Raw genomic sequence first — 53,689 nt, 5'->3', positions numbered from 1 at the left:
CGGCTCAACCATGAAAGCGCGCTGGGCTGCGACGCGGGTCCGCTCAGCCATCAGCGGCAGGTTCTTTGCGTGGTTGCGGCAAAGGATAATGCGCTGACCGTAGTTGGGGATCGTCGTCGCTTCGGTGCGGCATACGATCCCCTGTCTTGCCGATTGGATGTCTTGCCGATTGGATGTCTTGCCAATCGGATTGTATTGCCGACGCGGATCAACGCTTGTCCTGGTACAGCCGGTTGGTCGCCCGGTCGCTCTCCCGTTGTTCGGCGGGTCCACGCCGACGGCGTGCGATAACGGCATAGGCCATCAGCACGATCAGCAGCAATGGGCCGCCGGCAACGACGACCAACCACATGATATCTCCAAACATGGCGGCATCTCCTTTCCCAGACAACCGGCGAGGAGGAGAACCGTTCCGTGCAGCAGGCCACCTCGGTCGCCCCTGGTCATTAACTTACGAATTGCGTTCGTAGGTTCCGATGAGTTCAGCCTGCTCAAGCGAATGTTTCTGCGCCTCCCGCCAGATGCGCTCGATGCCCACGCTCGCTGGAATGGCAAGGCTCGGCGTGTCGAGCGCGGCCAGCCGGAAATGGTAATGGTGAACGCCATGTCCGACCGGCGGTTCAGGGCCGTCGTAATAGGCGTTGCCAAAATCATTCGTTGCTTGCCTGAGGGCGCCCGGACCCGGCTTGCCGCTTTCGGCCTCGGGAAGTTCCCTCGTGTCCGGGGAGATGTTGAACACCGCCCAATGACCAAACGTTCCGCTCGGCGCGTCAGGATCCTGAACGACGAGAACGAGGCTCTTTGCTTCGTCCGGCACTCCAGACCATTTCAGCGGCGGCGATACGTTTTTGCCGTCTCGTGTGTATCTTTCGGGAATTTGTCCGCCTTCGGCAAAGGCGGCACTGCTAAGGGCAAGTGGCATGGTTCACTCCTTCCGGCGAAGTTGATCGCAGCGACGCGCAGGGCAGCTATTTGTTGGTCCGCATTTTTTGTCTTGGATCGATCCCGCCAGCGGCGGTCGTGTCGTTTTCGACGTCACCTTCGACCGTGTTCTCGCCTTCAAGCTCGAACTCTTCGCCTTCCTTGATCGTTCCCTTGGAAGTCCCGATACCAGGATTGTTCGCCAAGTCGGCATCGCTCGGTTTCTTCCATTTCGGATGTTTGGTTCCGGTCATGAGAAAACTCCTTCGACGGGGATTGCAGTTTTGAAATCGCAGACCGGATAGTTCGTTCCGGTTCCACGCCTCAGCTTCTTCATTGGTTCGCCGCGCGCCGGCTAAAGCCCGAAGGGGTAGGTGTCGGGAACGCCGGTTCTTGCATGCTCCGGGCCAAGCGGCGTCACTGCCGCGGTTTTGTCGAACCATAGGAACGCGTCGAACTGCCGGGGCAGGGAAGCGTCCGCATAGTGGCTGCCCAGCTCGGTTTCCGGCCGGTAGATCACCCCGATGAATCGCTCCAGCCTGCGTTCCAGCAGCCGCTCACGCAGCGTTGTGTCGCGCCCGAGGTCGAGCAGGAACCGCGACACAAGGGAATCGTGGCAAAGCCGTTCGTAGCTGTCGGCGTGCGACGCGCGAATTTGCTTCACCTCCATTTTGCCGTCCCAGTCGCTGGCGGCCGCTACAGTGCCGGAATGCGTGCCCATACCGATCAGCGCTGCCTCATCCCCGAAACGCTGCCGGCAGAGCTGGCCGATGTTCAGCTCGTCCCTGACGACGCCCATCTCGGTAAAGCGGGCATCGCCGATATGGGAATTGTGCGCCCACACCACGGCCTTGGCGTCGGGGCCGCCGGCATGCAGCAAATGTTCCAACGTTTCGAACATGTGCGTGTCGCGCAGGTTCCAGGACTCCGCGCCGCCATAGTACATGATCCGGTAATAGTGTTCGGCGGACGCGATCAGCCGGGCATTCTGACTGGCGTCGAGAAAGTCGGTGCCGTCCCTTTTTGCATATTCGAGCTGTTTGGCGAGCAAGTCCCGGCATTGTTCCAGCACCGCTTTTTCGCATTTTTGATAGCCGGCGGTGAGCACCGCGCGGCCGTAGGTGGACGGATCGTGTTGCCAGGGCGTCAGGCAGCCATAGCGTTCGCGCGCGATCTTGGCTGCCTGGGGATCGACCCGGTCGAGATAGCCGAGGACCGCGCCGATGGAACCGCTCATATTGTAGATGTCGAGGCCGTAGAACCCTGCTTGCGCCGAAGGCTCTAGCTTCTCGTTGTGACGGCGCATCCAGTCGGTGAAGGCCGCGACATCGGTGTTGCGCCACATCCAGGTCGGAAATCGCTGGAATGGCGCGCCAGTTCCGGTTCGCGGCCGACGATGGCGAACATAGCGGTCGATCGCCGCCGCGTCGGGCCAGTCCGCCTCGACCGCGACGATGGTGAAGCCGTGGCGTTCAGTGAGCCTGCGGGTGATCGCCGCGCGCGCCCTGTAGAATTCGGACGTGCCATGGCTTGCCTCGCCAAGCAGAACAATGCGCCGGTCGGCGAACCGATCGAACAATGCGCCGAAGGCCGGATCGTCGAAATCGGGCAGGGGTTCGGCCGCGGCCGCGATCATATCAGGCAGGCTGATCGGATGGGGATGTCGAAGCGGACGACCAACGTCGGTGGCCGTGCCGTTTTCCGACCAACCCTGCTCGCCGATCAGAGGGACGAAGCGCACGCCGCCGAAATCCTCCTCGCTATAGGTTGCGGCGCCTGTCCGGGTGACTTTGAGCAGACGTTGCAAATCCGGGTCGTCGCCGACCGGAATGACGAGCCTGCCGCCGACATCGAGTTGCTCCTGAAGGGCGAGCGGTGCGCCGGGACCACTGGCTGTCACCACGATGGCGTCGAACGGCGCCGCCTGCGGCCAGCCCTTGGTGCCATCGCCTGTCCGAACCTCGATGTTTTGGTAGCCGAGTTTTTCAAACCGCCGCTTCGCCGTTTCGGCCAAACCGGGATGACGCTCTATCGTGTAGACCTGTTCGACGATCCGGCTCATCACCGCGGCCGCGTATCCCGAGCCGGTGCCAATTTCGAGCACATGGTCACCCGGTTTGACATCCGCCATCTCGATCATGAACGCGACAATGTAGGGTTGCGATATGGTCTGGCCATCGGCGATCGGCAGCGGCGTGTCTTCGTAAGCAAATTCCTCGAAGCCGGGTTCGACGAAGGCCTCGCGTGGAACTTCGCGCATTGCCTGCAGAATCTCACGGTCATGAATGCCACGCCGGCCGACATGGATATTGACCATTCGATCACGGGCACGAGGAAGATCGAGCATCTTTTAGCTCCCTTTGGTGCAACGCTTCGAGGCTATCCTTCGCGGTACCTGCCTTGAGCCTGGCCTTCGCGATTCCAGTTTCTAACCGCCGGAGGACTTCAAGGTTCCCGCCTATTTGCGGACAGGGCCGCAAACCCGGCCGAGATGGCGTCCGGTCTCTCGGCCGCGTGGGTCGTGACGCCGACCCGAACGCGACAGTCGGGGGTTGCTCAAGCGCAAAGATGCCCCAGTTATCACCAGCGAACCGAAGCTGGAGATGTCGATGAACGACAAGGCTGCCGCGACGCCGCAGGCCATCGGCCACGAACGGATCGACCTCATGGACCGCTACTGGCGCGCCGCGAATTACATCTCGGTCGGCCAGATCTATCTGCTCGACAATCCGCTGTTGCGCGAACCGTTGAAGGCCGAACACGTCAAGCCGCGGCTGCTTGGCCATTGGGGCACGACGCCGGGGCTGAACTTTCTCTACGTGCATCTGAACCGCGTCATACGCGAACGCGACCTCGATGCTCTGTTTATCTGCGGGCCGGGCCATGGCGGCCCCGCAATGGTCGCCAACACCTGGCTCGAGGGCACCTATAGCGAGATCTATCCCGATATCGGGCAGGGCGAAGACGGCCTCAGGAAACTGTTCCGGCAGTTTTCCTTCCCCGGCGGCGTGCCAAGCCATGCCGCGTCCGAGACGCCAGGCTCCATCCATGAGGGTGGTGAATTGGGATATGCATTGGTTCACGCCTTTGGTGCGGCCTTCGACAACCCGGATCTGGTGGTTGCCTGCGTCGTTGGTGACGGTGAAGCCGAGACCGGTCCGCTCGCGGCGGCATGGCATTCCAACAAGTTCCTGAACCCAGCCTCGGACGGCGCCGTCCTGCCGATCCTGCATCTCAACGGCTACAAGATCGCCAATCCAACGATCCTCGGCCGCATGGACGATCAGGAGTTGCGAAATCTTTTCGCCGGCTATGGCTACGAACCGTTCTTCGTCGAAGGCCACGAGCCGCTTGCCATGCACCAGTCGATGGCCGCGACACTCGACACGGTGCTCGATCGCATCCGGTCCATTCAGGAACAGGCCCGGGCTCCGGGATGGGATGGTCAACGCCCGCAATGGCCGATGATCGTGCTGCGCAGCCCCAAGGGATGGACAGGTCCCAGGGAGGTCGATGGCGAGAAGGTCGAGGGTTTCTGGCGCTCGCATCAAGTGCCGGTGTCGAACGCACGCGGAAATGAGGGCCACCGCAAGATCCTCGAAAACTGGATGCGAAGCTACGAACCGGGAGAGCTGTTCGATGAAAGCGGGCACCTGTTGCCGGAGCTCGCGGCACTTGCGCCAACAGGGACAAAGCGCATGGGCGCAAGCCCGTACGCGAATGGCGGACTGTTGAAGCGCGATCTTGTGCTTCCCGACTGGAAAAGCCTGGCCCTGGAAGTGCCTCGTCCGGGAGGCGTCATCGCTGAAGCGACGCGGATTTGCGGAAGCTATCTTCGCGAGGTGTTCCGCCTCAATGCCGAGGCGCGGAATTTTCGCCTGATGGGGCCGGACGAGACGTCATCCAACCGCCTCGACAAGGTGTTCGAAGTTACCGATCGGCTCTGGATGCAGCGCATCGAACCCTACGACGTCCATCTTTCCCGTGACGGACGTGTCATGGAGGTGCTCAGCGAGCATCTCTGCCAGGGCTGGCTTGAAGGCTACCTGCTCACCGGCCGCCACGGCCTGTTCTCCTGCTATGAAGCCTTCATCCACATTGTCGATTCGATGGTCAACCAGCATGCCAAATGGCTGAAGACCTCCGGCGAGCTTGCCTGGCGCAAGCCGATCGCCTCGCTCAATTACCTTTTGACCTCGCATGTCTGGCGGCAGGATCACAATGGTTTCAGCCATCAGGATCCGGGCTTTGCCGATCTGGTCGCCAACAAGAAGGCCGATACGGTAAGGCTCTATTTTCCGCCGGATGCCAACACCCTGCTGTGGATCACCGATCATTGCCTGAGAACCTATAACCGCATCAATGTCATTACCGCCGGCAAGCAGCCGGCACCGCAATGGCTGTCCATTGAAGAAGCCGAAGCGCATTGCAAGGCGGGGGCGGGCATCTGGGAATGGGCCGGTACGGTTGCTCAGGGCGAGGCGCCCGATGTGGTCATGGCCTGCGCCGGCGACGTGCCGACCCTGGAAACGTTGGCCGCGACCGACATCCTGCGCTCTGCGATCCCCGACCTGAAGATCCGCGTCGTCAACGTCGTCGACCTGATGACGCTGCAGTCGAACACGGAGCATCCGCACGGGCTCGCCGATGGAGACTTCGATACGTTGTTCACGAAGACACGGCCTGTCATCTTTGCCTATCATGGCTATCCCTATCTCATTCATCGCCTGACCTACCGTCGCGCCAACCATGACAACATGCATGTGCATGGCTTCCGAGAGGAGGGCACCACGACGACGCCGTTCGACATGGTGGTGCTCAACGAACTCGATCGCTACCACCTCGCGCTTGCCGCCATCGAACGCGTGCCGGGACTGGCCGAAAGGGCCGAAGAGCTTGCCGGCGAACTCCACGGCCGGTTGGTGAAGCACAGGGCTTATGTCCGCGAGCGCGGCGAGGATATGCCCGAAATCCAGAAATGGAGCTGGCCCGACAAAGGCGCGGCAAAGGCGCGCCAATGATGCGCCAATCGATCCTGGCATTGAATGCCGGTTCGTCCAGCATCAAGTTCGCGCTTTACGATCTTGTCTCGTCGCAGGCTCTGCAGCTCGTTTCGCGCGGCACGTTGGACCTGGGTGACATCCCCACCCTCCGCGCAAAAGCGGCCGACGGAACGGTGCAGTGCGATCGGCAGCTCGCCACCGACAGGCCGCGTGACGCAGCCATAGGCGAGATGCTGAATTGGGTGCAGGGCGAAATCGGCGAAAGGAACCTGCTCTGCGCCGGCCATCGCATCGTGCATGGCGGAAGCGAATTCATCGAACCTGTCCGTCTGACCCCGGACATCATCGACGCCATCGACAGGTTGACGCCGCTCGTTCCGCTGCATCAGCCTCGCAGTCTTGCGCCGGTCCGTGCAATAGCCGCCTTGCAACCGGACCTGCCACAGGTCGGATGTTTCGACACCGCTTTCCACCAGACGATCGATCCGCTGGTGCGGCGCTTCGCCCTTCCGCGCCAATATGAAGGGCAAGGCTTGCGCCGCTACGGGTTTCACGGTCTCTCCTATGAATACATCGCCGGGCGGCTCAGCGGGATATCGCCAACTCTTGCGGCGAAACGCACCATCGTCGCCCATCTCGGCAATGGTGCCAGCCTTTGTGCTTTGCAGCAGGGCAAGAGCATCGATACGACGATGGGGTTTTCGGCCCTGGATGGCCTCGTCATGGGCACGCGGTGCGGCGCCATCGATCCCGGCGTGCTGTTGTACTTCCTGCTGGAAAGAGGCATCGCGGCTGAGGAGCTGCAGACGATGCTCTACGAGAAGTCGGGACTGCTCGGCGTATCCGGTATTTCGGGCGACATGAGGACGCTGGAAGCGAGCAACGATCCTCGCGCCCAAGAGGCGATGGCGCTTTTTGCCTTCCGCGCGGCGAAGGAAGCAGCAGCGCTTGCAAACACGATGGGTGGTCTTGAATGCCTCGTGTTCACCGCCGGCATCGGCGAACGGTCCGCGTCCATCCGCAAGGCCATATGCGAAAAATTGACCTGGCTTGGCGTGGTGCTTGAAGAACGCGCCAACGACATCCACGCCGAAATCATCAGTCGTCCCGAGAGCAAGGTGGAGGTGCGCGTGATTGCGACCAATGAGGAAAGTGTCGTTGCACGTCACAGCCGCAAGGTGATGCAAGCCTGAAGGCTCGCCATTGGCATCGGAAACTCGGCGTCGGTTCGGCTCGGCAAAAGCGCGGGCAAGGGCATTCCCTGTACGAAAATTACCAAGCAAGCGGTCGGGGGAACCAACTGCCCATGGAAATATTGTGCGAGCAATCTCGGCTAACCCCGAGACCGTCGGCACGATGATCACGCCGACAGCCATACTTCAGGCATTGGCTGAGGAATCCATGTTTACGGACGATGTTGCGGTGAGGCGCCTGAAAATCCTGGTCCAGCAATATGTCGAGACACGCAAGAAACGCCACCATGTGATCTCTACCGCCAAGGCCGGAACCGCAATTCGGGAGGTGATGCCAAGTTGCCCGCTTTCGGGAGAGGCCTTCGATGATCTGATTGCGGCCTGCGCCATCGAGCATGGCCTGGCTGTGCTCTTCGACAATCCAGGTACATCAGGCACTGAAATCTGAGGCTGGCGCTTCCGATTCTATCATCGCAATGAGGAGTTCAGTCGGCATGTCCAGGTACTTTTTCGACCTTCGAGATGAGAGCGGAAGCTTGCAGGAGGATCCCGAGGGCCAGGAATTTTCTGATCTCCCGAGCGCCGAGGAAAACGCGATGGCGTCGGCGAAGGAAATCCTCGCCGAAGAGCTGCTGCATGGCAAGCCGCTGCGTACCGGATTGGCCTTCGAGATTTTTGACGAGAACCGCAACCTGGTGCTGCACTTCCCCTTTGCGCTCGCGGCCGAAAAGGCCGGCGAACCCCCTTAATCCCGAATTGCCTGGCGGCCGATCCCCTGCATGGGTCATGCAAGCCGGGCCTCAATGCGGATCCTATCCTTCCGCCTTGAAGTTTCTGGCTTCTTTTTCGACCTTGGGGCTGTCCTTGCCATGCTTTTGCATAAGCTCCTTGGCCTGCTTGGGTGAGACGTCGGTGGTCTCTGCCAAGCGCAGCGCCTTCTTGTCCTTGCTTTCGGTCTTCTGCTTCTTGGCCGTCATGGCTCTTGAACTCCTTTGTAGGCTGTTCCGATCGATCTTTGCCGGTCCCGAGCATATCCAGATGAATTGTCATTGCCTGGTTTGCTTCGACGAGACGTCAACGAGACGGTGCGGGTCAGGTTCCGTGCATCGTCTGCTCATGTCCGAACTTGTCACGCCACGCGGCGGTACCGATGGCGATCTCGGATGAATTCATTGAAGAAGCGGCCTTTTGAGGAAGCTTTGGTGAAAGCGGCATAAGTTACCGGAGCAACATCCTCATAGTCGTAACGTTTGCCGCTCGGAACAAAGCAGACCGAGAGGATCCTGGTGGCGGGGTCGTATTGTGCGTTTCGGATCACGGTCGATGGCATGGTGGCACCCGACGGGTCTGCCCGAATAACCCGTTAGCGATCGTCAGGTTCCGCCGATGCCCTCGCGCCTTGCACGGCGACTACCGGTCGCGCGGGTTGCCCAACTTCGGGTCGCGCTTCCTCGAATATCGGTCGATGCGTGGCAGGCTGTCATCAAACTCGATGTACGGTAGCCTCAGATCCCAATAGGCATGGGCTTGCGGCCGAAAACCTTCAGGTTTGTCAAGAAAACCGACCGCCACGTAGGACTCGTCCGGCAGACCTTCGTCGCTATAGCCTATCGAGCTTCCACAGTCCGGGCAGAACGTGCGGGTGACGCCTGGCGTTTTGGAAAAGGCCTTCGGTGCCCCTCTAAGAAGCTGAAATTGCTCTGGCCGGTAACCGACCCAAATTGTCATCGGACTTCCGATGGCCCGGCGGCAATCGTCGTCGTGATCGTAGCATATCCAGAAAGGCTCTCCGTCCATGGCTGCGGCGATTCCTCCGCAGAAGCAGGCTCCGGTCTCGCGCCGCATCGTCTGTCAATCCTGTCGCGCCCAAGGACGTTCAGAGAGCGGCCGAACGGCCGCTCCCGTTCAAGGTGAAGTCCTCAAAATCATGCATCGTGATGCTCGGGCATGTTCTTGAGCTGATCCTTGGTCCAGTTCGTCACCGCGTGAACGTCGCCGTCTTCATCGCGCATGAATTCCAATTGGCTCGCGGGAACGGCCACCGGCTTGGCACCTATGCCGAGAAAGCCGCCGACATCGATGACGACCTGACTGGCGGCTCCAGACCCGTGGACATGCGAAACGCTGCCGACCTTGTTGTCATCCGCGTCGTAAATGGTGGCGTCTTCGAGAATGTCTGGCGTCAGTTCGGTGCTTGTGAGGCGTACGTGGTTGGTGTGATCCATCGTTCGAACTCCTGTTGGGTGGAATATTTGAACCTCTCAGCCGGGCAATCGTTCCGAAGAATTTCGGGGCGACGGACGGACGACGCAAGGACGCAAGAATCCTCAAATCAGCCTCGGCCCGAATTGACTCGCAAAGCTCTGTACGGAAGCGTACAAAGGGCAATCGTCAGCAGCACAGTTTGGGCGTTGACGCTTGGGAGTGACCATCGCTCTTGTCCATCACGAGGCATGGCGTTGCATGGCGAAGGAGCCCGAGCACCCCGGTCTGCCAGTAGTCGCGATAACCGCGCTTGCGCGGGATACAGGCGCCGCTGAACAACAGATACATGATATCATATCGCTCCTCGGGTTCGATCGCGCCTCTATCCTGCGGGAGGCTCGTTTGCTGGCGAAAGATGGTCAGCCAACAAGGCCTTCGAGTCTTCAGCAGTAACTGTCGGTTTCATACCAACACGCCGGCTCGTCTAGTGCTGCGCGAGACGAAGTCTATGGTTCGTTACCGTCCGCTCGTTCGACGGGCGCGGCCGGCTAAGAGATTCCAGTGCTCTTGCCCAAGGGAAAAGAGTCTCGTGGATTACCAGATACTGCAAGCCAAGAGCGAATTGCTTCGCCGCATGAGCGCGGACGATTTCGCGCGGCTGAGGCCACATCTGGCGAGCGTTTTCCTGGAGTTGCGCGCGCCGATGGAGACCGCGGGGCAGAAGATCGAGGCCGTCTATTTTCTGGAAAGCGGACTGGCCTCGGTGGTGGCGAGAACTTCGGCGGCGACCGAAGCGGAAGTCGGAATCATCGGGTTCGAGGGAATGACCGGCTCGGCCCTGGTCATGGGGGACGACCAGGCCAACTTTGACTGTTACGTCCAGTCGACATGCGAGGCCCTCCGGATGGAGGCTGCCCCCTTCGTCGAAGCCCTGGAGGACAGTCCTACATTGCGACCGTTCCTGTTGCGCTATGTCCAATATTTCCACGTTCAGACAAGCTACACCGCATCGATCAACGCACGGCAGAGCCTGGAAGTCCGACTGGCGAGATGGCTTCTGATGTGCAGCGACCGTACTGTCGGCGACCGGCTCATGATAACCCATGAATTTCTGTCCATCATGCTTGGTGTCAGGCGTCCGGGGGTTACCGTCGGCCTCCAGATGATCGAGAGTTACGGTTATATCCGGGCGCGCCGCGGAGAGATCACGATCCGCGATCGAGATGGTCTCATAAAGTTGGCGCGAGACTCTTACGGCCCACCCGAAACCCAGTACCGCCGGCTTATCGGAGATTTGGGCTCGAAGCATCCCGCGAGGCAGGAGCGGCCACTCGCTTGAGGGCCGGGGCCAACAGAGGCTTCTCCGCCACTGAACCGCCAAGAAGACATTTCGAGTGGCCGACGCGATGATGCCGGTGAGACACCGTTGCCCAAACCCGCGCCGGCCACCGCGGCATTTTTTGGGGATGCCGCGTTGCCAATCTAGTTGCTGACAAGCAACTGGCAACGGAAGCTGATGGTTCGGTAAGAATCGTACGTACATGGACGCAGCGTCCCTCGATCGCATTCAAGGCATGCCCGCGGAATCCTGGATTGAATACAGTCACCCCGATAGACTCCGGATTGACAGGCTTTGTCCGGTCAGTGCGGTGATATCCGCAGGGCGGAGTGCAGATTTGCTGGCTCGGTTCCGATATTGCCAGGCGGACTGGCCTTCACCATCTAGCTGGGATGGCGACACCCAAATCGAAAGCACTCGGCTCCGACTCATCCGGGCTCCAGCACGATCTCTTTGGTGCCGCCGACGACCTGCCGGAAGGTTTCCTCTACCAGCCTGATCTTATCACCGCGCAAGAAGAAACCGAACTCGCCCGGCATCTCGAAGGCCTGCCTTTCGAGGCGTTCGATTTCCATGGCCATCTGGCAAACCGGCGCGTCGTGGGTTTTGGCCTGCGCTACGACTACGATAGGCGCCAGGTGGTCGAGGCCCCGCCGATCCCTGACTTCCTGTTGGCCCTGCGCGACCAGATCGCGGCGTTGGCAGGCAAGCCCGCCGAGGCCTTCGCGCAAGTGTTGATCAATGAATACCGGCCCGGCGCCGGCATCGGCTGGCATCGAGACAAACCTCATTTCGAAGACGTTGCGGGTGTTTCGTTGCTGGCGCCTTGCAGCTTCCGGCTCCGGCGGAAGAATGGCGCCAAGTGGGATCGCCGGACCATCGTCGTCGAACCAAGGTCGGCGTATCTCATGACTGGACGATCGCGCACGGAATGGGAGCACAGCATTCCGCCAGTTGACCTGCATCGATACTCGATCACCTTGCGGACATTGCGCTAACTCCGCAGGAGCATAAGAACCTTCTTTTCCGCCGACGGCGGCGTGCCACGCGATCCACCGATCTCCGGAAGATCGAAAGCCAGCGTAAAGTATCGCCCGCCGAGTTCATCGATCACACCATCATAGATTTTCCGGGAATGGGGCCAGCGTGCAGAAGGATCAAGGCCGGTCGGCCCGGATCGCCGGCCGTGGATACCGCCAGCTGCATATCGCCTGCTTCGAGGGACGAGCATCGTTGATCCATTCTCAGGAATTCAGGAGAAAACGACGAGCGATCGACTAAGTTGCCCCACTGGTTGCAGTTCTCCAGCGGTGGTCAGTGCTCAAGAGCCAGCCGCTGTGTGCCGGCTGGACCGTCGCCACGTGGGAGGAGGGGCAATCTCGCCACCGGCCTGTTGGTCAGCCTGGCGGAACAAGCATTCAACCCTGGCGTTAAATGCCGGGCGGTCCCGCAACGGGCGAATGGGCTGTCGCGAGGAAGTCGGGGCGATCGCAATTAGGACAATGCAGGGAGATCCAGATGCCGCTCACGGCCTTCGCACTTAATTGCTCGCTCAAAGCTTCGAACGACAGAGAAAAATCCTCCACCGATCGGTTGCTCGCCGATGTCCTGGCGGCGCTGATGCAATACGAGGTGAAGGGCGAGATCGTGCGTGCGCTCAGTCACGATATCAAACCCGGCGTGCTCTCCGACATGGGCGAGGGCGACGATTGGCCGAAACTCAGAAAGAAAATACTGGCGGCCGACATTTTCGTACTCGGGCTCCCGATCTGGCTTGGCCAGCCCTCGAGTGTGGCCAAGCGCGTCCTGGAGCGGATGGATGCGTTTCTCGAGGAGACCGATGACAAAGGGCGCATGCCGGCAGCAGGAAAGGTGGCCTTGGTGGCCATCGTCGGCAATGAGGACGGTGCGCATCACTGCCACGCGGAATGCTTTCAGGCACTGAACGATGTTGGCTTCACCATCCCGGCCAATGGCGGGGTCTACTGGGTCGGCGAGGCCATGCAGGAGGTTAACTATGTCGATCTGCCGGCGACTCCGGAAAAAGTCTCGGGTGCGATCGAAATGGCAGCATCAAACGCCGCCCATCTCGCTGGATTGCTGAAAGACCGGGGCTACTTGGGCATCTCGGGGTGACCTTTGTTCGCCTGACATCCTTCAACCTGGCAGCGTCGATGCGGTCTCAGTCGGGAACAGGAAGGCTTGTAGCGAGTTCATAATCACATCAGCCGGCGACCGCCGCTCCGTCTAAGGCGCGAAGCCGCAAACAGGAGAGCAAGTCATGGGTCTCGGCACAATTCTTATCATCATTCTGATTATTGCATTGCTTGGCGGTTTTAGTGGGCTTGGCGGCGGGCCATTCTACGGCACCGGCTATTACGGCGGGGGCGGCCTCGGTCTTCTGCTGCTTATAGTCATTATCCTGGTCGTGCTCGGGCGTCTCTAGCCCTCGCGATGCGGTGGCAGGGTGTATCACCTGCCGCTTGCAGTCCCTTTTGCGGGTTGCTTTGAATCCATAGCAGCCCAGCATTGGCGGTCCGCCCTCTGGAGGGCGGACCACTGCTCGGACATATCAGGTCAAAATCAGGACGATCTTGAACGTATCCGGATCAACGATCACGATCCGGCCGTCCGCAAGCACGAAATACTCGTAGCTTTCGTAAGCGGGAACGATCTTGACGATACGAGCCGGCAAACGATGCAGCCTGACCTTTTGCCGCGGAACTTCGACGCCGACGGTGATGTCAAAATCGACGTTGGACACAGGCTCGACCTTCGTCTCCCGGATGATCTGGGTGACTTCGGTTTTCTGCTCCACCGTCACGTTGTTGATGGAACCGGTCGACGTCGTATCCTGCGTCGAGGCCTTGCCCTGGGCCTGCTCGTCGGTTTGCGTCTTGGCCTTGTCCTGAGCCTGCTGGTCGGTGGTGGTGCCGGCCTTGCCTTGAGCCTGCTCGTCGGTTTGCATCTTGGCCTTGTCCTGAGCCTGCTGGTCGGTGGTGGTGCCGGCCTTGCCCTGAGCCTGCTCGTCGGTCTTCAGCTTGGTCTTGTCCTGGGCCTGCTGATTGGTTGTGCCGGCCTTGCCCTGAGCCTGCTCGTCGGTCTTCAGCTTGGTCTTGTCCTGAGCCTGCTCGCCCATCTTGGAACCATTCTGGCAGCCAGCTTGCCCGGAAGCGCAATTGGCGTCTGCGCCAGACTGGCTTTCGGGCTGTTGTGTCTGAGCCATCGCCGTTCCACAGCCGAGCCCGATCGCCAGCATGCTGGTAATGAGAACATGTTTCATGGGGAAATCTCCCTGGGTAAGGTTCGTCCCTTCAGTGCGTAGAACCAGCACCCAAAAAAAATGTTCCGAGATAGTTGAGTGGGCTAAAAAACGACCTCGCTTGAGATCATACGATCGCGGGCGAAAGCCGCCGCTAAAACGACCTTTTCAACTCTGCCGATTGCCCTAGCTCTCTCCTGAGAGGAGACCGGATATGGCAATTTATAGTCTGAGAGTGGTCAGCTTCATTTTCGTTGTATTGGCTTTCGTTCCGGCCGCCGCGCATTTCTTCACGATGTTCAACAAAATGAAGCTCGACGGGCCGAACTATCTGGCTGCGCAACGCGCCTATGATGGATGGAGCCTGTTCGCCATCGTAGTGCTGGGAGCATTGCTCTCTACGGCCGCCCTGGCGATCCTGCTCTACCGAGCGAGTGCATCTTTCGGCTTGGTTTTTGTCGCCTTTCTCAGCATCGGCGCCACACAATTGGACGCTGACCTATCCAATCAATCAGGCGACCCGGAACTGGACTGTCCTGCCTGAAAACTGGGAGCTGCTGCGGCGCCAATGGGAGTATTCGCATGCCATCGCCGCCGGCCTCAACGCCTTGGCGTTGCTTGTGCTTTTCCTATCGGCGCTTCGCGCTGCGGTGCGTTGAACGACCACGTCTTCACCAGCACGGCCGCCGAGCGGGCAGGAACCACCAATAAAGCGAAAACATTGACCCGCCAGATGTTTCCAGCGTGGCCCGAAAATGAAGCGGTACTATTTCGATCTTCAAAACGGTGACGGCGCGATACCCGATGATAACGGGCAGCTGTTCGAATCCCGGGAACAAGCCAGAGCGGAAGCAATTCGTATTTTGCAGGATATTGCCCAAGACGAAATGCCCGACTGCGATTTCGTCAAGGTAACCGTCAAAGTACGCGATGAGATCGGTGCGCAGATGTTTGAGGCATCGCTTGTCCTGACCTCCGGATGGAGCGTGTGATGCCGCGGTGCTAGCGGCTATACCGCACCGGGATTTGCACGACATTCTCCGATCCAGGCAGATCGAAGGCCATGGCCAGCTGACGTACGGAGGCCATCTCCACGATCAGTTCCTCGATCGAAAGATCCGGCAGGCCGGTCTTCACCCTCTGCCTCACCCTGGCCGCAAGTTCATGGACCCGCACCGGGACGAAAAGCGGGCTGTCGTCCAGCAGCTTGCTGATTTCGATGACCACATCGGCGTCGATGTCTTTCGGCAATTCCCGCATGGGCGTCACCTCCAATCGAAGCAACAGCCCGCCATATCGGTGCGGCGGGCGATCAGGCATTGAGCGCCGGCAGTGGGATCGGAGAGGGACGTGCTCGGCGCTGGCCGATAGCCAGATTCATAAAGCTGCGGGCATCGGTGTGTCACGAAAAAATATCAGTACGAAAATTACCAAGCGGTTTCGTCCCACGCAATCCACAAGCGCCTTCCCCGAAATCGCGGCTCCGGCAGCGGCTGTTCCCGACAGAGGAGGAACAAAAAATATGGCCCGGAATTGAGACTGACGAATTGGAGGATCTGGCCATGGACAGCAGGGAAGAAAAGATCAAACGGCGAGCCCATGAAATCTGGGAACAAGAGGGCAGGCCGGCTGGCCGCGAGCAGGAGCACTGGGACCAGGCCGTGCAGGAGATCGAGGCTGAGGGTTCGGAGACTGAACGTGGCCCGGTTTTGCCTGATCCGACAGTTGCAGCCGATTCCAATAGCTTGAAGCGTTGATCGTCAGATGCCGTGGCGTCTTGAGAGGACGATCAGGCAACCAAATTGGTGGAACCTGGTTTGCCGGACAGCAACCAGAGGAGGTTTCGATGAAGAGGTTCTTTTCACTCCTGGTCCTGGCCGCTGGCCTTACGCTCGGCGCCTGCGACAACAATATCGAGCCGATGAAAGCCAACACCGGCCCCATCAACAAGAACCCACAAGTTGACCAGGCCGCCAGGCCAGAGTCCGCGACTGGTGATGATAAGCCAGCTATTGCGCCTCAGAGCCAATGAACTCCGTCTCACATTGCGACACACCTCTGCTGCGCGTCGCCTATCTCGATGGTGGACCGCAGGACGGCGCCCCGGTTATCCTGCTGCATGGCTGGCCCGACGACGCGACGACATACGCTCGGATTTCGCCGGTCCTTCATGAAGCTGGCTTCCGGACGTTTTCGCCTTGGTTGCGGGGCTTCGGGCCGACATCGTTCCTGTCAAAAGAAATCATGCGCTCGGGCGAGATTGCCGCGATGGCGCAGGATGTGCTGGATTTTGCCGATGCGCTGGGCCTCAGCCGCTTTGCGGTCGTCGGACACGATTGGGGTGCCCGGATATCCTATCTGCTCGCGTCGGTTTTCCCGGACCGCATCAAGTGCTGTGCTGCGCTGTCGCTCGGCTGGCAACCAGGCAAACCAGCAACGCCGGCGCCCGGACAAGCGAAAGCATTTTGGTATCAATGGTTCATGGCGACGGCACGGGGCGCCGAGTTCGTACGAAACAACGGCAAGGAATTCGCCAGATACCAGTGGGACAGCTGGGGTCCATCAGGCTGGTTCGACGACGCTATTTTCGATGGTGTCGCGAGTTCGTTCGAAAATCCTGACTGGGCGGATGTGACGTTGCATTCCTATCGGGTCAGATGGGAAGAGGCCGAGCCCGATCCACGCTATGCCGAACTTGCCCGCCGGCAAGCAGCGGTCAAGATCATCACGGTGCCGATCCTGACGCTCCATGGTGGCGACGACCGCGTTGTGTTTGCCCAGTCCTCAGAGGGGCTCGAAGAGCATTTCACCGCGTTCTATAGGCGGGTGGTGCTGGATGGCATCGGACACTTCCCGACGCGTGAGGCTTCTGATCAGGTTGCGCGATTGTTGGCTGCGTTTCTCGACAGCCATGGCAAACGCTGAAGTGGAGTCATCATCCAACCTCATAGTAGAGGCCGGAACCTGACGCATCGCCGCGCATTTCGTCTCCATGCATGACGAACCGAAATGCGGTCTCGCAATCATCGGCAGCCAGGGAGAATTTGAATGCAAGCTTCAGACGCAATCTCAGCACACCATGCTGGCCAGCTGGCCATAGAACCGTTTGCCGGCACGGTGACGGTACGATTTTCCGACGCCATAGTCGCTGCTACGGAACGGGCGAAAGTGCTTCAGGAAGAAGGACATGAGCCCGTGTTCTACATCCCTTTCGAAGACATCTATTTCGACCTTTTCGAAAAGACGAACACCACCAGCCGCTCCCCTTCGAAAGGCACCGCGAGCTACTGGCGCGTCCATGCGGTTGGCAGCTCGGCTGACGATTTCATGTGGGCATACGAGACGCCTGAAACCGCGGCGCGGCCCATTGCACGTCATGGTGCATTCGATCCGGAAAAGGCGCGCATCGATGCTGAGCCCGCGGAGGACAGACGGCACACGCCCCACGTCCCGGAGTAGATTGCCCGTTCGCAGCGGGGCGAGTTGATTCAAGCTGGTGCTGACGGCGCGGAAACTCGTCATCAAGGATGCGTAGTGCCTCCTCATATTTGACAGTCGATGCCCCGACCTGTCGGGCTTGCCAGATATTGTCCGCCAGATCCGCGCGCTTCACCGGCAGCGCCAATGGATTCGATGCCGCTCGTCGCACGAACGCGAAGTAGTCCTCGCCATCCCTGCGCGACATGGCGTCGACGGCCGAAGCGATCGTCGGGCCAAAACCGGCCTCGTCCAACCTGGTCCGGTTCCAGCCTTCGCCCTTTTCCACGACGTCATGGAGATAGGCGACGACCTTCTGGTCCCTGGTTTCGACCGCGTCGACGACCCGGCGGCAGTGCTCGATATACGGTCGCCCGGTCTTGTCGCGCTGTGCTGCGTGGACCTCTTCGGCAATCTTGGCCGCCCGGTAAAACATGCTCATCTGGCTTGCCCTTCAGACATGGTTTCACCATCGCTCCTCGGTATCGTGGTGCGGCAGGTCTATTCCACAGCAAACCCAGCCAAGTCGCTGCCTCGATCCATAGTTATAGCGCGGCTCCAGGCGAGCCGGATCGTCGAACGTTCCGACATGCAACGCGATCTCTCCGGGCGATGCGTCATAGGCAAGGCTGAGCGGCGATCCGCAGGTGGAGCAGAAGCCCCTCCGGGCAATCGGTGAAGATCTGCGATAGGTCGGCGTGGCATTGGTCCAGGTCACGCTTTGGGAAGGCACCCAGGCTAGAACCGCGAACGCACTGCCGGTCGTTCGCCGGCACATATCACAATGGCAATAATGCACTCTCGGTTCGCTTCCAACGCGGAAGCGGATCGTGCCGCAGAGACATCCTCCGCTCAGTTCCATTTTGGCGCCCCGGCTGACTTGCAGCTCCAACGTCCATCGCGCGGTCTCATGCGAGCACCTCCATTCATCTCAGCGGAAACGCGAGCCATTTGCGTCGGTTCCTGTAGCTATCTCAGGAACCAGTGCTTGCGCGCGGCGTTGCGTGTCTTTGCCGACAATGGGAGGAAACAGGGAAATGCATCGTCGGTCGGAGAAGCGCTGATGTCGATGCCGGGGCTGGCATACGGACCTCTCGGCGATCGATGCATGCATGTCTGCGTGGATATGCAGCGGCTGTTTGCCGAGCCGTCTCAATGGGCAACGCCCTGGATCACCCGGGTTCTCCCGCAGATCGAGAGGCTGGTCGAAAGACGCGCGCCACAGACGGTCTTTACACGTTTCCTGCCAGCCGAAAAGCCGGGGCAGGGCGTCGGCACATGGAAGCGCTATTATGAGCGCTGGGCTTCCCTGACGATCGAGACGATCGGGCCCGAAATGACCGAACTGTTGCCGTCTTTAGCCGGCTACTGCCCGCCAGCGGCGATCATCGACAAGCACATCTATTCGCCCTGGTTCGAAGGGCGCCTCAGAGCCCTTCTGGTGGAGCGCGGCATCGATACGCTGGTCATTACCGGTGGCGAAACAGATGTTTGCGTTCTCGCCACCGTGCTCGGGGCCATCGATTTCGGCTATCGCGTGGTTCTCGTCACGGACGCGCTGTGCAGTTCTTCCGACGCAACCCATGATGCACTGCTGACGGTTTATCACCAACGTTTCGCGCAGCAGGTCGAGACGGTTGAGATGGAAACGGTTCTCTCGAACTGGACTTGACGTCCGCTAACCCGGCCCGAGTGGAAGTGTCCATGCTTCCTTGCGCGGTTGGGCTGCCTATCTGTTAAGAGAATGACGGACACCAGAACAGGTAGCAGACGTGACGCAACGATCGGGAAGTGCTGATCTTCCACTCCATGGCGGGCGCGTGCCAAAATGGCTCGGCGACCGCATGACGCGTCTTGGCGCCGTGATGTGCGAGGCGATTATTCATCACTATGGTCGAGACGAGCTGCTGCGGCGGCTGGCGCATCCATTCTGGTTCCAGTCCTTTGGTGCTGTCATGGGCATGGATTGGCACTCGTCGGGGATCACGACCAGCGTCGTGGGCGCTTTGAAGCGTGGCCTTACGCCGCTTTCCGGCGAGCTCGGCATTCATGTCTGCGGTGGTCGCGGCGTGCATTCGCGCAAAACCCCGCATGAGCTGGAGGCCATCGGCCAACGCGTCGGCTTCGACGGAGCGGGCCTGGCCACCGTCAGCCGGCTTGTCGCCAAGGTCGACAGCGCCGCTGTCCAGGACGGTTTCGATCTCTATCTGCATGGTTTCATCGTCACCGATGACGGTCGCTGGGTCGTGGTGCAGCAAGGCATGAACGGTGACAGCAAGGTGGCGCGCCGCTACCATTGGCTCTCCGAGGGCCTCAAGAGTTTTGTCGAGCAGCCGCATGCCGCCATCGAGGGCGTCCATCAAGGTGAGATCGTCAACCTGACCGACAGGCGCGCCGACGCGTCGCGCCAAGGGCAACTGAACCTTTTGCAAGACCTCGGACCCGATCGCATCCTGGGCGAGCTTGCAGCATTGGAGCGTTGCGCGGAGCCGACGCGCCGGCAAGAACCGGAGCAGCCGCTGCTGCCGCATTTGGTCATGCCGGCCCACCATGATGTTCGCGAAAGCGATGTCGTCATGCATCGTCTTCACGGCAATATCGCAGCCGCCGCGGACCGCGGTCCCACCGATTTCGCCGAGCTCCTTCTGGTCCCCGGCGTCGGCGCGCGTACGGTGCGCGCGCTGGCCCTCGTTGCCGAGGTGGTGCATGGCGCGCCTTGCCGGTTTTCCGATCCCGGCCGCTTCTCGCTGGCGCATGGCGGCAAGGACAGGCATCCATTTCCGGTACCGCTGAAGGTCTATGACGAGACGATCGGGGTTCTGAAGTCGGCCGTGCAGAAGGCAAAGCTCGGTCGCGATGAAGAAATCGGTGCCTTGAGGCGGCTCGACGATCAGTCGCGGCAAGTCGAACGATACGTGACCGGCCCCAGCCTGAAGGAAATTGTCGCGGGAGAATTCGACCAGTCGCATCAGCTCGGCGGGCGCAGCGTGTTTGGCTGGGAAGCGCCGCCGGACACAGCATCAGCTGAGCGGAACGAGAAAGCGTGAGCACGGGTGGAGGGGCTGGAGATCAATCGTCAAGATCGATGAGTGCGACACCGAGCTCCGGACGCTTGCTGCGACGCAGATGACCGGGTGCTTCCACCAGGGTGATTTCGAGCGTTGGCCGAACGATGCCGTCGAGCAGATGTCCACCCCGAGTGGTGCCGTCACTCAATCCAAGCACCGCATGGACGTGCAGGCTGGGCTTGTCGTCGTCACCCAGTGCGACATCGCCGATCGCGCTCAGAACCTCGCACTGTTCGTCGACAGGGATCTTGCGGTAGGTCTTAGAGGCCGGATCAAACCAGCCCACCGTGGCTTTTTCGAAAGCCCCTATGGCGGTCAAGGAGGCGCTGCCGATCTTCTGCTCGACCGCGAAGGCGGTCAGTGCCGCGAACGCTTCTTCGCCTGGGTCGAGCACCACGACGAATGTCCGTTGTCCGCCGATCTCATTGACGAGCTGCGATTTCATCCCTGTGCTCCCGCCGCATTCAGTGCCGGCCTCATATCAATGTGCGCGGTGTTCCGCATTGCGCTTGCGGGTCGCCGCAGCTTTCCTTGCCGATTCCGATCGGCTTGCGGCAGACCGTGATGCCGATGCCTTGCCGCCGCTTTTGCCGCCTTTGTGCGCCGCTGGATGGCCCGTGTGTTTGCCGCGGCCGGAACCGCCTTCCTTCTTGCCGCCGCCATCGTCCTTGTTGACGGTAGCCCATGCGCGCCGCTCTGCCTCCTTGTCGGAAACCCCGCGCTTCTCATAGCCTTCGGCAATGTGGTCGGCTTTGCGCTCCTGCTTGTCAGTGTATTTCGATTTCTCGCCTCGTGGCATGGCCTGTTCCTCCTGTTGAATAAGGGCTGAACGTCGACTCGACGCGCTGGTTCCAACAGAAGTCGCGTAGCCAATGGCGCATCGCGATGCATGGCCAAACACCGCCGCGCCGCGCAAGCTAGCGCCTTTCGGGCCGGGGAGAGTGTAGCAGCAAGGCGAGGGGGATTGGTTCAGCCGATTGCCAACCTCACGACGAGGGCCAGGATCACGACGCCGGCCAAGCCGGCTATGAAGACGACCCGACGCGTGCGCGTTCGCAGGATGATATCGCCTTGTCTCGCCTGCTCCGCAGAGAATACGGGTCCATTGTCACCGTCCTTGCCATGCCGACCATCGCTCATGATCGCCTCCTTCCCGCTGTTGGCACACAACCATCGCTTGACCGGGGAGGTTCCGATTGCGTCGATCCCGCCGACAGAAAAAAGGATCACAGGCTCGTGAGGAGGGAACTTTGCCCTCCGCGAGTGGTTTGGGCCGCTTGAGACCCAGCCAGCCCGGAGCCAGCCATGTCCGATGCCAAGATTTCCAGTGGCCTGAGCAGACGCATGTTCATGACGGCCTCTGTTTCGGCGGCGGCGGTGATGCCGCTTGTAAATTCCCCGACGAGAGCTGCCCAGCCCGCGTCCGCAAAACCGGCCGAACCGCGCGATTTGTCGGCGGTTTCGATGCGTATCAACAAGCAGACCTACAACCTCGCGCTCGACAATCGAACCAGCCTGCTTGACGCGCTGCGCGACCATGTCGGCCTGACCGGCACCAAGAAAGGTTGCGATCACGGTCAGTGTGGTGCCTGCACGGTGCTGATCGACGGAAAGCGGGTACTGTCCTGCTTGAGCTTTGCCGTCATGAACCAGGGCCGAGAGATCACAACGGTGGAAGGCCTGGCTTCGGCGGAAGGGGAATTGCATCCGGTCCAGCAGGCCTTCGTCGACCACGATGCCTTTCAATGTGGCTATTGCACACCGGGTCAGATCATGTCCGCCATCGGTTGCATCAACGAAGGCCATGCTGGGTCGGAAGACGATATTCGCGAATATATGAGCGGCAATCTATGTCGCTGCGCGGCCTATCCCAACATCGTTGCCGCGATCGTCCAGGCACGCGACGAGACCAGGAGGGCTTAGGATGCGCCCATTCGTATATGAAAGACCAACCAGCGTCTCCGCGGCAATCGCCATGGCATCCCGTCCCGATACCGTGCATGTTCCGCCAACCGGTGCCGACACGCAGTTCATCGCCGGCGGCACCAATCTGGCCGACTACATGAAGCTCGGTGTTGCGCGGCCGGAGCGACTGCTCGACCTCAACACTCTTGCCGAGCCGGCCTTGCGGCAGATCAGGATAGACGATGATAAGATCCGGTTTGGTGCGCTGGTCCGTATGGGTGAAGCAGCCGACAACAATGATGTCAGGCGCCGTTGCCCGGTCCTCGCCGACAGCCTGAAATTCGCTGCCAGCGGTCAGCTTCGCAACATGGCGAGCCTGGGCGGCAATGTGCTGCAACGTACGCGCTGCGAGTATTTTCGAGAGATATCTTGGCCGTGCAACAAGCGCGAACCGGGCTCCGGCTGCGCTGCGATGGAAGGGTCCAATCGCCAGCATGCCGTGCTGGGTACGAGCGATGCCTGCATTGCCACGTATCATGGTGATTTCGCGCAGGCGCTGGTTGCGCTGGACGCCACCGTCGATGTCGAAGGTTCGCGGGGAAGGCGCACGCTCATTTTTGCCAAGCTGCATAGACGGCCGGGCGAGACGCCCGACATCGAGACGGATCTGGCCGCCGACGAGCTTATTACCGCCATCGAAGTGCCGCTCGCACGGTGGAGCAGCCGGTCGCGCTATCTGAAGATACGCGATCGCGAATCCTACGCGTTTGCGCTGGCGTCCGCGGCTGTCGCGCTCGACATGGATGGCGAGACGGTAAGGAGTGCGCGCATTGCGCTCGGCGGAGTGGCGACGGTGCCGTGGCGTGCGCGCGAAGCAGAGGACGCGCTACAGGGCAAAGTGCTTGACGAAGCCACGGCGCAGGAGGCCGCCGCGGCTGCTTTCGCCGATGCCAGACCGCGCGAGCATAACGCATTCAAGATACCGCTCGGCAAGCGCACGCTGGTGCGGGCGCTGCTCGAAACCCGGGATATGAAGGGCTGAGCCATGAACCAAGCTGCACCCGCTCCAAGGGAAAACCAGGGCGATCCCGTTGTTCGCATTGACGCCCGGCTAAAAGTTACCGGACAGGCCGGCTATCCCGCCGACATCGTCACCGCCAACGTCGCCCACGGTGCCCTTGCCACCAGCAGCATTGCGCGGGGCAAGGTTTCCGAACTTCACACGAAAGACGCCAGGGCCGTACCCGGTGTGCTGGACATCGTCACCTATGGCGACCTGGACAAGACCGACATGCCGAAATTCGGCAACACCGGCGCAAGTTCGATTGGGCCTTTGCACGACAAGACGGTTTTTCACGATGGTCAGATCATCGCTCTGGTGGTCGCAGAAACCTTCGAGGCGGCGGAGGAGGCAGCGATGTTGATCCGCGCCGACTACGAGGACGAACGGCCCAGCGCCAGCTTTGATTCCAAGGGCGTGAAGATGGAACCGGCTGCCGGCAAAAGCCCGATGTTCAAGGAGGATGCGAAGGCCGGTGACTTCGACGCCGCTTGGGCGGATGCGACGGTGAAGATCGACGAAAAATATTCGACGCCGACCCAACATCATAATCCGATCGAGCTGTTTTCGACCACGGCCGTGTGGCAGGGCGACCAGTTGACGATACACGAGCCCAGCCAGAATGTTACGGGCTGGAAGGTGGAACTGGCACGCCAACTGAAGCTCGACCCGGCCAATGTGCGGATCGTCAGTCCCTATATTGGCGGCGCCTTCGGCTCCAAGGGGCCGATGACGGCACGCACTGCGATCGTTGCCGTCGCGGCGCGGCGCATCGGCCGGCCGGTTCGCTGCGTCGTCAATCGCATGCAAGCCTTCGGTACGCAGACCTATCGAGCCGAAACGCGGCATCGGATCCGCATGGGCGCCGGCAAGGACGGCCGCATCACGGCGTTCGGACATGAGGCCTGGGAGGTGACGTCACGCCCTGACCCTTATGTCGTCGGCGGCACGTCCGCCACCGCGCGCATGTACAATTACGGCTCCGTTCTGACGCATGTTTCGCTGGTTCATGCCGACCGCAACACGCCTGGCTACATGCGATCGCCGCCGGAGACGCCCTATGTCTACGCGCTGGAAAACGCCATGGACGAAATGGCCGTGGCCCTCGGCATGGATCCTGTCGAGTTTCGTCGCATCAATGAACCGGAGAAGGAGCCGATCGGAGGCAAGCCATTTTCCAGCCGCTCACTCATCAAGTGCTATGACCAGGCATCGGAGGCCTTTGGCTGGTCGAAACGCGATCCCACGGTCGGCTCGATGCGCGACGGCGATTGGCTGGTCGGGATGGGCTGTGCGACGGCAATCTATCCGACAGCCGCCGCGCCTTGTGCGGCCCGGGTTCGTCTCACCGCTGATGGCGAGGTTCGGGTCCAGTGCGGCTCGCATGAAATCGGCACCGGCGTTCGCACCATCGCCGGCCAGATGGCGGCCGAAAGGCTGGGGGTTGGCATGGACAAGATCAGCGTCGAGATGGGCGACAGTGCCTTGCCGCCGGCTCCCGTGTCGGGCGGATCGATCTCGACCGCCAGCGTCTGCTCGGCGATCATGAAAGCCTGCGATGCGATACGCGAAAAGCTATTTGCCGCCGCTGCGGGCAAGGGGGCTCCGCTGGCAGGTTCGGCCAATGCGAAGCTGGATTTGAAGGACGAAGAGGTCGTCACCGAGACCGGCAAGTCCGCCAAGCTGGCCGATGTCTTCAAGGCCATGCAGGTCGGCGCCATCGAAGAATATGCCGAGTTTGCGCCGAAGGGTTCTTCGCCTGAAGCCCTCAGCAAACTCTATGCCGGACAATCGGAGTTTCATGGTGGAGAGAACGACGAAGATTCGGTCAAATATGCCTTTGGCGCCGAGTTCGTCGAAGTGCGCATCAACAGCTATACACGCGAAATCCGGGTGCCGCGCATTGTCGGAGCCTTCGCTGCCGGGCGCATCATGAACACGCGCACCGCGCGCAGCCAGCTGATGGGTGGCATGATCTGGGGCATCGGCCAAGCGTTGCACGAGGCCACGGAAATCGATCAGCGACACGCGCGCTACGTCAATCGCGACCTGCAGGACTATCTCGTGCCGGTCAACGCCGACATCAAACAGGTCGACGTTATCCTGGTCCCCGAAATCGACCACCAGGTCAATCCTGCCGGCGTCAAGGGCTTGGGCGAACTCGGCAATGTCGGAACGGCTGCTGCCGTGGCGAGTGCCGTCTATCATGCCACCGGCAAGCGCATTCGCGATCTGCCGATCAGAATAGATGATTTGATAGGCTGACGATCGAGAGCTCTGAGAGGAGGGGCTTCACAAGCCGACATCGTCATCGAAATTGTCGCGGTGGCGGCGTTGTCCGACTGAAAAAGTTTTCGCATGCAGCGATAGCTTAATCGCCTTGGCTCTCGAGTGTCACTCCGGGGATGTGGCCGGAGCCGTGTAACGGCGGCGTACAGCGTCAAGCACCCGCTTTCGGCTATCCTGCGCCGACAGGGTCTTGTCCTCTTCAGCCTCGGCGGTTTCGCGCGCCAGGTCCTTGTCCCTGATCTGATGTCGGAACCATTTGGAATAGTCGCCGGTGCGCAAATGAAACTCCCAGGTCTTGTCGTCTATCCCTTCGGCGATCTGAGCGAAGATCATCAGATTGTGAGCCCTGAGGTTCATCGCATTGTCAGGGCCATGGAAATAGAAGCTGCCGGCTTCGTCGAGCTGGCCTTCGGCATATTTCCGGCTGTGCCGCTTGAGTGACTGACGTGGTTCGACCACCTTGACCGTCTTGACTTTCTTGCCCGACTGCGGCCGCCAGAACAGCACGCGCGCGCCTTTGGGCGTTGGAATGTCCTTTGGCGGCTCAATGCCAGTTTCCTTGCAGAAGACCTTCACCACGTCCTTCGCCTTGGGGCCAAGCGCAATGATGGCTGTCACAAGGCGCAAGGCGTCTGTCGAGATCGCCTCGGGGTGAACGGTGATCAGGATTGTGCCCGGCAATTCCAATGACAGGACCGCCCGCGTATCGTCGCGCCGCTTGGGCAGAAGATGGTGCGCTTCATCGATGACGAGCCAGTGCGGTCTCGCGGTGCGCCGGCGGAAACTGCTCAGGCCAGGCAGCAGGTCGGCAAAGAAATCCGGCCTCTCGTCGACGCGCAGGGCCAATCCATTGACGACAATGTTGCTGTCGGCCTTGGCGATCAGATCCAGCACCTGCGCCTTTGTCGGCGCGCTTGAGCCGTCTCCCAGGCGAACGGCGCCTTCGAGGCCGTCATAGTCGCCTTCGGGATCGAAGACGCAGAACTGAAAACCACTTTCGACGAAGCGTTCCGTCAGCGCGGTGGCCAAGGTGGATTTGCCAATGCCGGAACTCCCGGCAATGAGGATCGTGTCGCTCGGCGACAGGTAGACATCATCGCCGCCAGACGATCCAAGAACGATGCCGTCATGGCGCTTCGGCACTATCGCGTGATCACGCTTTATCAGCTTTGCGATTAATTGCTCCACGCCCTTGCCGCGGGCGCCACGCATGACCAGGTCGGCTGTATCCTTGACCGCCGGAATTGCATTGTCGACGGCGGCGCTGCAGCCACAGGCCTGCAGGAACGCGTGGTCGTTCTCGGCATCGCCGACGCCGACGACGTTGTGCGGCGAAAGTCGAAGGTCCTGAAGGGCCGCAGCGAGCCCGGTGGCTTTGTTGATGCCGCTCGGCAGGATCATCACCGCGCCCTTGTTGAAGATGATTTCCAATTCGAGACCCATCTTCTTGATGATATCGAGCACGGTCGCCTGATGGGGTTCCCAAGTCGCGACGATCGATCGCCCGACCGAAAGCGGCTTGACGCCCTGCCGCTTCAATCTGGCGACGAATTTGGGCTCGGGCGATGGGGCGATCACCCGTTCTTCCTCGCTGGCCGGCGTGTAGATCATCGCGCCATTCTCAGCGACGACCTTGTCGAAGAGGCTAAGCTCGGGAAAGACGCGCTTGAGATCGGGCAGTTCACGCCCGGTGACGAGAACCAGCTTGCGGCCGCTTTTCTTGAACCGCTCAAGCGCGGCGAGCGTCTTCCTGGCGACGATCCCATCATGAGCCAGCGTGCCGTCATAGTCTGCCGCCAATGCCATGAAATACATTCCGCCGACCCTTCTCGTTCCGGTTGCCCTGCGGCTAGAACGTGTGATCGAGACAAAGGCTCCCCACCGACCGGATCGCAGGTCTGGAGAAGGGGCGGTTCGCCCTCGGAAATCAGGAACTCCTTCGGCGCCGGTACGTTGACCAGACAAGCCGGGAACCGTCCCGGTCTTTGCTGGCGGCGTGCAAACCCCGTCGCCGAAATCCACACCAAGTGCAATGAAAGGTAAGGCCATGGGCTTCTTTTCGAAGGACATCAAGACACTCGACGATCTCTTCGTGCACACGCTGCGCGACATCTATTACGCCGAAAAGCAGATCGAGAAGGCGCTGCCGAAGATGATCGACAAGGCAACCGACCCGCAATTGAAAGCCGGATTTGAAAAACACCTCGATCAGACGAGAGGCCATATCGAGCGCGTCGAAGAGGTGTTTGAGTTGCATGGCGTCAAGGCCAAGGAGGTCAACTGTCCGGCAATCGACGGCATTCTCGAGGAGGCCGACGATGTGAGCGGTGACGTCGATGACAAGGAGGTTCTCGACGCGGCGCTGATTGCTTCGGCGCAGGCCGTCGAACACTATGAGATGACCCGCTACGGCACGCTCATCGCCTGGGCCAAGCAACTCGGCCGCACCGACTGCGCCAATGTGCTGACCAAGAACCTGAGGGAAGAACAGGCGACCGATCGCAAGCTCACCGAAATGGCGGAAAGCAAGATCAACCTGCAGGCAGCCGAATAAGGCTGCAATCCGGCCGGCTGATAACTCGGCCGGCCGGATTGCCGGCAGGTTCCACTCCGTCAGCGAGACGGGTCGACGCCCAGGGCCGCTGATTGCTGGCGCAGCGCCTCATCGTCATCCTGCGGCACATGCCGAGCAGATTCTGTTGTTTCCGTGTAGATGCGGTACGCTACGCAAGCGAGCGCCACCATGAAAAGCAGACGGCCCATCCATCCTACTCCTTGGTTACGGATTTCGTTTCGGCCATCCTCAGTACCCTCCGACGACCGGCAAGATCTCGCCGGTGATGTAGCTCGAGCAGTGCGGCGAAGCGAGGAACACATAGGCCGGCGCGAGTTCTTCCGGTTGCGCGGGTCGTTTCATTGGCGTGTCCGCGCCGAATTTCGAGACGTCGTCGGCTTCCTTGTCCGACGGATTGAGCGGCGTCCACACCGGCCCCGGTGCGACCGCATTCACCCTTATGCCCTTGCCGATGAGATTTCCCGACAAGGCCCGCGTGAAGGCATGGATGCCGCCCTTGGTCATCGAATAGTCGACCAGCTGTTTTGAACCGTCGATACCGGTTACCGAACCGGTGTTGATGATCGCCGAACCTGGCTTCATGTGCGGCACCGCTTCCTGCGCCATATGAAAATAGCCGTAAAGATTGGTCTTCAGCGTCGTGTCGAAATGTTCTTCGGTCAGCTCGCCGAAATCGCTGGAATGGATTTGGAACGCGGCGTTGTTGACCAGCACGTCGATGCGGCCGAATTTTTCAACGGTCTCCATGACCGCCTTGTGGCAGTGGCTGCGTTCGCTGACATCGGCCTTGACCAGGATGCAGCGTCGTCCCTCCTTTTCCACCGCTGATTTGGTCTCTTCAGCATCCTTGTCCTCGGCCAGATAGACGATCGCGACGTCGGCGCCCTCGCGGGCGAACAACACCGCCACCGAGCGGCCGATGCCGGAATCGCCGCCCGTGATGAGTGCTACCTTTTGGTCGAGTTTTTTCGATCCGAGATAGTACGGCGCATCATACAAAGGCTCCGGCTCTAGTGCCCATTCGTGCCCCGGTTTGGGCTGATGTTGCTCGGGGAAGGGGGGCTCGGGATATTCACGGGCGCCAGCCTGCATGGCGCCTTGCTGCTTCCCATCGCCTTTCGATTTGTCCTTGGCATCGACGCCACGTTGGATATGGCGCTGCTTGGCCGCTTCACCGGCTATTTCCGACTTCATCTGCATGATCGTCTCCTTGGCTTGGAGAGGAAACAACGCATGTCAGGCAAAAAGGTTTGCGCAAAAGATCGAGAGATTCCGGCCAGCGTTTGGCAATGCGTAACAACGACATCGCCAGTTGCACCAATTCAGCTGCAATGCAGCCGCGCCAGCCACCGCCGCCGATGGGGTCGAGCACCCGGGCTTGCCCGTTGCCTGTGCCGCCTTGGCAGCGAGCCAAATGTGATGATGTGGATTGGGAGCTATTGCGTCAAACTGGCGTGCGCAAAGCAGCGCCATCCGGTCTGCTCCGGGCGTAGCCGCCGGAATCTATCTTGCCGAGAGGCCATCGAGCAGGAAGTCCAGGCCTTTTCGGAAAGTGCCGTCCCAATCGTTGTCCAACAGCAGACGAGAGCGTTCGATTGTCGGATAGTGTTCGCTGAGACGTGTAAGACGCTGCTGCGCGGCTGCTCTGTCTTCTTCCGAGAGGTCGAAGCTTGCCCGGGTGAGGGTGGCGCCCATCACATAGTTCCAGAGCGACCATATCGCGGCGTTGAGATCCGCGTCCGCAACACCGGCTCTGGACAAGGTCTTGCTCAGCATTTCCAGGCGACTGAGAATGTTCGGGCCGAGCGCCCGGCGCGGCAACAGCGATGCCGACCAAGGATGGCGCAACATTCTGGCGCGCCAGTTTTCGAGCATATGAACGACGTCTCCGCGCCAGTCCGGAGACTCACCTGTTTCAGGCGATCCGCGATATTCGAGCACCGAATCGAGTGCCAGATCAAAGACATCCTCCTTGTTGTCGACGTGCCAGTACAGGCTCATCACACCCGAGCCAAGGCGATCCGCCAGCCGACGCATTGTCAATCCGTCTATGCCCTGGGCGTCCAGCAGTTCCACCGCGATCGCCACGATACGCTCTCGAGACAGCGGCGGCTCGCTGCTCGCTTCCTGCATGGGTGGAAGCTTTGTCCGTTGCGATCGTTTGCTGGCACTGCGGGGTTTGGCTGCCATCTGTCTTCCTTGCTGGCCGAACGTCGATTTTGGCAGGCGCCGTCAGGAATGTCGACGCTGATCGCTTGACTAGTACGACGTACCATACGATGACTCGTACATCGCACGATTCATCGTATGAGCGATCTGGTTAAAGTTCATGCCGGCCGCGAGTGCGTTATTCGCAGTCAGCAGAGCCAGGAGAAATCATGTCACGCGCAATCAAGCATCTGCTTACCGGAGGGCTAATCATCATGACCATGGCAGTTTCCGCTGCGGCTACAGCGACTGGGAACGACCTCAAGCTGACCATCGTCAATCCACAGACGCTCTACGACCCGTCGCCGAATGGCTACAGCACCGCCGTGATCGCACCGCGCGGAGCTCGGATTGCCTACATCTCCGGGCAGGGCGGCCAAGACAGCACAGGAGCCTTGTCACCCGATTTCGCTGTCCAGGTTAAGCAGGCCTACGCAAATTTGCATGCGGCGCTCGAGGGCATCGGCGCCAGGCCGGATCAGGTGGCGAAGCTCACGGTCTTCGTGGTCGACCACGACATGTCCAAGCTCGATGTGTTGACCAGGAACGTCAAGGACATGTTCGGCGAGGCGCTGCCGGCGCAGACACTGGTTCCCGTTCCCAAGCTTGCAATCGACCCCATGCTTTTCGAGGTGGAAGCCGTGGTCATGCTGGAGTAGGGGCGAGATCGCCCCACAAACTGAAACGGGTCGAGCGCGCCGCCGACAGCCGCACATCCGGAGCCATTATACGGAAGTAGAGCCGGCCAACGGTCGGTTGAGCTTCGCGTCAGCTCAGGTCTGTCCTTCGGTTTCGCTCGAAGCAAAGCCGCCAATTTCGCGACGCATTACAGTAGGTAGTGGCTCAGCGCGTTTTCCCTTCCGGCTACCGCGGCGGTATTTGCTCTGATACTCGCGTCGCTGTTTCGCGATTTCGTAGAGTACGATACCCGAACTGGTTCCGAGGTTTAGGCTCTCGATCATCCCGAACATTGGAATTGCTACGCACATCTCGCTGCGCTCGACCGCGAGGGTGCTGATGCCCCGTTTCTCATTGCCGAACCAGACAGCGAGTTTGGTGTGCTGGGTATAATCGCCCTCGTGCAGGAAAACGCTGGTCTTTCCCTTTATATGCGGCGACGTGACGACGGACACAAAGCCATGTTTTTCCAGATGGCTGAGGCAGGCGTCAGTGCTGTCGAATCGTTTCACAAACGTCCATTTGACGGCTGATACAGACGTTTCCGAAAGCGATTTCCGTTGGCGCATTTGCTGCCAGTCATCAGGAAGTGCTTTGCGTGGATCGACGATATAGACTCTTTCAACGCCGAGGGCATTTGCGTTTCGAATTACCGTTCCGATGTTCCTGATATCATTCGGATCTTCGACAACGGCTACCAAGTTCTTGCAGCGAAACGATTTGACCGCAGCCGCACGCTTGCGAACCGATACTCTGGGTTTCTGAGCCTCAAGGGTTTCCATGAGAGAGGTTCTTACCAGAGGCGCATCTGAATCCAAGGCCCGTGGCGACTCTATCGCCGCCACATCAGGAAGTCGCATAAGATAGAGACCGGAACGAAAAAACGAAAGTCCAACCAACGGCGAAGAATTACGCCGTAACGCAGGGCTGAACTGATTTGGGTATCCCTGTCAATAGACACGTTTTTAAACCCTGTTCATAAATAATACTTGAAGTGGCGCGCCAGCGCCCCTACGTTACTAATAACGGGGGCCGAGAATGGCACTTCGTAAGAGCAGGGGGGTTATCATAGTGCAAGCACTTGGCATAAAGCCAGAAACCGAAATTCTGTATCACACAAAGACCGCCGCACAGCGGCAAACAGCATGGCGCAAGCGCCAGCAGAATAAAGGTCTAGTGCAAGCTACAGGATGGGTGCATGAGCACCAGTTGCCGGCGCTGCTACAGCTTATCGAAATGCTGAAGCACGCGCCGGGCTTGGAAGTTGGATCGCCCCGGAATAGCATGTCCGGGCGACTGCATAAATTGAGGTAAGAGCCATGCGTGTCTTACAGATAATCGGATGGTTCATCCTTGGAGCAGCGATTATCATAATCGCCAACAATCTAGTTTAGCACCAAGGGACAAACCGTTTTGATGAACCGCCGCCACCTAGTGGGCGGCGGTTTTTGTTTGGCTCAGGCCTTTTTTTGCACCTTATGAGATCGTCGCGCGATTTTTTATGATCGACGGGTTTACCCGGCGACGGATTAGGGTGCTTTTTTGATGGGGCCAGAGCCGAGATATTGAGCCGCGAGCGGCGAGGTTTGTCACCTTCGGTTGGAGCTAAGAAGCCAGCGGCAAGCCGCTTGTCGTGCTCAGCACGACCCACGGCCATACGCCTTGCCAGATCGTCACGGGCGAACCGGACGGGCAGGGCAGCCTTGGGCTTGGGAGGGGAAGAGGTGAGGGGACCTACCCTTGCAAATGCGGCGGGTAGAGATTGAACCCCGCGCCGTAATTGGGGTCCCAATACTTTGCCCGTATTCGGTCGCGATACTCTTCCTGTTTTTTTTCGTCCTTTAGAAGCCATTCGACTTTTCCTTCCATAGTGCGGAGAACCCTATCGCCGTACTCATCCATGAGGTCGGACGGAGGGGGCGGGCGACCATCGCCCTTAAAGCCAACGATCTGGCTTTCTTCGACCAAGCCCGCCTTGCGATCGACAAGACGACGCGCATAGAGCGGCGAGCAGGAATAGGCTTGCGCCCATTGGTCATTAAAGGACTGACAGAACAGGTCAGCAGCAGCAGAGCCCGGACGCAGCATGAACTGCTTAGGGCTCCCGTCAGGAGCCTTTAGGTCCGGGAAGCTGTAGAACAGGTCTTGCGGGGCAATGCCCTGGCCGACATGCAGGCGAGCCCGCTCATGGAGCCATGAGGCCCCGAGCAGGGGCTTTTTCGACATGCGACAGAGCGCCTGCCGTTCTGGGCCGCCGAGGTCCTTATTGAGGTACTTGCAGACGTACCGGACAGCGGCGGCAGTGTCTTCGGCGGACAGGCCGAGTGGTTCCCACGTCGAGAAGCCATGCTTCCAATGTTCCTGATTAAAGCGCACCGGTACGGCGCGCGTAGAAGGCTTATGAGCCGGAACGCCATCCTTCCAGAAGACGAGTAGATGCCAGTGGGCACGGCCCTTAGCGGAGCCGTATTCGCCCACAGCGAAATAACGGGCAGGATAGCCCGCCGCGCGAAGGCGCTTAAAATATTTCTGGACATCAGAGTAAGTGAGCAGCGCCGACCGAAGGTGATCGGACTTGCCGTTCTCGTCGCGACCATAGGTCAGCGAGATAAAGAACGGAGCGCTTGCAAACTTACTTTCCGCAATGCAACGGCCTGTCCAGTCATCGACGGAGCGGCCAAAGCATTGCGAGCAATTGCGACAGCCAACAACCGTTCCGTCCGAAAGTGTCTGAGGAGCTTTGCACATAGAGCATTCCGAAGTTGTTGGCTGTCACTAATTGCACATGGGGACAAGAATTGTGTTGTGCGGTGACGGACCTGTTTTTTAGCTACTTCGAGCAAAAACAGGTCCGCACCATCGACTTACGGAGCGTCTTTCAACGTCCGCCAGTCGGTTAGTTCCCAGTGGGCAGGGTCCCACGGTCTTTTCCAGTCGCCGCCCCAAGTGACCTTGAGGCCGCGCTGTTCGGCAAGTTCCTTGCCGACATGACCGATGATGGACCATTCCTGACGAGACAGGTTCCAGCCCTTAGTTCCGTGGATCACGTCAACGGCGCGCCCGAAATTGTGGGCACTTTGACCCCACTTGGCGTTTGAGTTGCCGAGGACGTAAGCCGCCTCTTGATCGTCGCGACCCCGATAGAGGGTCGAGACGAACATGGGGACATCGAGCCGCCGCATTCGTTTGACGAGCAGCCGCCCGAAATCATCGATTTCAGGATGAGCAATAGTGCGGTTAGCCCGCATTTGCTGTTCGCTGTATTTCACACCGAGGCAGAATTGCCGATCAGCGATTGAGGCGAGGGACTGTCTCAGAGACACCTCATCGTCGTTACTAATAACGGGGGGCTCTAGGACTCGTTCAGGTGCGCGCCTGACGCGATGGTCAGGGAGGAAGGACTGTCGCGCGTGAAGACGCGCGACAGCCTCGCGGACCTTATCCGCTACGCTCATTCTTCTTCTTCGCCGCGAGCCGGTTCGTCAGCGTCAACGCCCGATCCCGTTGGTTGGACAGGTGCGACCCCCACGCGGTTCCCCGGCTTATCGAGCCGCCGCCCATCAGGGGACGGCGCTTTTCCGGGCCGCTGAGATTTCGGATGTTGCGGAGCCTCGCCGCCATGTACTCCAGTTTGTCGTCCACTCATCGCGGCCAGTTGCTCGTCCATTTCAGCGCGCAGGACCGCTTGCATGCGCTTCTGATTTTGTTCCGACTGGAACTGGACCCATTCAAGGGCCTCATTGCGCGGAGTGCGCTCATGGATTGTGGTAAAGCTTTCGCCGTCGCCATCGAACCAATACGTTTCGCCCTCCGTTGACTGGTAGTAGACGACGCGGTCCGCGTGGTCCGCGCCGATTTCCACATCGCCGGCTGCATAGAATTCAAGCTCTTCGAGACCGGCCGGCATGGTGCAGAGGAAGCGGGCAGGGGCCTTAACCGGCCTGCCATCGTCACCGGCGCTATGCCCGATGACAAACAGCGGTGTCGGTTCCATGCAGTTGAGATAGACCCGTACACGCCGCACACGATCATCGCCCGAGCGAAGGACGATGGACCCCGACAGCGGATGCCAGTCGTTGAGAGTGTCGAGAGTGATCATTAGAAAATCCTTCCAGATTTGTTGCATTTTGAGCCAGCCAGGCGAGCTCATTTCTGATCCATTGTTAGAAAATTATTCCCGCTAGTGGCCGAAGCCACTAGCGAGGGCGAGAACGAGTTACGGCTTGACGATGCGGGTCTGGTCGGTCTCCGCCAGAACCTTGGCGTAATCGTTGGACGCTTCGATGAGGGCAGGGCCGAACTGCGTATTGCCCTGAATGATGAGATCGCCCTGAATGACGACTTCCGCGATATCCTGATTTGTCACCGCGAACGGCTTGGTATGGATATTCGTACAGAGGTAGAAATCCGGGCCGAGTGTCGGATTGATCGTCTCGACAGCCCAGAAGCGTTGCCGATCCTCGTCAAACGTGGCGTTGGCCAGAGGACGATAGAACCGCCCGCCGATGTGCGGAGCGGTAATGTTCCACTGATAGCCCATCGGCGCATAGCCGAACGTCGCGTTGGGCGTGGCGTGATTGACGTCCACATATTCGTTGGGGACCACGGCGACCTTTTCAGGGTCGAGGTAGTCGCGAAGGAACTTCGGACGATCCGCCTCCGCGTCCGTCATGTGAAGGAAGGCGTCTTTCTGCCGCTCGAACAACTGTTCGGGCGTGATTTCCGCGACGATCATCAGGACACCGCCCGTATTGAGGCGCGGAAGCCTGATATTGAGATCGACAAACGTTGCGCCATTGGCAACGCTCTTTGTCAGGTTCGCGCCGTCGGTCGCGTAGCGCTTGCCAAAGCCAAAGATGGTCGACGCTTCGCCGACCAGCAGAGGGTCTTTCAACGCCTGATCAGGGACGGAGATACCGTCCATAAGAATATTGATCAGCCATTCGTCGGAGTGCCCCGCATACTGCTCGCGCATACGAGCGAACGCCTGTGTTTTCTTGGCGAGCTCGATATTGGCGAGCGATATGGTGATGCCGTTTGCCGCCAGTTCCGCGTACACGTCCGGAATGGCCGTGCCGCCCGGCGCCGTCACTTTCATCGTATAGCTTTGCGATCCGGCGTCAGAGAAAGCGCCGCTCGCATAGTTGTTGACGGTCCCGTCAGCTTCGCGGACGTTAGCGACCGCGTTATAGGTCCCGGCTTTCGTCAAGCCGATGCCCTTGACCGGCATCTTGGTGTTAACGACGTTCAACGCCACGTTGCCATCGGCCTTGGCCTGATCAAAGTCAGGCACCACATGCTTAAACATTTCGTGGTTCCAGAAGGCCGGGGCCAAGTTCGCCTGGAGGCGCGTACGAGGCGCAAGCGACTTGGAACGATTGGTCGCCCGGTAGTTCCAAATCTGGTTATAGGCCTCGATAATGGCCGTATTGATCATCCGCCCCGGCGTGTAGTGCAGGCCGAGATAGGTCATAATGTCGTTGGTCTTATAGGCCGGTCCCGCCATCGTTTCGATGAACGGAATAACCGTACCGCCCGTGACAGGTGGCTTCTGCTCATAAGACCGGTTCAGAATGTCCATGGACCCTTGAAAACGGTCGAGCGCCAGCATGGGCACGACGTACGCTTTCACATCGACGCGAACGGCGTTCATCAGGATTTCCACCGTTTCCTGCAGCTCGAAGGAGAGACGCAGGGGACCGCTGGCGATTGCATCCTCGCGGTGCAGGCCGGCGCAGAACACCGGCACCATTTTGCCAGCGGGCAGGGAAGTAATGCCGCGCCCTGTGTGAACACGATTGGTGCGCGGAATGTCGATTGGTGCAGTACCTGTACGAGTCATTTCTTTTTGCCTTTCAGGCTTTTGAGGAGTTTCCGGAGTTTCGCGCGGCGGCGCATGCAAGCGCCGCAGCGCCGGTTACCAGCCACTTGGCGGCAGGATCGGCGAAGACTGATAAAGCTGCTTGCCTGCCGAGTTTCTGGAGGTAGGACGAACCGGCTTGTATGTGCCGGTACGCAGAGGGGGTATCGTGAACATCCGATCCCCGAAGCCGGGCAGTTTCGTACCCGGCCCGGCGCGAGACGCCTGCTCCCACAGGTCGCGAGCAAGGACGTATCCGCCAGCCAACATCGAGCCGATTTCGCTGTCGCCGTACCGGTTTTCGTACGCTTCCGCGTCCGGAACGTTCGGGTTAATCACCGCCCCCGTATCCACTGGATACGGATTGGTAGCGTTCGACTGCTGGACCTTCGGAACCATCGGAGAACCCGCAGACGCGTGGTTCATGCCGCCCGGCGACGTGACGACCGACGAGCCTCGAGAGGCAGGCACGCCGCCGACAGACGCCCGCAGCCTTTGAGCCGTATCGGCCTGGAGGTTGCGCAGCGTCTCTTGCTTGATCCTGAATTCAAGATCAGAGGTGGCCTTCGCCATAGGATCATAGCTGGACACGATCTGGCCGACGCCCTTGAGAGCGTCCGCCAAGAACTCGCCGGACGACAGGCCGGGCGTAGAGGTGGACGTGAAGCCAGCGGAGCCGCCGTTACGAATAGCGGTGAGGGGATTGAACCCCGCCGCTTCCGCATCCTTGACCATGCGGGCATAGTCAACGTGGGAGGTTGTTTCCTTGTCGCCACCGCCGAACAGCGAGCCGAGAATGCCCGCACCAGCGGTGATCAGTTCACCGATGAACTAGACCGCCTCCTTTGGAAGGAGGTTCAGAACCTTGCCGGTGATCAGGTCACAACCAACCAGAACGACAGCCAGCAGACCGTTGACCAGCTGGTCCGCGAGACCACCGTCAAGGCCCTTCGCCATGAGATAGGCACCGATGCCGGTGCCGATACGCGTGACGATGGGCACGACGATGGTCTTGAGAATGACATGTTTCATTCCTTTCGTTTCCCTTCATATCAGGGACTTTCGAAAGGTTCCGGCTTTCACCTAGCGGCGAACGAAAGGGTTCGAACCTTTTGTCGCATAAGATAGATTATGGAACTAACACATGGGCCAGGAACTGTAAATTGCCGCTGATTCTCATAGGCTTGAGCGTTCGTGGCGTCTTGCCTTGGGCGAATAGCCAACGCTAGGCTGTCTAGATGAAGATGGCAAACAGCGAGATCGAAGCGGCGATTGAAGTGTTGGTGCAAGGCTTCAGCGCCGACAGAAGCCGCACCTTTCCTTACGTGGCCAGCCGTGTTGGGCCGTTGTGGCTGATGCGCGACGCCGAGCGCAAGAATCCTCGCGACTACCGCGGCGAAGAATGGGTCGTCCATGACGTCGCCGCTCAAGAGGCCGATGCCATCGTGCGGCAGCATGCACGGCCGGGCTTTGCCATTTCCGTTATGATCGCGCACGAGGATCCGGACGGGCCGACACGAACCGCCTACAAAGCTCTCGGCTACCGGCTGCTTCGGACCGAAGGCTTTTTTGTCCACCGATTGCGCCGGATTCCCAGCCCGCCGGCGGTTGCTTCGATCGAACGCGTGCAGGCAGCCGAACGGGCGGCGCAGTTGGGAAAGATCATCCGCAGGCAGCCGATCCCAGACGATTTGCTCGGCGACAGCGCGCCATTCCGTCAGTATGTGGCAGTCGATGGCGCCGATATCGTTGGGCGCGTATGCAGCCTTGATGCCCTGGGAGCCACATGGTGTTCGAGCATGTATGTCGAGCCGTCGCACCGGCGTCGCGGCATTGGCCAGGCTTTGATGTCGAGAATGTTGCACGACGATCGGGCGCGTGGGTCGAGGTACTCGGCGCTGGCTGCAACCCACGCCGGGGCGCTGCTTTATCCCCGGATGGGCTACGAGCGGATCGGAACGCTGCTGATATTTGCGTCAAGGAGCCGGAAGCTCTCATGAAGCTCTGTTCGCATCACACTGATTCATAAGGGATTTCAATCATCATCCCATCATAGGCTGGTTCGACATTGGCTGGTGTCTCGGCCACCACCGTTGCGTAGTCGAGCGGCACGTGCATATGCGTCAGCACCGCATGTATCGGCGCCAGCCGCTCGATCCAATCAAGCGCTTCGCCAAGGGACAGGTGACTAGGATGCGTCCGGTATTGCAGCGCATCGATGATCAGCACGTCGAGGGCGCGCAGCCGTTCGGCGGTGGGCTCCGGAAAGTCGCTGATGTCGGGGCAATAGGCGAGACCGCCGATGCGGAAACCGAGCGATACGATGTCGCCGTGGATCTGCGGCAGCGGCTCGAGGGTGAGGGTACCCCCCTCTCCTTCGATGACCACCGGCCTGGTGTGGTCGATGAGATGCGGCCTGACGATCGGCGGATAGGAACTGCCTTGCGGCGTCTCGAAACAGTATCCGAACGCTTCCCGCAGCCGAAGCATCGTCGCCCTGTCGGCATGAACGTCGATCAGCTGGCGCTGATCGAGAACGAAGCCGCGCAGATCGTCGATGCCATGGATATGGTCGGCATGCGGGTGGGTATAGACGACCGAATCGATACGTTTAACGCCGGCCAGCAGCATCTGGTGCCGAAAATCCGGCCCCGTGTCGATGACCACAGTCGTGCGGCCGCCATTCGACGCGATCCGCTCGACGAGTGCGGCGGCACGCGTGCGCCGGTTCTTCGGGTTGTCGGGGTCGCAATTGCCCCAGTCGCCGGTGATGCGCGGCGTACCTGGCGACGAGCCGCAGCCGAGAATGGTGAGGCGCAGCCGGTCGGTCATCGTTCAGGCGCTTTGCTCTACAGGCCGCGGCATCTTGCCGAACAGCCGGAAGAAATTATCCGTCGTCAGATCAGCGATTTCAGCTTCGCTGACGCCGATGGTTTCGGCCAGCACCTTGGCGGTATGGGCGACATAGGCCGGCTCGTTGCGTTTGCCGCGAAACGGCACGGGCGCCAGGTAGGGCGCGTCGGTTTCGACCAGCAGGCGGTCATGCGGCACATCGGCGGCAATGGCGCGCAACTCAGCCGAATTCTTGAAGGTCAGGATACCCGAGAACGACACGTAGCCGCCGAGAGCGACGCCAATTTCGGCAAGCCGACGCCCGGAAGAAAAGCAGTGCAGGATGAAGGGGAAGGTGCCCTTCCCCGTTTCGGCCTCAAGAATATCAGCCATATCTGCATCGGCATCGCGCGAATGGATGACCAGCGGCAGCCCCGTTTCGCGTGCGGCGGCGATGTGATTGCGAAAGCCTTGTGCCTGCGCATCGCGTGGCGCCTTGTCGTAGAAATAGTCGAGACCGGCCTCGCCGATCGCCACCACTTTCGGGTGGGCGGCCAGCCGCACGAGATCGGCAGATGTTACGCCGAGCTCTTCCGCGGCATTGTGCGGATGGGTGCCGACCGAACAGTATACTTCGTCGAAAGTCTCTGCGATTTCAAGGATTTGCTGAAATCTCTTCACCCGAGTTGAGATCGTCACCATGCGGCCTATACCGGCCGCCTTGGCGCGAGCGACAACAGCAGCCCGCTCCTCGGCGAAATCTGGAAAATCCAGATGGCAGTGGCTGTCGACGAGCATCAGACGTTCGCGTCCGGCTGGTCGACGTAACGTGGGAAAACCCCTTCCGGCACGGGTAACGCGGTGCCCGGCACCAGCGCATGGTCCGCGTGGACATGCGCGAAATCGCGGCTGTCCGCCGGCACCGCCAGCAGATCGAGCAGTTTGGCGGCTGATCCCGGAGTAAAGGGCTGACACAGCACCGCCACGCGGCGCACGACTTCGGCGGTCGTCCACAGCACCGTTTCCATGCGCACCGGGTTGGTCTTCTTCAACGCCCATGGCGCCTCTCCGGCAAAGTAGCGATCGGCTTCCGCCACCACGCCGAAGATCGACGCCAGCGCCAGATGGATGCCCTGCTCGGCCATCGCCTTGCGCGCGGTGTCGAGAGCGGCGACGGCCTGGTCCAGGATCGCGCTGTCGGCATCCGTCAGGTCGCCGCGCTGTGGCACCACGCCGCCGCAGTTTTTGGCGATCATCGACAGCGAGCGCTGCGCCAGGTTGCCGAGACCATTGGCAAGGTCGGCATTGGTGCGGTTGACGATCGCGTCATGGCTGTAGCTGCCGTCGTTGCCGAAGGGCACCTCGCGCAGGAAGAAGTAGCGCACCTGGTCGAGACCGTAGTGCTCGACCATCGCGAATGGATCCACGACGTTGCCAACCGATTTCGACATCTTCTCGCCGCGGTTGAACAGGAAGCCATGCGCGAAAACGCGCTTTGGCAACTCGATGCCCGCTGACATCAGAAAGGCCGGCCAATAGACCGCATGGAAGCGGACAATGTCCTTGCCGATGATGTGCGTAGCCGGCCAATAGCGCCATTGCTCGGCCGTCGTGTCGGGATAGCCGGCGGCGGTGATGTAGTTGGTCAAGGCATCGACCCAGACATACATCACATGCTTGTCGTCGCCCGGCACCGGCACGCCCCATTTGAAGGTCGTGCGCGAGATCGACAGATCCTTCAGCCCGGACTTGACGAAGCTGAGCACCTCGTTGCGGCGCTCGGTCGGACCGACAAAGTCGGGCTGGCTCTCATAAAGCGCCAGCAATTTGTCCTGATAGGCGGAAAGCCTGAAGAAGTAGCTTTCTTCCTCGTTCCATTCGACGGGCGATCCAAGCGGTTCGCGACGCACGCCGTCGTCGCCGACGATCGTCTCACCTTCGTCGAAATAGGCTTCCTGGCGAACCGAGTACCAGCCGCTATAGCGGTCGAGATAGATGTCGCCATTGGCGGCCATCGCCTTCCAGATTGCCTGGCAGGATTCGTAGTGGCGCGGTTCCGTCGTGCGGATGTAGTCGTCGTTCGAGCCACCCATCGCCTCGGTCATGGCGCGGAAAATCGCCGAATTGCGGTCGGCCAGCGCCAGCGGCGTTATGCCTTCCTTCTCGGCCGTTTGCTGCATCTTCAGACCGTGTTCGTCGGTACCGGTCAGGAAGAATACGTCCTTGCCATCCAGGCGCTGGAAGCGCGCCAGGGCGTCGGTTGCAATGACCGTATAGGCGTGGCCGATATGCGGCTTGCCGTTCGGATAAAAGATCGGGGTGGTGATGTAGAACTTGTCGCGTGACATGAATGAACCGTCATGAATGTCTGAATGGAAAGGCGTGGCGGTGGATATCGTATCGAGGCAGCATTTGCCATCCCGATGCCAATGCATGCCGCCCAAAAGTGGCCCCGGTTTTAGGGGCAACGGCATGCATCGGGAAAACCGTCACATTCGCATTGCAGAATTCAGGCGGTCGATCATGATCAGGGCGTGCTGCTTCTTGTCGAGATTGTAGGTGTCGGTCTCAGATATAGCGTCCAGCGCCTCATGCCAAGTGTCCGACAATTTTTTGGCCCGTGCGAGATCGCCCGCCAGTGCTGCCTGACTTGCCGCGTCCGACAACAGGTCCAGCGCCCGGCGGTTGAAGATATCGAACTGGATCGCCTGATCGCGGCCGGCCACGGCTTCGGCGAGGCGAAACGCGCCGCCGACATCGCTCTTTCTGCCGGTGACCAGAGTGTCGAGCGTGGAGGCGATCTCCAGCCCGCCATACTGCGTCAACAGGATCGCGTTGCGGGCGCTGCCCCCTGCCCGCCCGACCAGTGCCGCGCGAGCCGCCGGATCGTCAGGCGGCGCCGGCTCGGTCGTTTCCAGCACCGTCATCAGGTCGTCGGCGTCGAGCGGGTTCAATCGCACCACCTGACAGCGCGACCGGATCGTCGGCAGCAGGCTGCCCGGCGCGTGGACAATCAGGATGAAAAGCGTCCGTGCCGGCGGCTCTTCAAGATTTTTCAGCAACGCATTGGCGGCATTGGTGTTCATGTCGTCGGCGGGATCGACGATGACCACCCGATAGCTGCCGTCGTGCGAGGTCAGCGATAGGAAGCGGCTGACCTTGCGGATCTCATCGACGGTGACGACTGTCTTGAAACTCTTGGTCTTGTCGTTCAGCGGCCGGGTCAGATGCAGCACGGAAGGATGCGCCCCGGTGGCGATCTGGCGAAACAGCGACGAAGCCGGATCGGGAGCGGCAAGGCTTTCCGGCGCCTGCGCAAAATCGGGGTGCTTCAACAGATGATGCGCAAGATGGAAGGCCAGTGTCGCCTTGCCGATGCCGATCGGTCCGGAGAAGATCAGCGCATGAGGCAGCTTGCCCGCCCGATAGGCAGCGGTGAGCACGCCCGCAGCCTGGCTGTGCCCAACCAGAAGGGGCGTTTCGGCGGGCTCCGGCACGCCGTCCAGCGTGTCGTGCTGCTCGGGTGCGATGCGCTCGAAGATCATGCCGGCGTTGCCTGCCTGTCGCGTGCCGGCGTTCTCGCCGCCAGTGCCGCGAACACCGCCGCGGTGACGACGTTCTCGACCGCGTCGGGCTCGGCGGCTGCGTCGACGACGATGCAGCGCTCCGGCTCGGCCTTGGCGATCGCCAGAAACGCCTCGCGGCGGGCCTGATGGATCGCCAGCGTCTCCTTTTCGAAGCGGTCGGCGACTGCCTCGGTGCCGCGCCGCAGCGTTGCGCGCCTCAGGCCTTCCGCCGGATCGATGTCGAAGATCAGCGTCATGTCCGGCATCATGCCGTTGATGGCGACCTGCTCCAGCGCATCCATGAACGCCGGATCGATGCCGCCGGTGACGCCCTGGTAGACGCGCGAGGAATCGAGGAAGCGGTCGCAAAGCACGATGGAGCCACGCTCGACCGCCGGCCGGATGAGCTGCTCGACATGATCGGACCGCGCGGCGGCGAAAAGCAGCGCTTCCATCTTCGGTCCGAACGGTTCGGCCGCGCCCGAAAGCAGCACATGCCTGACGGCTTCGGCGCCCGGCGAGCCGCCAGGTTCGCGGGTAAGCAGCACATCGTATTTCTTGGCGCGCATCTTCCTGGCCAGCCGCTCGATCTGCGTCGACTTGCCTGCCCCCTCGCCGCCTTCGAAGGTGATGAAAAAACCGCGTGCCAACCGAGAGGCCTTCTTGTCCATGGCTGAATGGGATTGTAGCGCTCTAGATAGTCCGCGTTCGGCCAAACGTCCATGCCGTCATTTTTTGCTTTCATGCATGTCGTTCGCCAAAACCATGGCCAGATTTGAGCGACGTACCTTAGCGCAGCCAGCCGACCGCCAGTTCCTTGACTGCATCGAGAGCGCGCTGCGGCAGCGTGCCGACGCCGATCGATTCGGCTGCGAAAAGCGGCGTCTCCTGGCTCAGCGTATCGCCGATCCAGACGCGCAGCGCACCCACCGGCTGCCCCTCCTCCACCGGTGCTGCAATCGGGCCGTCATAGACGATCCTGGCCGTCAGCTTGTCGCGGTTGGTGATCGGCAGGAAGATGTCGATCGGACCCTTGGCCTTCAGCATCACCCCGGGCTTGGCGCCGCCAAAAACCTGGGCTTCTCCAACCACCTCGTCCCTGGCGAAGATTTCGGTCTTCTCGAACGAGCGGACACCCCAGTCGAGCAGCTTTCGCGCCTCTTCGGCACGCTCCTTGTCCGAGGCCAACCCGCTCATCGCCGCGATCACCCGTGTGCCGTTGTGACTGACTGTACCGACGATGCCGAAGCCGGCTGCCTCGCTCGCACCGACCGCCAGGCCGTCGGCGCCGATGTCCATCGCCAGCAGCGGATTGCGGTTCCTCTGCGAAATCTTGTTCCAGGTAAAATCCTTCTGGCCGTAATAGCGGTAGAAATCCGGATAATCGCGCCACAGGTGCAGGGCGAGCTGCGCCAGCTCGCGCACGGTCGTCTGTTGGCCATCTGCCGGCAGGCCGGTCGAATTGACGAAAGTCGACGTCTTGAGGCCGATCTGGCGGGCCCGTTCGGTCATCTGCGCGGCAAAATTGTCCTGGGATCCCGACATGCCTTCGGCGATGATGATGCAGCCGTCATTGGCCGCCTGCACGGTCACGCCCTGAATCAGGTCTTCGAGCCGGATCGACGACTTGAGCTTGGCGAACATCGTGGATGTTCCGGAAGGCGCGCCGCCCTTGCGCCAGGCGTTTTCGCTGACAACGAACGTATCGTCGAGCTTCAGGCGACCAGACTTGATGGCGTTGAAAACCACTTCCATGGTCATCAGCTTGGCCATCGAGGCCGGCGGTATCGGCTTGTCGGCATCCTTGGAAAACAGCACCGTCCCGGTCTCGGCGTCGATCATGAAGGCCTGTGCGGCCTTGGTCTCGAACAGCTGTGCACCGGCCGGAGCCTGGAAAAACAGCAGCAGGCCAAAAACCAGAAGCCCGGCGAGCGGGAGCAAGCGAAATTGCATGATGTTCGACCCGTTGGCCGGCACCGCCGGCAAGCCCGCAAAAAGTATCGGGCTTTTTGCACGGCGGATCAACCGCGTAGCGGAAATCCAGCCTGGCTTGTGCTCAGTTGCGCACAGCCAGCGCATCGGGAGCGCCATGCGACCAGGCAGCCTGCAACATCTCGTCCAGATTGCGGTGGCCATCGGGATAGAGATTGACCGAATACCAATCCTCGCCGTCGAGTTCCGAACGCTGGATCTCGATCTTGCCGAAGGCGGCAAGCTGAGCGGCAATACGCTTGGCTTCTCCGGCGTCCTCGAACGAACCGGCAGCGACATAGTCGGTGGACGGACCGGCCGGTGGCGGCTGCCGCTTCCACGATTGAAGCACGTCGGCCGGCGACATGCCGTCGCCACCCAGCGCAGCGAAGGCACTTGAGGCGCGTTCGACCCGTTCGTCGGCGTAGGACAGCGAGGCCACGGCAAACGGCGATTGCGGCGGCAGATTGATCTGCGGGCGTTCCGGCACGATGGGCCCGAAATCGGGAAGCGCCAGATCGCCATACGCCGACGGCTGCGCCGACATGGCCGGCTGGACAGAACCGGAATCGGTCAACTGGCCCGGAAACGGCACGGCCGCGCTGCCCGCAGGCAGGCTGGGCGACGGCCCGTTCATGGCGACCATGACGCCGGTCGGCAGTCCGTCCGACGGGTCGGGCACTCTGTTGCCGGGATGGTAGGAAGCCATCAGATATTGGTCGTCATCGCCGTCAAGCGGCGCGCGGCCGACATATTCGACCTTCACCTGAGCGGTGCCGGTGTTGGCATAGTCAAGCATCTGGGCAGCGCGCTCCGACACATCGATGATGCGGCCTTCGTGATATGGGCCGCGATCGTTGACGCGAACGATGACCGAACTGCCGGTCTTGAGGTTGGTGACGCGGGCATAGCTTGGCAGCGGCATGGTCGGGTGCGCTGCGGTCAGGTGGGTCATGTCGTAGACTTCGCCATTGGCGGTAAGCCGGCCATGGAAGGCGTCGCCATACCAGGAGGCCAGGCCGACCTTGGCGTAGCGCTTGTCTTCCTTCGGGTAATACCACTTGCCGCGGACCTGATAAGGTTTGCCGAGCTGATCCCTGCCGCCGCCACGTTGGATGCGCCCATTCTGGGAGATCACGCGCGGGCTTGCCTTCACGCCATATTCGGATTCGGCGAAATATTCCTTGGAGCGGGTCTTCTTGTAGACCATCGCTTTCGGCTCGGGCTGCGACGCACAAGCCGCCAGCAAGGCGGCCGACATGGCGAACAACGCGACTGCAGCAGCGCGACGAAGACGCGGTTGCGTCACAGCCTGCATTTTCCTGATGTCCCCTTCAGTCTTGCCTAGACGTCGTATCCAACCGTCGAAGAAGCCGAAACACTCACCCGACCAATACCAGCGACGCCTTCGAACCCCGATCCTTTGTGCGCAGGAATTGCTTATCACGGTATTAACCGATTGTGGCCGCAACCGGGCAAGATTGTGGCGTCTCCACCGCAAGAGCCCTCTGAAAAGTAACGATTTTCGCGCTTCCACGCGAGAGATGTGATGCCCTCTGCCACAGAGAGCCTGGCTTCGCTCCTGCCGGCCATACCTGCCCGTTGACAGGCTTTGTCGGGCAGCGGACCGACAGTCCGGAACAAAGAAATGCGCCGCTAGTTTCATCCGCAGGGCACTCGAACAGAAGGATGAGCATGATGAAAATGGCTTCATTGACAATCGCGATCGCAATGTCACTTTCTGCCGGGTCTGCGATCGCCGCATGCCCGGACAAGTCGGCTTCCAATGCCGGGACGGATGCCGAGCAGACCGCCGGCATTTCGAAAGATGGAACTCACGCGCCCTTAGAGGCCCCGAAAGCCACGGACAGCGCGGGCAAGCCAGCCGCCAAGGATGGCGCCACAATGCCATTGGCGGGCGCTGAAGGCGGCGGCGACAAGAATCTCGCAACCTCGCAGCAGGACATTGAGGCGCAGCAGCATGGTGATAAGGCCGCGGCGGCAAAGGCCGATGAAAGCTGCAAAGACTGAGGACCGCTCAGGCCGGAGCCAAATTGCAGCTTCGGCCTTCTTCACCAGCAGCTGTTCCCTTGGCGAACTAAACTTTTGGGGAAATACCGCAGCCGTCCCAAGAGGGCCCTGTGAGGATTAACCCGCTCGCCCGGTTGCTTGGTGGTTCCGGTCGATAGCCGGATCGCGCTCTTGCCTGGGCCCCTGCATGCTAGCACTGCAGCGCCTCACATCTCGGGCAACGCCCGCGGCGGGCTTCTTCTTCATGCACCATTGGACCGCGCTAGTCCCGGCGCTCGATCCCGACACGCTCAGAGTCTGCCCAGGACAGCACGAAGCGACGCAGCGGTGGTTGACGCAGCCCACAATGCCGCTCTACAGGAATGAAGCGCGAACCAGCCGGGAACGCCTTCGGTGCCAATCCGGTGCCAACAGGCCAAACGAGTTGGCCCCGCGCTGCCCAAGTGGTTGATAAACCACGTTGGAGGAATGGCCGAGCGGTTTAAGGCACCGGTCTTGAAAACCGGCGTGGGTGCAAGCTCACCGTGGGTTCGAATCCCACTTCCTCCGCCAGACGTCGAATTATCCAGCCCGGAGACATGGGTAGCAGTTTGTACCTAAGACGCGATGACAACCTCGTGCTTGGTTGCAAGGTCCTCTGTTCCAAGTCGATATATCCGAACTGCGAGTCATCGTCTCGATCAGAGCGCCCGGTGCGTCAGGCTCACTTTGAAGTTCGGATGGATGACTGTCATTTCCTCTCGGGAGCGCTCCGCCGAACATCTCCATGGTCCTTTCAATGAGGCGATAGATAGTCAGGTTGCGCCGGCTGCAGTCGCGGTCAATGGCTGGAGGAAGTGATCGTTGATGACACCGGCCGCCCTGCATTCAGGCGGCGGCCGGGTTGTGGAGCGGGATGACGCGGCTCGATAAGCAGCCAGCCTGTTGGCGCTGGATCGCTCCAGCTTTCGTTACCTTCCCCAGTTCAGCCCGCGGTGCTTGGCACAGGCGTGTTGAGCAGTTGCTGCTCCCAGAGGTACGCGATGCCGCTGCCAGCGACGTGCTGCTTGAGCACTTCCGTCAGCTCGCCGACGTGCTCAGTCCGCGCCCAGTCGCGCTGCCATTCCGAGGCCAGCGCCAGCCAGGTCATCATGTTCGCGCCGGCCGCGATCATGCGCTGGATGGCGACCTCGTGCGCTTCGACCGACGTGCCGCCCGAGGCGTCGGCGATGACCGTGACGTCCCAGCCTTCGCCCAACGCCTGGATAACCGGCATGGCGACGCAGATCTCGGTCCACAGGCCAGCGATGATGAGCTGCTTGCGGCCGGTCGCCTTGACCGCGTCCACGACCTTCCTGTCTTCCCAGGTATTGATGAACGTCCGGTCGATGACCTCCTGGCCGGGAAATACGTCGGTGATGTGGGGGAAGATCAGGCCGCCCCGATCGGCAACGACGCTCGTCAGGATGGTGGGAACGCCGAAGGCCTTCGCGGCCTTTGCCAAGGCCGTTGAGTTGTTGACCACTGCATGCGGGTCGTGGCTGTTCAGGTTCGAGAGCTGGTAGGGCTGGTGGTCGATAAGAACGAGTACCGAATCTTCGGGACGAAGAAGCGAAGCAAGGCCGTTACGAGGGGTCATCAAGACTTCCTTTCTCTGCCGTCTGGACGGCATGGGTTTTCGGGAGACATGCGCCAGCGGGCGACGTTGCCGAAACGCAATTTGCTGTTCCTTTTAATGATGCGATAGTGCCATATTCAGGCAAGCTGTGTCGCGAAACGAGGAACGCCGATTGGACATCGAAGATCTGCAGACATTCGTCGTAGTGGCCGATGCCGGGGGCGTATCGGCCGCCGCCCGCCGACTCGGCGTCTCCAAGTCGATCGTCAGTCGGCGGCTCTTTCGGGTTGAGGCGGAGCTTGGCGTCCAGCTTCTTGCACGAACGACCCGCGGCGCCGCGCTCACGGAGGCGGGAATCACTTTCAGAGATCATGCGGCCCGAGCCAGCGCCGAGATTGATACGGCCAGGGAAGCGATCTTCCCCACCGGTGAGCTACGCGGCCGCCTGAGGGTTGCCATGCCGCTTACTTTCGGCGCGACCCATTTTGCCCCCGTGCTCGCGGAAATGGCGCGTCTGCACCCGAATCTTCACATCCATACTTCATACAGCGATCGCTTCGTCGATCTCATCGCAGAGGGTTTCGATTGCGCGATCCGGGGCGCCTACCTTCAGGACTCCACCCTGATCGCGAAGCGCGTCGGGCCTATCCATGGAAAGCTTGTCGCGAGCCCGGATTACATCAAAGCGCACGCGTCACCCGAGACTCCGGACGAACTCGTCACCCATCAGGCCCTCATGCAGGGAACGGAAGCCTGGCAGTTCATGGATGGCGACAAGATTGTTACGGTCCAGCCGCAGGGCAGGTTCAAGGCCGACAGCGCCACGGCGCTTGCCGCGGCGGCGGCGGCGGGTCTCGGCATCGCCTGGCTCCCCGATTGCATTACACATGAACATGTGGCCTCCGGCGCGCTGGTCCCGATCATGACACGCTATCCGGTACCTCCGGGAGCTGCGTATGTCGTACGCCCGCCGGGGCAGCATCCTACGCGGAAAGTGCGCGTGCTCACCGAGATGCTGATTGAGTATTTCAAACGCAACCCGGATCTTTGGGGTCTTGACGGCTAGGACACGAACGGTTCGAAGCGTGTCAAAGAACCGCGTTCGACGGTCCCATTGCTACGAGCCATTGCGTTCGGCGACATTGCTTGCACATTCCGTGCGTCAGCGCCCTTACAGAGCCTTTAGCCTTTGGAAAGGGAGATGTGGTTCCTCTCGGAGGCGCAGACGACGCGCAGAGGCGAATCGATGGATATCTTTGGCATCAAGGCACTGTTGATCTGCGCGCTGATCTTCATTCCGTTCGAACATCTGTTTGCCGAGCGGCCGCAGAAGATCTTCCGCAAGGGCTTCGCTGTCGATCTGATTTATCTGCTGTTCAACGGCTTCATCATAAAGCTGGCCATCGTCATGATGGCGGCAGGCGCGCTCGGTGCCGCTGCGCTCCTGGTCCCGCCGGCGATAACGCAGGCCGTCAGCGGCCAGCCCGTCTGGCTGCAGGTTGCCGAAATCATCGTGATCACCGATATCGGCGTCTACTGGACACATCGGGCCTTCCACAAAATCCCCGCGCTTTGGAAGTTCCATGCCGTTCACCACGGCATTGAGGAACTCGACTGGCTCGGGGCCTTCCACAATCACCCTGTCGACGCCATCGTCACAAAGGCGATATCGCTGACGCCGATCTTTTTCCTCGGCTTCTCGGAAGCCTCGATCGCCGTCTTTTCGACCATCTACCTTGGACACACGCTGCTTGTGCATTCAAACGTGCGGATTCCGTTCGGCCCTTTGAAGTGGCTGATCGCCAGCCCGCAGTTCCATCGCTGGCACCATGCCAACCAGCGCGAAGCCTATGACAAGAACTTCGCCGGGCAGTTGCCTTTCCTCGACATGCTGTTCGGCACCTACAATCCCACCGGCGACAAGGTGCCGGAAAAGTACGGCGTCGACGATCCGATCCCTTCCACCTATTTCGGTCAGATCGGCTATCCGCTCCTGCGCCGCAGGAAGCTGCCGAACCGGGCAGTGCCGAACACCGAAGCCTGACAGCTGGCCCGACGGTGCGGTATCCACCCCGATCCGCTTTCGGGCCGTGGAACGACGAACCCCGGGAAGGCTTTTCGCGTCGAATCGGCTAAACCTTGAGGCATGAACGAAACCTCACTCTATGCGCCGGTGAAGCGGTTCCTCGAAAGCCTCGACTTCGTCGTCAAAGGCGAGATCGGCGGCTGCGATGTCGTTGCGTTGCGCGAGGGGGAGCCGCCGGTTGTCGTCATCTGCGAGTTGAAGCTGCAGTTCAATCTCGAACTGGTGCTGCAAGGTGTCGATCGCGCGGCGGCCTGCGACGAGGTGTGGCTGGCCGCGCGCATGTCGGCCCGCGGCAAGGGCCGCGAAAGCGATGCCAGGTTCCGCAATCTCTGCCGCCGTCTTGGCTTCGGCCTGCTCGGTGTGACCGGGACGGACCGGGTCGAAGTGCTTCTCAGCCCGATCGAGCTGGCGCCGCGCAAGAATGCCCGCCGGCGCTCTCGTCTGGTCGACGAGCACCAGCGCCGTCGCGGCGATCCGGTTGCCGGAGGAGGATCGCGCAATCCGATCATGACGGCCTATCGCCAAAGCGCCCTCGCCTGCGCTGCCGCCATGGCGGACGGACCCAGGCGGCCGCGAGATCTGAAGGCGGTGACGCCGATCGCGCCGAAAATCCTGCAGCACAATGTCTATGGCTGGTTCGCGCGCGTCGACCGCGGCCTTTACGATCTCACCGATGCCGGCCGTGCGTCTTTGGTCCGTTGGCCGCAGGCATCGCACGACGAATCCCGACACGCAATTTTGAACGCACCGGCCATATGATTGAAGATTCCCGCGGCGTCCGAGGCGGTTCGCTCGGTTGATTTCTCCGACAAAATATGTTGGTTGTCCCGCCCATGAAGAAGCTCTGCATGACCGCCTTGGCGTCAGTGACACTGAGTTTTCCAGCCAGCGCAATGGACGATGCATTGCGCGCCGGTCTGATGAAACTCGATCCCCAAACCCGTCTTGAACAGCGTTGCGACGCCGAAGTGCTCGACCGCATCACCCATGACGATCGCAAGTTCAAAGCCGATCGCGTCGTCGCCTACGCCTTCGCCACGCCCGAGATGGGTGCCGATGCAATCAAGAGCCCGGGTGCTGCGTTTCGCAGCAAGGGGCAGTGGTACCGGCTGAAATTCAAGTGCCAGACCGCGCCGGACCATATGGAAGTTCTGCAGCTCCGTTACCGGATCGGGGACGAGATTCCAGAAGCCGACTGGGCAAAGTACAATCTCTACGATTGATTTGTGATCGGCCATGGTTTTGCCCGGCTGTCGGCGAGTGCCGCAAAGCCTGATCCGGCTTGACGCAACGCTCCTTCGGTGATGCAGCCACGCGTGATCCCTTGACGCCAGGGGACCACCAAGTTAGGGCCTCTGGATAATCGACGAACACTCGGCAAATCAGCAAGGGCTTCCTGTCGATGGACATTTTTTTCAGCGCTGCCAGTCTGACCGCCCTGCTCCAGGTCATCGCCATCGACCTCGTGCTGGCTGGCGACAATGCGATCGTCATCGGCCTCGCCGCGGCCGGCCTGCCTGCCGAACAACGCAAGAAGGCGATTCTTCTCGGCGTGGTGGCGGCAACGGTGCTGCGCATCGGGTTTGCCGCAATTACCGTCAAGCTGCTGGCGATCGTCGGCCTGCTGCTCGCCGGCGGCATCCTGCTGCTGTGGGTCTGCTGGAAGATGTATCGCGAGTTGCGTACGTCCCATGCCGATGAATTGGAAGCGACCGAGGCACTGTCGAATTCGGACCTCAACAACGACCAGGCGGTCGCCGGCAAGACGAAGCGCAAGACCCTTGGCCAGGCTGCCTTGCAGATTGTCGTCGCCGATGTGTCGATGTCGCTCGACAACGTGCTGGCGGTGGCTGGAGCGGCGCGTGACCATTTTCCGGTGCTGATCATCGGCCTGGTGCTGTCGATCGCCCTGATGGGGCTGGCCGCGACTTTCATTGCCAAGCTGCTGCATCGCCACCGCTGGATTGCCTATGTCGGCCTGCTGATCATTTTCTATGTGGCTGTGGACATGATCTATCGTGGCGCGGTGGAGGTTTGGCCGCATGTAAACGGTGCGGTCGGCTGAGGCTGGCGGACATCGGCATCTTCACGCCGTGGAAGCAAGACCGCCGTGCGTTTTGCCGCATCGCGGGCGTGCCCATACCAATGCCGCAATAAGTGTGGTACTGCGCCGGCAATCCTGAAAAGCCCGGAAACGCTCTATGTCCGCTCCACGCGTGAGTTTTGTCAGTCTTGGATGCCCGAAGGCCCTTGTGGATTCGGAGCGCATCATCACGCGCCTGCGCGCCGAAGGTTACGAAATCGCCCGCAAGCATGACGGCGCCGACCTTGTCGTCGTCAACACTTGCGGCTTTCTCGATTCCGCTCGCGACGAGTCGCTCAACGCCATCGGCTCCGCGCTTTCGGAAAACGGCCGGGTGATCGTCACCGGTTGCCTGGGCGCCGAGCCGGACGTCATTCGCGAAAAGCACCCCAATGTGCTGGCGATCACCGGGCCGCAGGCCTATGAGAGCGTGATGGCTGCCGTGCATGAGGCCGCGCCGCCTTCGCACGACCCTTATGT

General features: G+C 60.5%; 64 protein-coding genes, 1 tRNA gene and 2 pseudogenes (1 of these 67 cut by a window edge). 31 read left to right on the top strand and 36 right to left on the bottom strand.

Going from position 1 to position 53,689, the window contains the following annotated elements; genetic code table 11:
* On the top strand, window positions 1–97 hold the end of the coding sequence (locus tag EN749_RS01395; protein WP_127268879.1) for a hypothetical protein. The gene continues 332 nt to the left of window position 1, outside the view; the window shows 97 of its 429 coding nt (coding positions 333–429); its start codon lies beyond the left edge, outside the window; it ends in the stop codon at window positions 95–97.
* Window positions 98–208: 111 nt separating this feature from the next.
* Here EN749_RS01395 and EN749_RS01390 read toward each other — a convergent pair whose 3' ends face one another.
* From EN749_RS01390 to EN749_RS01375, 4 genes are all read right to left on the bottom strand, one after another.
* Window positions 209–367 (bottom strand): hypothetical protein, encoded by a 159-nt coding sequence (locus tag EN749_RS01390; protein WP_127268877.1) that lies wholly within the window; start codon window positions 365–367, stop codon window positions 209–211.
* Window positions 368–451: 84 nt separating this feature from the next.
* Window positions 452–922 (bottom strand): YbhB/YbcL family Raf kinase inhibitor-like protein, encoded by a 471-nt coding sequence (locus EN749_RS01385; protein ID WP_127268875.1) that lies wholly within the window; start codon window positions 920–922, stop codon window positions 452–454.
* A gap of 46 nt (window positions 923–968) precedes the next feature.
* On the bottom strand, window positions 969–1,175 hold the full coding sequence (locus tag EN749_RS01380; RefSeq protein ID WP_013531530.1) for a hypothetical protein: 207 nt from the start codon (window positions 1,173–1,175) through the stop codon (window positions 969–971).
* Window positions 1,176–1,276: 101 nt separating this feature from the next.
* On the bottom strand, window positions 1,277–3,268 hold the full coding sequence (locus EN749_RS01375; protein WP_128362425.1) for a protein-L-isoaspartate(D-aspartate) O-methyltransferase: 1,992 nt from the start codon (window positions 3,266–3,268) through the stop codon (window positions 1,277–1,279).
* A 262-nt stretch (window positions 3,269–3,530) separates the two neighbouring features.
* Between EN749_RS01375 and EN749_RS01370 the strand changes: the two genes are divergently transcribed.
* From EN749_RS01370 to EN749_RS01355, 4 genes are all read left to right on the top strand, one after another.
* Complete coding sequence (locus tag EN749_RS01370) at window positions 3,531–5,942, top strand: phosphoketolase family protein (RefSeq protein ID WP_128362424.1); 2,412 nt, start codon at window positions 3,531–3,533, stop codon at window positions 5,940–5,942.
* On the top strand, window positions 5,939–7,117 hold the full coding sequence (locus EN749_RS01365; RefSeq protein WP_127395998.1) for an acetate/propionate family kinase: 1,179 nt from the start codon (window positions 5,939–5,941) through the stop codon (window positions 7,115–7,117). Before EN749_RS01370 ends, EN749_RS01365 begins: the two co-directional genes overlap by 4 nt.
* A 163-nt stretch (window positions 7,118–7,280) precedes the next feature.
* Complete coding sequence (locus EN749_RS01360; protein ID WP_245481724.1) at window positions 7,281–7,565, top strand: hypothetical protein; 285 nt, start codon at window positions 7,281–7,283, stop codon at window positions 7,563–7,565.
* Between the two features lie 88 nt (window positions 7,566–7,653).
* Window positions 7,654–7,866 (top strand): hypothetical protein, encoded by a 213-nt coding sequence (locus tag EN749_RS01355; RefSeq protein ID WP_189367289.1) that lies wholly within the window; start codon window positions 7,654–7,656, stop codon window positions 7,864–7,866.
* Between the two features lie 63 nt (window positions 7,867–7,929).
* Here EN749_RS01355 and EN749_RS01350 read toward each other — a convergent pair whose 3' ends face one another.
* From EN749_RS01350 to EN749_RS37540, 5 genes are all read right to left on the bottom strand, one after another.
* On the bottom strand, window positions 7,930–8,094 hold the full coding sequence (locus EN749_RS01350) for a hypothetical protein (RefSeq protein ID WP_081738679.1): 165 nt from the start codon (window positions 8,092–8,094) through the stop codon (window positions 7,930–7,932).
* Between the two features lie 152 nt (window positions 8,095–8,246).
* The gene (locus tag EN749_RS01345) at window positions 8,247–8,447 is read right to left on the bottom strand and encodes a KTSC domain-containing protein (RefSeq protein WP_128362422.1); all 201 of its coding nucleotides are present in this window, start codon (window positions 8,445–8,447) and stop codon (window positions 8,247–8,249) included.
* A gap of 80 nt (window positions 8,448–8,527) precedes the next feature.
* Window positions 8,528–8,962, bottom strand: coding sequence for a GFA family protein (locus EN749_RS01340; protein WP_128362421.1), 435 nt, complete (start codon window positions 8,960–8,962; stop codon window positions 8,528–8,530).
* Between the two features lie 80 nt (window positions 8,963–9,042).
* Window positions 9,043–9,342 (bottom strand): PRC-barrel domain-containing protein, encoded by a 300-nt coding sequence (locus EN749_RS01335; protein ID WP_127395993.1) that lies wholly within the window; start codon window positions 9,340–9,342, stop codon window positions 9,043–9,045.
* Window positions 9,343–9,508: 166 nt separating this feature from the next.
* The gene (locus tag EN749_RS37540) at window positions 9,509–9,670 is read right to left on the bottom strand and encodes a hypothetical protein (RefSeq protein ID WP_164873844.1); all 162 of its coding nucleotides are present in this window, start codon (window positions 9,668–9,670) and stop codon (window positions 9,509–9,511) included.
* A gap of 286 nt (window positions 9,671–9,956) precedes the next feature.
* Here EN749_RS37540 and EN749_RS01325 point away from each other — a divergent pair, with 286 nt between their 5' ends.
* The 4 genes from EN749_RS01325 to EN749_RS01305 all read left to right on the top strand — a co-directional run bounded on the left by EN749_RS01325 (window position 9,957) and on the right by EN749_RS01305 (window position 13,107).
* A complete protein-coding gene (locus EN749_RS01325) occupies window positions 9,957–10,661 on the top strand; it encodes a Crp/Fnr family transcriptional regulator (protein WP_164873984.1) in 705 nt (234 codons plus the stop codon).
* Between the two features lie 392 nt (window positions 10,662–11,053).
* Window positions 11,054–11,659, top strand: a complete 606-nt coding sequence (locus EN749_RS01320; RefSeq protein ID WP_127398381.1) for an alpha-ketoglutarate-dependent dioxygenase AlkB — start codon at window positions 11,054–11,056, stop codon at window positions 11,657–11,659.
* A gap of 520 nt (window positions 11,660–12,179) precedes the next feature.
* Window positions 12,180–12,797, top strand: a complete 618-nt coding sequence (locus tag EN749_RS01310; protein ID WP_128288709.1) for an NAD(P)H-dependent oxidoreductase — start codon at window positions 12,180–12,182, stop codon at window positions 12,795–12,797.
* 145 nt (window positions 12,798–12,942) lie between these two features.
* Window positions 12,943–13,107: a DUF3309 family protein gene (locus tag EN749_RS01305; protein WP_013531546.1), complete on the top strand. Its 165-nt coding sequence runs from the start codon at window positions 12,943–12,945 to the stop codon at window positions 13,105–13,107.
* Between the two features lie 126 nt (window positions 13,108–13,233).
* Here the strand turns inward: EN749_RS01305 and EN749_RS01300 are convergent, their stop codons facing one another.
* The gene (locus EN749_RS01300) at window positions 13,234–13,944 is read right to left on the bottom strand and encodes a DUF1236 domain-containing protein (protein ID WP_128288707.1); all 711 of its coding nucleotides are present in this window, start codon (window positions 13,942–13,944) and stop codon (window positions 13,234–13,236) included.
* Between the two features lie 193 nt (window positions 13,945–14,137).
* Between EN749_RS01300 and EN749_RS01295 the strand changes: the two genes are divergently transcribed.
* Complete coding sequence (locus tag EN749_RS01295; protein ID WP_245491219.1) at window positions 14,138–14,467, top strand: hypothetical protein; 330 nt, start codon at window positions 14,138–14,140, stop codon at window positions 14,465–14,467.
* Between the two features lie 211 nt (window positions 14,468–14,678).
* Window positions 14,679–14,915: a hypothetical protein gene (locus tag EN749_RS01290; protein ID WP_128362420.1), complete on the top strand. Its 237-nt coding sequence runs from the start codon at window positions 14,679–14,681 to the stop codon at window positions 14,913–14,915.
* A 10-nt stretch (window positions 14,916–14,925) separates the two neighbouring features.
* Here EN749_RS01290 and EN749_RS01285 read toward each other — a convergent pair whose 3' ends face one another.
* Window positions 14,926–15,183, bottom strand: a complete 258-nt coding sequence (locus EN749_RS01285; RefSeq protein WP_127267547.1) for a hypothetical protein — start codon at window positions 15,181–15,183, stop codon at window positions 14,926–14,928.
* Between the two features lie 287 nt (window positions 15,184–15,470).
* Between EN749_RS01285 and EN749_RS01280 the strand changes: the two genes are divergently transcribed.
* The 4 genes from EN749_RS01280 (at window position 15,471) to EN749_RS01265 (ending at window position 17,382) form a co-directional block, all read left to right on the top strand.
* A complete protein-coding gene (locus EN749_RS01280) occupies window positions 15,471–15,680 on the top strand; it encodes a DUF2934 domain-containing protein (protein WP_236383395.1) in 210 nt (69 codons plus the stop codon).
* Window positions 15,681–15,769: 89 nt separating this feature from the next.
* Window positions 15,770–15,955 (top strand): hypothetical protein, encoded by a 186-nt coding sequence (locus tag EN749_RS01275; protein WP_127398196.1) that lies wholly within the window; start codon window positions 15,770–15,772, stop codon window positions 15,953–15,955.
* Window positions 15,952–16,848, top strand: coding sequence for an alpha/beta hydrolase (locus EN749_RS01270; protein ID WP_128362419.1), 897 nt, complete (start codon window positions 15,952–15,954; stop codon window positions 16,846–16,848). The genes EN749_RS01275 and EN749_RS01270 overlap by 4 nt, the downstream gene beginning before the upstream one ends.
* Before the next feature lie 123 nt (window positions 16,849–16,971).
* On the top strand, window positions 16,972–17,382 hold the full coding sequence (locus EN749_RS01265) for a DUF427 domain-containing protein (RefSeq protein WP_127398200.1): 411 nt from the start codon (window positions 16,972–16,974) through the stop codon (window positions 17,380–17,382).
* Window positions 17,383–17,431: 49 nt separating this feature from the next.
* On the opposite strand, the pseudogene EN749_RS01260 reads toward EN749_RS01265, so the two are convergent.
* A pseudogene (locus tag EN749_RS01260) lies at window positions 17,432–17,842 on the bottom strand (HD domain-containing protein); the annotation flags it as partial.
* Window positions 17,843–17,866: 24 nt separating this feature from the next.
* A complete protein-coding gene (locus tag EN749_RS01255; protein ID WP_128362418.1) occupies window positions 17,867–18,262 on the bottom strand; it encodes a GFA family protein in 396 nt (131 codons plus the stop codon).
* 201 nt (window positions 18,263–18,463) lie between these two features.
* Between EN749_RS01255 and EN749_RS01250 the strand changes: the two genes are divergently transcribed.
* On the top strand, window positions 18,464–19,072 hold the full coding sequence (locus EN749_RS01250) for a cysteine hydrolase (protein WP_127267549.1): 609 nt from the start codon (window positions 18,464–18,466) through the stop codon (window positions 19,070–19,072).
* A gap of 100 nt (window positions 19,073–19,172) precedes the next feature.
* Window positions 19,173–20,447 carry a DUF763 domain-containing protein gene (locus EN749_RS01245; protein WP_128362417.1) on the top strand — a complete coding sequence of 425 codons (1,275 nt, stop codon included), beginning with the start codon at window positions 19,173–19,175 and terminating at the stop codon, window positions 20,445–20,447.
* 22 nt (window positions 20,448–20,469) lie between these two features.
* Here the strand turns inward: EN749_RS01245 and EN749_RS01240 are convergent, their stop codons facing one another.
* From EN749_RS01240 to EN749_RS01230, 3 genes are all read right to left on the bottom strand, one after another.
* A complete protein-coding gene (locus EN749_RS01240) occupies window positions 20,470–20,913 on the bottom strand; it encodes a PPC domain-containing DNA-binding protein (RefSeq protein ID WP_128308827.1) in 444 nt (147 codons plus the stop codon).
* Window positions 20,914–20,949: 36 nt separating this feature from the next.
* On the bottom strand, window positions 20,950–21,267 hold the full coding sequence (locus EN749_RS01235; protein ID WP_127329054.1) for a plasmid stabilization protein: 318 nt from the start codon (window positions 21,265–21,267) through the stop codon (window positions 20,950–20,952).
* A 170-nt stretch (window positions 21,268–21,437) separates the two neighbouring features.
* Window positions 21,438–21,608, bottom strand: coding sequence for a hypothetical protein (locus EN749_RS01230; protein ID WP_127397926.1), 171 nt, complete (start codon window positions 21,606–21,608; stop codon window positions 21,438–21,440).
* Between the two features lie 165 nt (window positions 21,609–21,773).
* Between EN749_RS01230 and EN749_RS01225 the strand changes: the two genes are divergently transcribed.
* From EN749_RS01225 to EN749_RS01215, 3 genes are read left to right on the top strand one after another with little or no spacing between them, the layout of a single operon-like run.
* Entirely contained in the window at window positions 21,774–22,391 is a 618-nt protein-coding gene (locus EN749_RS01225) for a (2Fe-2S)-binding protein (protein ID WP_127380339.1), read from the top strand.
* A gap of 1 nt (window position 22,392) precedes the next feature.
* Window positions 22,393–23,415 carry a xanthine dehydrogenase family protein subunit M gene (locus tag EN749_RS01220; protein WP_128362416.1) on the top strand — a complete coding sequence of 341 codons (1,023 nt, stop codon included), beginning with the start codon at window positions 22,393–22,395 and terminating at the stop codon, window positions 23,413–23,415.
* A 3-nt stretch (window positions 23,416–23,418) separates the two neighbouring features.
* Window positions 23,419–25,698 (top strand): xanthine dehydrogenase family protein molybdopterin-binding subunit, encoded by a 2,280-nt coding sequence (locus tag EN749_RS01215; RefSeq protein ID WP_128362415.1) that lies wholly within the window; start codon window positions 23,419–23,421, stop codon window positions 25,696–25,698.
* 129 nt (window positions 25,699–25,827) lie between these two features.
* Here EN749_RS01215 and EN749_RS01210 read toward each other — a convergent pair whose 3' ends face one another.
* Complete coding sequence (locus EN749_RS01210) at window positions 25,828–27,537, bottom strand: HAD-IIB family hydrolase (RefSeq protein ID WP_128362414.1); 1,710 nt, start codon at window positions 27,535–27,537, stop codon at window positions 25,828–25,830.
* Window positions 27,538–27,769: 232 nt separating this feature from the next.
* On the opposite strand from EN749_RS01210, the gene EN749_RS01205 reads away from it, so the two are divergent.
* The gene (locus EN749_RS01205) at window positions 27,770–28,276 is read left to right on the top strand and encodes a ferritin-like domain-containing protein (RefSeq protein ID WP_127272261.1); all 507 of its coding nucleotides are present in this window, start codon (window positions 27,770–27,772) and stop codon (window positions 28,274–28,276) included.
* 59 nt (window positions 28,277–28,335) lie between these two features.
* Here the strand turns inward: EN749_RS01205 and EN749_RS01200 are convergent, their stop codons facing one another.
* The 4 genes from EN749_RS01200 to EN749_RS01185 form a co-directional block, all read right to left on the bottom strand.
* Window positions 28,336–28,485, bottom strand: a complete 150-nt coding sequence (locus EN749_RS01200; RefSeq protein WP_128288700.1) for a hypothetical protein — start codon at window positions 28,483–28,485, stop codon at window positions 28,336–28,338.
* Window positions 28,486–28,525: 40 nt separating this feature from the next.
* Window positions 28,526–29,497 carry an SDR family oxidoreductase gene (locus EN749_RS01195; protein WP_127320807.1) on the bottom strand — a complete coding sequence of 324 codons (972 nt, stop codon included), beginning with the start codon at window positions 29,495–29,497 and terminating at the stop codon, window positions 28,526–28,528.
* Window positions 29,469–29,669, bottom strand: coding sequence for a hypothetical protein (locus EN749_RS01190; protein WP_127268843.1), 201 nt, complete (start codon window positions 29,667–29,669; stop codon window positions 29,469–29,471). The genes EN749_RS01195 and EN749_RS01190 overlap by 29 nt, the downstream gene beginning before the upstream one ends.
* A gap of 131 nt (window positions 29,670–29,800) precedes the next feature.
* A complete protein-coding gene (locus tag EN749_RS01185) occupies window positions 29,801–30,487 on the bottom strand; it encodes a TetR/AcrR family transcriptional regulator C-terminal domain-containing protein (RefSeq protein WP_128362413.1) in 687 nt (228 codons plus the stop codon).
* A 188-nt stretch (window positions 30,488–30,675) separates the two neighbouring features.
* Between EN749_RS01185 and EN749_RS01180 the strand changes: the two genes are divergently transcribed.
* Complete coding sequence (locus tag EN749_RS01180) at window positions 30,676–31,164, top strand: RidA family protein (protein ID WP_189367287.1); 489 nt, start codon at window positions 30,676–30,678, stop codon at window positions 31,162–31,164.
* 114 nt (window positions 31,165–31,278) lie between these two features.
* Here EN749_RS01180 and EN749_RS01175 read toward each other — a convergent pair whose 3' ends face one another.
* The 7 genes from EN749_RS01175 to EN749_RS01145 form a co-directional block, all read right to left on the bottom strand.
* Entirely contained in the window at window positions 31,279–31,965 is a 687-nt protein-coding gene (locus tag EN749_RS01175; RefSeq protein ID WP_127320803.1) for an RNA methyltransferase, read from the bottom strand.
* Between the two features lie 952 nt (window positions 31,966–32,917).
* Window positions 32,918–33,931 carry a hypothetical protein gene (locus EN749_RS01170; RefSeq protein ID WP_128362412.1) on the bottom strand — a complete coding sequence of 338 codons (1,014 nt, stop codon included), beginning with the start codon at window positions 33,929–33,931 and terminating at the stop codon, window positions 32,918–32,920.
* Window positions 33,932–34,047: 116 nt separating this feature from the next.
* Entirely contained in the window at window positions 34,048–34,452 is a 405-nt protein-coding gene (locus EN749_RS01165; protein ID WP_189367285.1) for a M15 family metallopeptidase, read from the bottom strand.
* Window positions 34,453–34,634: 182 nt separating this feature from the next.
* On the bottom strand, window positions 34,635–35,282 hold the full coding sequence (locus tag EN749_RS01160) for a hypothetical protein (protein ID WP_128362410.1): 648 nt from the start codon (window positions 35,280–35,282) through the stop codon (window positions 34,635–34,637).
* 117 nt (window positions 35,283–35,399) lie between these two features.
* On the bottom strand, window positions 35,400–37,025 hold the full coding sequence (locus EN749_RS01155; protein WP_128362409.1) for a hypothetical protein: 1,626 nt from the start codon (window positions 37,023–37,025) through the stop codon (window positions 35,400–35,402).
* A 75-nt stretch (window positions 37,026–37,100) separates the two neighbouring features.
* A complete protein-coding gene (locus EN749_RS01150) occupies window positions 37,101–37,778 on the bottom strand; it encodes a hypothetical protein (RefSeq protein ID WP_128362408.1) in 678 nt (225 codons plus the stop codon).
* 96 nt (window positions 37,779–37,874) lie between these two features.
* Window positions 37,875–38,075, bottom strand: a complete 201-nt coding sequence (locus EN749_RS01145; protein ID WP_128362407.1) for a hypothetical protein — start codon at window positions 38,073–38,075, stop codon at window positions 37,875–37,877.
* A 323-nt stretch (window positions 38,076–38,398) separates the two neighbouring features.
* On the opposite strand from EN749_RS01145, the gene EN749_RS01140 reads away from it, so the two are divergent.
* Window positions 38,399–39,043, top strand: coding sequence for a GNAT family N-acetyltransferase (locus EN749_RS01140; RefSeq protein ID WP_245486637.1), 645 nt, complete (start codon window positions 38,399–38,401; stop codon window positions 39,041–39,043).
* A gap of 13 nt (window positions 39,044–39,056) precedes the next feature.
* Here EN749_RS01140 and EN749_RS01135 read toward each other — a convergent pair whose 3' ends face one another.
* The 7 genes from EN749_RS01135 to EN749_RS01105 form a co-directional block, all read right to left on the bottom strand.
* Window positions 39,057–39,875, bottom strand: a complete 819-nt coding sequence (locus tag EN749_RS01135) for an MBL fold metallo-hydrolase (protein WP_128362405.1) — start codon at window positions 39,873–39,875, stop codon at window positions 39,057–39,059.
* Window positions 39,876–39,878: 3 nt separating this feature from the next.
* Window positions 39,879–40,673 carry a TatD family hydrolase gene (locus EN749_RS01130; RefSeq protein WP_128362404.1) on the bottom strand — a complete coding sequence of 265 codons (795 nt, stop codon included), beginning with the start codon at window positions 40,671–40,673 and terminating at the stop codon, window positions 39,879–39,881.
* On the bottom strand, window positions 40,673–42,223 hold the full coding sequence (metG, locus tag EN749_RS01125; RefSeq protein ID WP_128362403.1) for a methionine--tRNA ligase: 1,551 nt from the start codon (window positions 42,221–42,223) through the stop codon (window positions 40,673–40,675). Before metG ends, EN749_RS01130 begins: the two co-directional genes overlap by 1 nt.
* Before the next feature lie 141 nt (window positions 42,224–42,364).
* Window positions 42,365–43,420 (bottom strand): DNA polymerase III subunit delta', encoded by a 1,056-nt coding sequence (locus tag EN749_RS01120; RefSeq protein ID WP_128362402.1) that lies wholly within the window; start codon window positions 43,418–43,420, stop codon window positions 42,365–42,367.
* A complete protein-coding gene (gene tmk, locus EN749_RS01115; RefSeq protein ID WP_164895655.1) occupies window positions 43,417–44,091 on the bottom strand; it encodes a dTMP kinase in 675 nt (224 codons plus the stop codon). Before tmk ends, EN749_RS01120 begins: the two co-directional genes overlap by 4 nt.
* A 139-nt stretch (window positions 44,092–44,230) precedes the next feature.
* On the bottom strand, window positions 44,231–45,394 hold the full coding sequence (locus EN749_RS01110; RefSeq protein ID WP_189367283.1) for a D-alanyl-D-alanine carboxypeptidase family protein: 1,164 nt from the start codon (window positions 45,392–45,394) through the stop codon (window positions 44,231–44,233).
* Window positions 45,395–45,497: 103 nt separating this feature from the next.
* Window positions 45,498–46,730, bottom strand: coding sequence for a septal ring lytic transglycosylase RlpA family protein (locus tag EN749_RS01105; protein ID WP_127399039.1), 1,233 nt, complete (start codon window positions 46,728–46,730; stop codon window positions 45,498–45,500).
* 371 nt (window positions 46,731–47,101) lie between these two features.
* Here EN749_RS01105 and EN749_RS01100 point away from each other — a divergent pair, with 371 nt between their 5' ends.
* Window positions 47,102–47,443: a hypothetical protein gene (locus EN749_RS01100; protein WP_245463800.1), complete on the top strand. Its 342-nt coding sequence runs from the start codon at window positions 47,102–47,104 to the stop codon at window positions 47,441–47,443.
* Window positions 47,444–47,905: 462 nt separating this feature from the next.
* A tRNA-Ser gene (locus EN749_RS01095) sits at window positions 47,906–47,995 on the top strand.
* Between the two features lie 412 nt (window positions 47,996–48,407).
* Here the strand turns inward: EN749_RS01095 and EN749_RS01090 are convergent.
* Window positions 48,408–49,061, bottom strand: a complete 654-nt coding sequence (locus tag EN749_RS01090) for a hydrolase (RefSeq protein ID WP_127395985.1) — start codon at window positions 49,059–49,061, stop codon at window positions 48,408–48,410.
* A gap of 151 nt (window positions 49,062–49,212) precedes the next feature.
* Between EN749_RS01090 and EN749_RS01085 the strand changes: the two genes are divergently transcribed.
* The 6 genes and pseudogenes from EN749_RS01085 to EN749_RS01060 form a co-directional block, all read left to right on the top strand.
* Window positions 49,213–50,106 carry a LysR family transcriptional regulator gene (locus EN749_RS01085; RefSeq protein WP_128362400.1) on the top strand — a complete coding sequence of 298 codons (894 nt, stop codon included), beginning with the start codon at window positions 49,213–49,215 and terminating at the stop codon, window positions 50,104–50,106.
* Between the two features lie 180 nt (window positions 50,107–50,286).
* The gene (locus EN749_RS01080) at window positions 50,287–51,084 is read left to right on the top strand and encodes a sterol desaturase family protein (protein WP_127380380.1); all 798 of its coding nucleotides are present in this window, start codon (window positions 50,287–50,289) and stop codon (window positions 51,082–51,084) included.
* Between the two features lie 102 nt (window positions 51,085–51,186).
* Complete coding sequence (locus EN749_RS01075; RefSeq protein ID WP_128362399.1) at window positions 51,187–51,885, top strand: DUF2161 family putative PD-(D/E)XK-type phosphodiesterase; 699 nt, start codon at window positions 51,187–51,189, stop codon at window positions 51,883–51,885.
* A gap of 56 nt (window positions 51,886–51,941) precedes the next feature.
* A complete protein-coding gene (locus EN749_RS01070; RefSeq protein WP_189367281.1) occupies window positions 51,942–52,349 on the top strand; it encodes a DUF930 domain-containing protein in 408 nt (135 codons plus the stop codon).
* A gap of 179 nt (window positions 52,350–52,528) precedes the next feature.
* Window positions 52,529–53,191 carry a TerC family protein gene (locus EN749_RS01065; protein WP_127271063.1) on the top strand — a complete coding sequence of 221 codons (663 nt, stop codon included), beginning with the start codon at window positions 52,529–52,531 and terminating at the stop codon, window positions 53,189–53,191.
* Window positions 53,192–53,327: 136 nt separating this feature from the next.
* Window positions 53,328–53,689, top strand: a pseudogene (locus EN749_RS01060) (30S ribosomal protein S12 methylthiotransferase RimO); the annotation flags it as partial.

Source organism: Mesorhizobium sp. M7A.F.Ca.ET.027.02.1.1 (assembly GCF_004022985.1).
Taxonomy (GTDB): domain Bacteria; phylum Pseudomonadota; class Alphaproteobacteria; order Rhizobiales; family Rhizobiaceae; genus Mesorhizobium.
The sequence above is the reverse complement of the archived record's forward strand: the minus strand, read 5'-3'. Positions and strand labels throughout refer to the sequence as shown.

Excerpts from the sequence above, each read along its gene's own strand:
- EN749_RS01230 (WP_127397926.1), bottom strand. The coding sequence starts at position 21,608 with ATGAGCGATGGTCGGCATGGCAAGGACGGTGACAATGGACCCGTATTC.
- EN749_RS01235 (WP_127329054.1), bottom strand. The coding sequence starts at position 21,267 with ATGCCACGAGGCGAGAAATCGAAATACACTGACAAGCAGGAGCGCAAA.
- EN749_RS01150 (WP_128362408.1), bottom strand. The coding sequence starts at position 37,778 with ATGGTCAAGGATGCGGAAGCGGCGGGGTTCAATCCCCTCACCGCTATT.
- EN749_RS01130 (WP_128362404.1), bottom strand. The coding sequence starts at position 40,673 with ATGCTCGTCGACAGCCACTGCCATCTGGATTTTCCAGATTTCGCCGAG.
- EN749_RS01160 (WP_128362410.1), bottom strand. The coding sequence starts at position 35,282 with ATGATCACTCTCGACACTCTCAACGACTGGCATCCGCTGTCGGGGTCC.
- EN749_RS01220 (WP_128362416.1), top strand. The coding sequence starts at position 22,393 with ATGCGCCCATTCGTATATGAAAGACCAACCAGCGTCTCCGCGGCAATC.
- EN749_RS01240 (WP_128308827.1), bottom strand. The coding sequence starts at position 20,913 with ATGAAATCGCAGCTCGTCAATGAGATCGGCGGACAACGGACATTCGTC.
- EN749_RS01305 (WP_013531546.1), top strand. The coding sequence starts at position 12,943 with ATGGGTCTCGGCACAATTCTTATCATCATTCTGATTATTGCATTGCTT.
- EN749_RS01145 (WP_128362407.1), bottom strand. The coding sequence starts at position 38,075 with ATGAAACATGTCATTCTCAAGACCATCGTCGTGCCCATCGTCACGCGT.
- EN749_RS01290 (WP_128362420.1), top strand. The coding sequence starts at position 14,679 with ATGAAGCGGTACTATTTCGATCTTCAAAACGGTGACGGCGCGATACCC.
- EN749_RS01210 (WP_128362414.1), bottom strand. The coding sequence starts at position 27,537 with ATGTATTTCATGGCATTGGCGGCAGACTATGACGGCACGCTGGCTCAT.
- EN749_RS01120 (WP_128362402.1), bottom strand. The coding sequence starts at position 43,420 with ATGATCTTCGAGCGCATCGCACCCGAGCAGCACGACACGCTGGACGGC.
- EN749_RS01285 (WP_127267547.1), bottom strand. The coding sequence starts at position 15,183 with ATGCGGGAATTGCCGAAAGACATCGACGCCGATGTGGTCATCGAAATC.
- EN749_RS01360 (WP_245481724.1), top strand. The coding sequence starts at position 7,281 with ATGATCACGCCGACAGCCATACTTCAGGCATTGGCTGAGGAATCCATG.
- EN749_RS01070 (WP_189367281.1), top strand. The coding sequence starts at position 51,942 with ATGTTGGTTGTCCCGCCCATGAAGAAGCTCTGCATGACCGCCTTGGCG.
- metG (WP_128362403.1), bottom strand. The coding sequence starts at position 42,223 with ATGTCACGCGACAAGTTCTACATCACCACCCCGATCTTTTATCCGAAC.
- EN749_RS01195 (WP_127320807.1), bottom strand. The coding sequence starts at position 29,497 with ATGCAGATGAAGTCGGAAATAGCCGGTGAAGCGGCCAAGCAGCGCCAT.
- EN749_RS01270 (WP_128362419.1), top strand. The coding sequence starts at position 15,952 with ATGAACTCCGTCTCACATTGCGACACACCTCTGCTGCGCGTCGCCTAT.
- EN749_RS01365 (WP_127395998.1), top strand. The coding sequence starts at position 5,939 with ATGATGCGCCAATCGATCCTGGCATTGAATGCCGGTTCGTCCAGCATC.
- EN749_RS01380 (WP_013531530.1), bottom strand. The coding sequence starts at position 1,175 with ATGACCGGAACCAAACATCCGAAATGGAAGAAACCGAGCGATGCCGAC.
- EN749_RS01080 (WP_127380380.1), top strand. The coding sequence starts at position 50,287 with ATGGATATCTTTGGCATCAAGGCACTGTTGATCTGCGCGCTGATCTTC.
- EN749_RS01065 (WP_127271063.1), top strand. The coding sequence starts at position 52,529 with ATGGACATTTTTTTCAGCGCTGCCAGTCTGACCGCCCTGCTCCAGGTC.
- EN749_RS01215 (WP_128362415.1), top strand. The coding sequence starts at position 23,419 with ATGAACCAAGCTGCACCCGCTCCAAGGGAAAACCAGGGCGATCCCGTT.
- EN749_RS01205 (WP_127272261.1), top strand. The coding sequence starts at position 27,770 with ATGGGCTTCTTTTCGAAGGACATCAAGACACTCGACGATCTCTTCGTG.
- EN749_RS01140 (WP_245486637.1), top strand. The coding sequence starts at position 38,399 with ATGCGCGACGCCGAGCGCAAGAATCCTCGCGACTACCGCGGCGAAGAA.
- EN749_RS01345 (WP_128362422.1), bottom strand. The coding sequence starts at position 8,447 with ATGCCATCGACCGTGATCCGAAACGCACAATACGACCCCGCCACCAGG.
- EN749_RS01265 (WP_127398200.1), top strand. The coding sequence starts at position 16,972 with ATGCAAGCTTCAGACGCAATCTCAGCACACCATGCTGGCCAGCTGGCC.
- EN749_RS01275 (WP_127398196.1), top strand. The coding sequence starts at position 15,770 with ATGAAGAGGTTCTTTTCACTCCTGGTCCTGGCCGCTGGCCTTACGCTC.
- EN749_RS01335 (WP_127395993.1), bottom strand. The coding sequence starts at position 9,342 with ATGGATCACACCAACCACGTACGCCTCACAAGCACCGAACTGACGCCA.
- EN749_RS01350 (WP_081738679.1), bottom strand. The coding sequence starts at position 8,094 with ATGACGGCCAAGAAGCAGAAGACCGAAAGCAAGGACAAGAAGGCGCTG.
- EN749_RS01090 (WP_127395985.1), bottom strand. The coding sequence starts at position 49,061 with ATGACCCCTCGTAACGGCCTTGCTTCGCTTCTTCGTCCCGAAGATTCG.
- EN749_RS01250 (WP_127267549.1), top strand. The coding sequence starts at position 18,464 with ATGTCGATGCCGGGGCTGGCATACGGACCTCTCGGCGATCGATGCATG.
- EN749_RS01175 (WP_127320803.1), bottom strand. The coding sequence starts at position 31,965 with ATGGAAACCCTTGAGGCTCAGAAACCCAGAGTATCGGTTCGCAAGCGT.
- EN749_RS01100 (WP_245463800.1), top strand. The coding sequence starts at position 47,102 with ATGAGCATGATGAAAATGGCTTCATTGACAATCGCGATCGCAATGTCA.
- EN749_RS01255 (WP_128362418.1), bottom strand. The coding sequence starts at position 18,262 with ATGGAACTGAGCGGAGGATGTCTCTGCGGCACGATCCGCTTCCGCGTT.
- EN749_RS01325 (WP_164873984.1), top strand. The coding sequence starts at position 9,957 with ATGAGCGCGGACGATTTCGCGCGGCTGAGGCCACATCTGGCGAGCGTT.
- EN749_RS01375 (WP_128362425.1), bottom strand. The coding sequence starts at position 3,268 with ATGCTCGATCTTCCTCGTGCCCGTGATCGAATGGTCAATATCCATGTC.
- EN749_RS01225 (WP_127380339.1), top strand. The coding sequence starts at position 21,774 with ATGTCCGATGCCAAGATTTCCAGTGGCCTGAGCAGACGCATGTTCATG.
- EN749_RS01390 (WP_127268877.1), bottom strand. The coding sequence starts at position 367 with ATGTTTGGAGATATCATGTGGTTGGTCGTCGTTGCCGGCGGCCCATTG.
- EN749_RS01185 (WP_128362413.1), bottom strand. The coding sequence starts at position 30,487 with ATGGCAGCCAAACCCCGCAGTGCCAGCAAACGATCGCAACGGACAAAG.
- EN749_RS01310 (WP_128288709.1), top strand. The coding sequence starts at position 12,180 with ATGCCGCTCACGGCCTTCGCACTTAATTGCTCGCTCAAAGCTTCGAAC.
- EN749_RS01370 (WP_128362424.1), top strand. The coding sequence starts at position 3,531 with ATGAACGACAAGGCTGCCGCGACGCCGCAGGCCATCGGCCACGAACGG.
- EN749_RS01105 (WP_127399039.1), bottom strand. The coding sequence starts at position 46,730 with ATGCAGGCTGTGACGCAACCGCGTCTTCGTCGCGCTGCTGCAGTCGCG.
- EN749_RS01295 (WP_245491219.1), top strand. The coding sequence starts at position 14,138 with ATGGCAATTTATAGTCTGAGAGTGGTCAGCTTCATTTTCGTTGTATTG.
- EN749_RS01340 (WP_128362421.1), bottom strand. The coding sequence starts at position 8,962 with ATGCGGCGCGAGACCGGAGCCTGCTTCTGCGGAGGAATCGCCGCAGCC.
- EN749_RS01320 (WP_127398381.1), top strand. The coding sequence starts at position 11,054 with ATGGCGACACCCAAATCGAAAGCACTCGGCTCCGACTCATCCGGGCTC.
- EN749_RS01300 (WP_128288707.1), bottom strand. The coding sequence starts at position 13,944 with ATGAAACATGTTCTCATTACCAGCATGCTGGCGATCGGGCTCGGCTGT.
- EN749_RS01155 (WP_128362409.1), bottom strand. The coding sequence starts at position 37,025 with ATGACTCGTACAGGTACTGCACCAATCGACATTCCGCGCACCAATCGT.
- EN749_RS01075 (WP_128362399.1), top strand. The coding sequence starts at position 51,187 with ATGAACGAAACCTCACTCTATGCGCCGGTGAAGCGGTTCCTCGAAAGC.
- EN749_RS01180 (WP_189367287.1), top strand. The coding sequence starts at position 30,676 with ATGTCACGCGCAATCAAGCATCTGCTTACCGGAGGGCTAATCATCATG.
- EN749_RS01385 (WP_127268875.1), bottom strand. The coding sequence starts at position 922 with ATGCCACTTGCCCTTAGCAGTGCCGCCTTTGCCGAAGGCGGACAAATT.
- EN749_RS37540 (WP_164873844.1), bottom strand. The coding sequence starts at position 9,670 with ATGTATCTGTTGTTCAGCGGCGCCTGTATCCCGCGCAAGCGCGGTTAT.
- EN749_RS01110 (WP_189367283.1), bottom strand. The coding sequence starts at position 45,394 with ATGCAATTTCGCTTGCTCCCGCTCGCCGGGCTTCTGGTTTTTGGCCTG.
- EN749_RS01170 (WP_128362412.1), bottom strand. The coding sequence starts at position 33,931 with ATGTGCAAAGCTCCTCAGACACTTTCGGACGGAACGGTTGTTGGCTGT.
- EN749_RS01135 (WP_128362405.1), bottom strand. The coding sequence starts at position 39,875 with ATGACCGACCGGCTGCGCCTCACCATTCTCGGCTGCGGCTCGTCGCCA.
- EN749_RS01200 (WP_128288700.1), bottom strand. The coding sequence starts at position 28,485 with ATGGGCCGTCTGCTTTTCATGGTGGCGCTCGCTTGCGTAGCGTACCGC.